Annotated in this window: 54 protein-coding genes, 1 tRNA gene and 1 riboswitch (2 of these 56 running past the window's edge); of the genes, 25 read left to right on the forward strand and 30 right to left on the reverse strand. The window is 60.2% G+C overall.

Annotation, left to right across the window (positions count from 1 at the left end):
* The 6 genes from ACRWA7_RS19030 to ACRWA7_RS19055 all read left to right on the forward strand — a co-directional run.
* Positions 1-156, forward strand: partial view of an LPS-assembly protein LptD gene (locus ACRWA7_RS19030; protein ID WP_438395477.1) — the 3' portion only. It extends 2,232 nt beyond the left edge of the window; 156 of the gene's 2,388 nt are visible here — the last part of the coding sequence; the start codon falls outside the window, past its left edge; it ends in the stop codon at positions 154-156.
* Positions 157-324: 168 nt separating this feature from the next.
* Positions 325-1,686, forward strand: coding sequence for a peptidylprolyl isomerase (locus tag ACRWA7_RS19035; RefSeq protein WP_438395478.1), 1,362 nt, complete (start codon positions 325-327; stop codon positions 1,684-1,686).
* Between the two features lie 11 nt (positions 1,687-1,697).
* A complete protein-coding gene (pdxA, locus tag ACRWA7_RS19040; protein WP_438395480.1) occupies positions 1,698-2,681 on the forward strand; it encodes a 4-hydroxythreonine-4-phosphate dehydrogenase PdxA in 984 nt (327 codons plus the stop codon).
* Positions 2,682-2,713: 32 nt separating this feature from the next.
* Positions 2,714-3,526 carry a 16S rRNA (adenine(1518)-N(6)/adenine(1519)-N(6))-dimethyltransferase RsmA gene (gene rsmA, locus ACRWA7_RS19045; RefSeq protein WP_438395482.1) on the forward strand — a complete coding sequence of 271 codons (813 nt, stop codon included), beginning with the start codon at positions 2,714-2,716 and terminating at the stop codon, positions 3,524-3,526.
* Between the two features lie 260 nt (positions 3,527-3,786).
* Entirely contained in the window at positions 3,787-4,950 is a 1,164-nt protein-coding gene (locus ACRWA7_RS19050; protein WP_438395483.1) for a porin, read from the forward strand.
* A 124-nt stretch (positions 4,951-5,074) separates the two neighbouring features.
* Positions 5,075-6,046, forward strand: coding sequence for a LysR family transcriptional regulator (locus ACRWA7_RS19055; protein WP_060856947.1), 972 nt, complete (start codon positions 5,075-5,077; stop codon positions 6,044-6,046).
* Between the two features lie 3 nt (positions 6,047-6,049).
* On the opposite strand, the gene ACRWA7_RS19060 is transcribed toward ACRWA7_RS19055, so the two are convergent.
* The 15 genes from ACRWA7_RS19060 to ACRWA7_RS19130 all read right to left on the reverse strand — a co-directional run bounded on the left by ACRWA7_RS19060 (position 6,050) and on the right by ACRWA7_RS19130 (position 21,425).
* On the reverse strand, positions 6,050-6,982 hold the full coding sequence (locus ACRWA7_RS19060; protein ID WP_060856948.1) for a DMT family transporter: 933 nt from the start codon (positions 6,980-6,982) through the stop codon (positions 6,050-6,052).
* A gap of 122 nt (positions 6,983-7,104) precedes the next feature.
* On the reverse strand, positions 7,105-7,491 hold the full coding sequence (gene gloA, locus ACRWA7_RS19065; RefSeq protein WP_438395485.1) for a lactoylglutathione lyase: 387 nt from the start codon (positions 7,489-7,491) through the stop codon (positions 7,105-7,107).
* A 147-nt stretch (positions 7,492-7,638) separates the two neighbouring features.
* Complete coding sequence (locus tag ACRWA7_RS19070; RefSeq protein ID WP_438396694.1) at positions 7,639-8,595, reverse strand: M48 family metallopeptidase; 957 nt, start codon at positions 8,593-8,595, stop codon at positions 7,639-7,641.
* An 86-nt stretch (positions 8,596-8,681) separates the two neighbouring features.
* Positions 8,682-9,455, reverse strand: coding sequence for a lysophospholipid acyltransferase family protein (locus ACRWA7_RS19075; protein WP_060856950.1), 774 nt, complete (start codon positions 9,453-9,455; stop codon positions 8,682-8,684).
* Positions 9,456-9,496: 41 nt separating this feature from the next.
* Complete coding sequence (gene gmhB, locus ACRWA7_RS19080; RefSeq protein WP_438395486.1) at positions 9,497-10,060, reverse strand: D-glycero-beta-D-manno-heptose 1,7-bisphosphate 7-phosphatase; 564 nt, start codon at positions 10,058-10,060, stop codon at positions 9,497-9,499.
* Positions 10,061-10,071: 11 nt separating this feature from the next.
* Positions 10,072-12,171 carry a glycine--tRNA ligase subunit beta gene (gene glyS / locus ACRWA7_RS19085; RefSeq protein WP_060856951.1) on the reverse strand — a complete coding sequence of 700 codons (2,100 nt, stop codon included), beginning with the start codon at positions 12,169-12,171 and terminating at the stop codon, positions 10,072-10,074.
* Between the two features lie 18 nt (positions 12,172-12,189).
* On the reverse strand, positions 12,190-13,197 hold the full coding sequence (gene glyQ, locus ACRWA7_RS19090) for a glycine--tRNA ligase subunit alpha (RefSeq protein WP_438395488.1): 1,008 nt from the start codon (positions 13,195-13,197) through the stop codon (positions 12,190-12,192).
* 150 nt (positions 13,198-13,347) lie between these two features.
* The gene (locus ACRWA7_RS19095; protein ID WP_060856952.1) at positions 13,348-13,830 is read right to left on the reverse strand and encodes a GNAT family N-acetyltransferase; all 483 of its coding nucleotides are present in this window, start codon (positions 13,828-13,830) and stop codon (positions 13,348-13,350) included.
* An 8-nt stretch (positions 13,831-13,838) separates the two neighbouring features.
* Positions 13,839-15,482, reverse strand: coding sequence for an apolipoprotein N-acyltransferase (gene lnt, locus ACRWA7_RS19100; protein WP_438395489.1), 1,644 nt, complete (start codon positions 15,480-15,482; stop codon positions 13,839-13,841).
* A gap of 127 nt (positions 15,483-15,609) precedes the next feature.
* Positions 15,610-16,521, reverse strand: a complete 912-nt coding sequence (locus tag ACRWA7_RS19105; protein WP_438395491.1) for an HlyC/CorC family transporter — start codon at positions 16,519-16,521, stop codon at positions 15,610-15,612.
* 188 nt (positions 16,522-16,709) lie between these two features.
* Positions 16,710-17,384, reverse strand: coding sequence for a gamma-glutamylcyclotransferase (locus ACRWA7_RS19110; RefSeq protein ID WP_438395493.1), 675 nt, complete (start codon positions 17,382-17,384; stop codon positions 16,710-16,712).
* Positions 17,385-17,387: 3 nt separating this feature from the next.
* Complete coding sequence (gene ybeY, locus ACRWA7_RS19115) at positions 17,388-17,852, reverse strand: rRNA maturation RNase YbeY (protein ID WP_060856956.1); 465 nt, start codon at positions 17,850-17,852, stop codon at positions 17,388-17,390.
* Between the two features lie 13 nt (positions 17,853-17,865).
* The gene (locus ACRWA7_RS19120) at positions 17,866-18,942 is read right to left on the reverse strand and encodes a PhoH family protein (RefSeq protein ID WP_060856957.1); all 1,077 of its coding nucleotides are present in this window, start codon (positions 18,940-18,942) and stop codon (positions 17,866-17,868) included.
* 31 nt (positions 18,943-18,973) lie between these two features.
* Positions 18,974-20,335, reverse strand: a complete 1,362-nt coding sequence (gene miaB / locus ACRWA7_RS19125) for a tRNA (N6-isopentenyl adenosine(37)-C2)-methylthiotransferase MiaB (RefSeq protein ID WP_060856958.1) — start codon at positions 20,333-20,335, stop codon at positions 18,974-18,976.
* 124 nt (positions 20,336-20,459) lie between these two features.
* Positions 20,460-21,425: a LysR family transcriptional regulator gene (locus ACRWA7_RS19130; protein ID WP_060856959.1), complete on the reverse strand. Its 966-nt coding sequence runs from the start codon at positions 21,423-21,425 to the stop codon at positions 20,460-20,462.
* A 102-nt stretch (positions 21,426-21,527) separates the two neighbouring features.
* Between ACRWA7_RS19130 and ACRWA7_RS19135 the strand changes: the two genes are divergently transcribed.
* From ACRWA7_RS19135 to ACRWA7_RS19145, 3 genes are all read left to right on the forward strand, one after another.
* Positions 21,528-21,911 carry a VOC family protein gene (locus tag ACRWA7_RS19135; protein ID WP_060856960.1) on the forward strand — a complete coding sequence of 128 codons (384 nt, stop codon included), beginning with the start codon at positions 21,528-21,530 and terminating at the stop codon, positions 21,909-21,911.
* A 40-nt stretch (positions 21,912-21,951) separates the two neighbouring features.
* Positions 21,952-23,130, forward strand: coding sequence for an MFS transporter (locus ACRWA7_RS19140; RefSeq protein ID WP_438395496.1), 1,179 nt, complete (start codon positions 21,952-21,954; stop codon positions 23,128-23,130).
* Positions 23,131-23,254: 124 nt separating this feature from the next.
* Positions 23,255-24,103 carry a hypothetical protein gene (locus ACRWA7_RS19145; protein WP_438395497.1) on the forward strand — a complete coding sequence of 283 codons (849 nt, stop codon included), beginning with the start codon at positions 23,255-23,257 and terminating at the stop codon, positions 24,101-24,103.
* Between the two features lie 58 nt (positions 24,104-24,161).
* Here ACRWA7_RS19145 and ribB read toward each other — a convergent pair whose 3' ends face one another.
* From ribB to glpD, 3 genes are all read right to left on the reverse strand, one after another.
* The gene (gene ribB, locus ACRWA7_RS19150; protein WP_438395498.1) at positions 24,162-24,908 is read right to left on the reverse strand and encodes a 3,4-dihydroxy-2-butanone-4-phosphate synthase; all 747 of its coding nucleotides are present in this window, start codon (positions 24,906-24,908) and stop codon (positions 24,162-24,164) included.
* Positions 24,909-25,040: 132 nt separating this feature from the next.
* A riboswitch (FMN riboswitch) is annotated at positions 25,041-25,230 on the reverse strand.
* Between the two features lie 103 nt (positions 25,231-25,333).
* Complete coding sequence (locus ACRWA7_RS19155; RefSeq protein WP_438395499.1) at positions 25,334-26,092, reverse strand: helix-turn-helix domain-containing protein; 759 nt, start codon at positions 26,090-26,092, stop codon at positions 25,334-25,336.
* Between the two features lie 127 nt (positions 26,093-26,219).
* Entirely contained in the window at positions 26,220-27,767 is a 1,548-nt protein-coding gene (gene glpD, locus ACRWA7_RS19160) for a glycerol-3-phosphate dehydrogenase (RefSeq protein ID WP_438395500.1), read from the reverse strand.
* 255 nt (positions 27,768-28,022) lie between these two features.
* Here glpD and ACRWA7_RS19165 point away from each other — a divergent pair, with 255 nt between their 5' ends.
* Positions 28,023-28,403 carry a hypothetical protein gene (locus ACRWA7_RS19165; protein WP_438395501.1) on the forward strand — a complete coding sequence of 127 codons (381 nt, stop codon included), beginning with the start codon at positions 28,023-28,025 and terminating at the stop codon, positions 28,401-28,403.
* 48 nt (positions 28,404-28,451) lie between these two features.
* Here ACRWA7_RS19165 and ACRWA7_RS19170 read toward each other — a convergent pair whose 3' ends face one another.
* Both ACRWA7_RS19170 and ACRWA7_RS19175 read right to left on the reverse strand, forming a co-directional pair.
* A complete protein-coding gene (locus ACRWA7_RS19170) occupies positions 28,452-28,649 on the reverse strand; it encodes a hypothetical protein (RefSeq protein WP_060857059.1) in 198 nt (65 codons plus the stop codon).
* A gap of 317 nt (positions 28,650-28,966) precedes the next feature.
* Entirely contained in the window at positions 28,967-29,746 is a 780-nt protein-coding gene (locus ACRWA7_RS19175) for a DeoR/GlpR family DNA-binding transcription regulator (protein WP_438395502.1), read from the reverse strand.
* 512 nt (positions 29,747-30,258) lie between these two features.
* Here ACRWA7_RS19175 and ACRWA7_RS19180 point away from each other — a divergent pair.
* Complete coding sequence (locus ACRWA7_RS19180; protein ID WP_060856967.1) at positions 30,259-31,086, forward strand: ferritin-like domain-containing protein; 828 nt, start codon at positions 30,259-30,261, stop codon at positions 31,084-31,086.
* 76 nt (positions 31,087-31,162) lie between these two features.
* Positions 31,163-31,678 carry a hypothetical protein gene (locus ACRWA7_RS19185; RefSeq protein WP_438395504.1) on the forward strand — a complete coding sequence of 172 codons (516 nt, stop codon included), beginning with the start codon at positions 31,163-31,165 and terminating at the stop codon, positions 31,676-31,678.
* Between the two features lie 54 nt (positions 31,679-31,732).
* On the opposite strand, the gene ACRWA7_RS19190 is transcribed toward ACRWA7_RS19185, so the two are convergent.
* The 4 genes from ACRWA7_RS19190 to ACRWA7_RS19205 form a co-directional block, all read right to left on the reverse strand.
* Positions 31,733-33,208, reverse strand: coding sequence for a DEAD/DEAH box helicase (locus ACRWA7_RS19190; RefSeq protein WP_438395505.1), 1,476 nt, complete (start codon positions 33,206-33,208; stop codon positions 31,733-31,735).
* Between the two features lie 273 nt (positions 33,209-33,481).
* On the reverse strand, positions 33,482-34,102 hold the full coding sequence (gene trhA, locus ACRWA7_RS19195) for a PAQR family membrane homeostasis protein TrhA (RefSeq protein WP_060856970.1): 621 nt from the start codon (positions 34,100-34,102) through the stop codon (positions 33,482-33,484).
* Positions 34,103-34,350: 248 nt separating this feature from the next.
* Positions 34,351-35,649 carry a c-type cytochrome gene (locus ACRWA7_RS19200; RefSeq protein WP_060856971.1) on the reverse strand — a complete coding sequence of 433 codons (1,299 nt, stop codon included), beginning with the start codon at positions 35,647-35,649 and terminating at the stop codon, positions 34,351-34,353.
* Positions 35,650-35,670: 21 nt separating this feature from the next.
* The gene (locus ACRWA7_RS19205; protein ID WP_060856972.1) at positions 35,671-36,429 is read right to left on the reverse strand and encodes a c-type cytochrome; all 759 of its coding nucleotides are present in this window, start codon (positions 36,427-36,429) and stop codon (positions 35,671-35,673) included.
* Between the two features lie 437 nt (positions 36,430-36,866).
* Between ACRWA7_RS19205 and ACRWA7_RS19210 the strand changes: the two genes are divergently transcribed.
* Positions 36,867-37,802: a copper resistance D family protein gene (locus ACRWA7_RS19210; RefSeq protein ID WP_438395508.1), complete on the forward strand. Its 936-nt coding sequence runs from the start codon at positions 36,867-36,869 to the stop codon at positions 37,800-37,802.
* A 4-nt stretch (positions 37,803-37,806) separates the two neighbouring features.
* Here ACRWA7_RS19210 and ACRWA7_RS19215 read toward each other — a convergent pair whose 3' ends face one another.
* Positions 37,807-38,106 carry a hypothetical protein gene (locus ACRWA7_RS19215; protein ID WP_060856974.1) on the reverse strand — a complete coding sequence of 100 codons (300 nt, stop codon included), beginning with the start codon at positions 38,104-38,106 and terminating at the stop codon, positions 37,807-37,809.
* Between the two features lie 296 nt (positions 38,107-38,402).
* Positions 38,403-39,551, reverse strand: coding sequence for a galactonate dehydratase (gene dgoD, locus ACRWA7_RS19220; protein WP_060856975.1), 1,149 nt, complete (start codon positions 39,549-39,551; stop codon positions 38,403-38,405).
* A gap of 147 nt (positions 39,552-39,698) precedes the next feature.
* Between dgoD and ACRWA7_RS19225 the strand changes: the two genes are divergently transcribed.
* The 6 genes from ACRWA7_RS19225 (at position 39,699) to ACRWA7_RS19250 (ending at position 44,984) form a co-directional block, all read left to right on the forward strand.
* A complete protein-coding gene (locus ACRWA7_RS19225; RefSeq protein WP_438395510.1) occupies positions 39,699-40,397 on the forward strand; it encodes a FadR/GntR family transcriptional regulator in 699 nt (232 codons plus the stop codon).
* Between the two features lie 146 nt (positions 40,398-40,543).
* A complete protein-coding gene (locus tag ACRWA7_RS19230; protein WP_438395512.1) occupies positions 40,544-41,572 on the forward strand; it encodes a DedA family protein/thiosulfate sulfurtransferase GlpE in 1,029 nt (342 codons plus the stop codon).
* 90 nt (positions 41,573-41,662) lie between these two features.
* Positions 41,663-42,511, forward strand: a complete 849-nt coding sequence (locus ACRWA7_RS19235; RefSeq protein ID WP_438396696.1) for an alpha/beta fold hydrolase — start codon at positions 41,663-41,665, stop codon at positions 42,509-42,511.
* Positions 42,512-42,896: 385 nt separating this feature from the next.
* Positions 42,897-43,277, forward strand: a complete 381-nt coding sequence (locus ACRWA7_RS19240; protein WP_438395514.1) for a PAAR domain-containing protein — start codon at positions 42,897-42,899, stop codon at positions 43,275-43,277.
* The gene (locus ACRWA7_RS19245; RefSeq protein ID WP_438395515.1) at positions 43,270-44,379 is read left to right on the forward strand and encodes a PAAR domain-containing protein; all 1,110 of its coding nucleotides are present in this window, start codon (positions 43,270-43,272) and stop codon (positions 44,377-44,379) included. The genes ACRWA7_RS19240 and ACRWA7_RS19245 overlap by 8 nt, the downstream gene beginning before the upstream one ends.
* An 86-nt stretch (positions 44,380-44,465) precedes the next feature.
* Positions 44,466-44,984: a hypothetical protein gene (locus ACRWA7_RS19250; RefSeq protein WP_438395516.1), complete on the forward strand. Its 519-nt coding sequence runs from the start codon at positions 44,466-44,468 to the stop codon at positions 44,982-44,984.
* Between the two features lie 214 nt (positions 44,985-45,198).
* Here ACRWA7_RS19250 and ACRWA7_RS19255 read toward each other — a convergent pair.
* The 4 genes from ACRWA7_RS19255 to ACRWA7_RS19270 form a co-directional block, all read right to left on the reverse strand.
* Positions 45,199-45,275, reverse strand: a tRNA-Met gene (locus ACRWA7_RS19255).
* 77 nt (positions 45,276-45,352) lie between these two features.
* Positions 45,353-47,011, reverse strand: a complete 1,659-nt coding sequence (locus ACRWA7_RS19260) for an MFS transporter (RefSeq protein WP_438395517.1) — start codon at positions 47,009-47,011, stop codon at positions 45,353-45,355.
* A gap of 223 nt (positions 47,012-47,234) precedes the next feature.
* Positions 47,235-48,812 carry a sensor histidine kinase N-terminal domain-containing protein gene (locus tag ACRWA7_RS19265; protein WP_438395518.1) on the reverse strand — a complete coding sequence of 526 codons (1,578 nt, stop codon included), beginning with the start codon at positions 48,810-48,812 and terminating at the stop codon, positions 47,235-47,237.
* A 7-nt stretch (positions 48,813-48,819) separates the two neighbouring features.
* Positions 48,820-49,560 (reverse strand): response regulator, encoded by a 741-nt coding sequence (locus tag ACRWA7_RS19270; protein WP_438395519.1) that lies wholly within the window; start codon positions 49,558-49,560, stop codon positions 48,820-48,822.
* 227 nt (positions 49,561-49,787) lie between these two features.
* Between ACRWA7_RS19270 and recA the strand changes: the two genes are divergently transcribed.
* The 6 genes from recA to ACRWA7_RS19300 form a co-directional block, all read left to right on the forward strand.
* Positions 49,788-50,861 carry a recombinase RecA gene (recA, locus tag ACRWA7_RS19275; protein WP_060856981.1) on the forward strand — a complete coding sequence of 358 codons (1,074 nt, stop codon included), beginning with the start codon at positions 49,788-49,790 and terminating at the stop codon, positions 50,859-50,861.
* 16 nt (positions 50,862-50,877) lie between these two features.
* Positions 50,878-52,434, forward strand: a complete 1,557-nt coding sequence (gene recX, locus ACRWA7_RS19280; RefSeq protein ID WP_438395521.1) for a recombination regulator RecX — start codon at positions 50,878-50,880, stop codon at positions 52,432-52,434.
* A gap of 122 nt (positions 52,435-52,556) precedes the next feature.
* Entirely contained in the window at positions 52,557-53,243 is a 687-nt protein-coding gene (locus ACRWA7_RS19285; RefSeq protein WP_438395523.1) for a DUF2889 domain-containing protein, read from the forward strand.
* A 163-nt stretch (positions 53,244-53,406) separates the two neighbouring features.
* The gene (sucC, locus tag ACRWA7_RS19290) at positions 53,407-54,588 is read left to right on the forward strand and encodes an ADP-forming succinate--CoA ligase subunit beta (RefSeq protein ID WP_341845230.1); all 1,182 of its coding nucleotides are present in this window, start codon (positions 53,407-53,409) and stop codon (positions 54,586-54,588) included.
* A gap of 127 nt (positions 54,589-54,715) precedes the next feature.
* Complete coding sequence (gene sucD, locus ACRWA7_RS19295; RefSeq protein WP_031359567.1) at positions 54,716-55,597, forward strand: succinate--CoA ligase subunit alpha; 882 nt, start codon at positions 54,716-54,718, stop codon at positions 55,595-55,597.
* Between the two features lie 146 nt (positions 55,598-55,743).
* Positions 55,744-56,446 carry the 5' portion of a TerC family protein gene (locus ACRWA7_RS19300; protein WP_438395525.1) on the forward strand. It continues 8 nt past the right edge of the window, so the window shows 703 of its 711 coding nt (coding positions 1-703); the start codon lies at positions 55,744-55,746; its stop codon lies beyond the right edge, outside the window.

Consider the following 56,446-nt stretch of genomic DNA (forward strand, 5'->3'; position numbering starts at 1 on the left):
AACAGCGCCGGCACGCGCGTGCTTGCGCAAATGACGTTCAAGGGCCTCTCGAACGTCGATAATGGCCTGACCGCGGCGTTCCGCGCCGGCGTCAACGGTTATACGCCGCCACCACCGCCGCCCGCGCCGCTTGCGCGTTATACCAATTACGAATGAGCACGCGGGTAGAGCCGGTTACGGCAGAAGTGCCAGCGGTACGCGACAGGGCGTATATTCGTGGGTTGGAGTGCGGCTGGAAAGGTACGAAGGGCACGAAGGGCACGCAGCAGCGCAAGGTAATAGGGCCGGTCACCGGCCGCAATCGATGGAGTATCTGTGTCAAACATGAACAAGTTTAAGTGGACAACGTTCGCGGCAAGCGCATGCGCCGCGGCTTTCCTGACCGGCCCCGTGGCGCACGCTCAGGCGTTGTCCACACCGGGCGGCGTGCAGATAGCGGACTCCGTGGTCGCGGTTGTGAACAATGACGTGATCACCGAGCGCGAGCTCAATGATCGCAGCAATCTCATCGTGCGCCGTTTGCAGCAGCAAAACGCGCCGGTGCCGCCGGCCGCGCAGTTGCAGCGTCAGGTGCTCGACCAGATGGTGCTGGAACGCATTCAGTTGCAAAAGGCGAACGAAGACAACATCACCATCGACGCCCCGACCGTGCAGCGCACGCTCGAGCGTCTCGCGCAGCAAAACCAGATGACGCTCGATGTGTATCGTGCGCGCATCGAGGCGCAAGGCGTGCCTTGGGACACTTTTCAGCGCGACGCCCGCACGGAGCTGACGCTCTCGAAGCTGCGTGAAAAAGAGGTGGACAGCAAGATCACGGTGTCCGACGCGGAAGTGGCGAACTACGTGGCAAGCCAGCGCGGACCGAACGCAGGCGGCGGCAACGACCTGCATTTGCAGCACATCATGTTCAAGGTGCCGGAAAACGCGTCGCAGGCTGACATTGCCGCTATTCAGGCAAAGGCCGAAGCCGTGTTGAACGAAGCACAAAGCGGGACCGACTTCACGAAGCTTGCGAAGAACAACACGCAGGACACCGATGCAGCCAAGGGCGGCGATCTCGGTTTCCGCACGCAGGCTTCGTTGCCGCCGTCGATTGTGACGGCGGTTTCGTCGCTGCGTCCGAACCAGGTGAATCCGCAACTGATTCGCACCGCAGGCGGCTTCGAAATCATCAAGCTGGTGGAGCGCCGCACGGGTCAGGGCCAGGCCGCCGATGCGCCGAAGCTCGTGCAAACGCACGTCCGCCACATCCTGCTGCGCGTGACCGACGGCACGTCGGAACCGGCGGCACGTCAAAAATTGCTCGAAATCAAGGCGGACGTAGCAAAGGGCGGCGATTTCGCCAACTACGCGCGCACGTACTCTTCGGACGGCTCGGCTTCGCAGGGTGGCGATCTCGGCTGGATCAGCCCGGGCGAAACCGTGCCGGAATTCGAGCGCGCCATGAACAACCTGAAAGACGGCGAAGTCAGCGATCCGGTGCGTTCGGAATACGGCTATCACCTGATCCAGGTGCTCGGACGCCGCGAAGCGGAAGGCTCGGTGCAGCAGCAACTCGATCTGGCGCGTCAGGCGATCGGCCAGCGCAAGGCCGAGCAGGCGTATTCCGACTGGCTGCGCGAACTGCGCGACACGGCTTACGTCCAGTACAAGGGCGCGGCCGCTCAGCAGGCCCTGAACCAGTAAAGGTTGTCCGCATGGAACCAGCCGGCCGCGCATTGTCGATAGCCATCACCACCGGGGAACCGGCCGGTGTGGGTCCTGAGTTGACAGTGGCGGCGCTGGCGCACGCGGCTGAACGCTGGCCCGGCGTGACGTTCTCGGTGCTGGCCGACCGTGACCTGATGACGGAGCGCGCGGGTGCGTCGGCGTGGCTTTCGGGCAGTGCGCTGATTGAGATAGAGCATCACGCGCTGTGCGTTCCAGCCAAGGCAGGCACGCTCGACGCCGCGAACGGGCGCTACGTGCTCGGCCTGCTCGATACAGCAATCGACGGCGCAATGAGCGGACGGTTCGACGCCATCGTTACGGCGCCGCTGCAGAAAAGCACCATCAACGACGCCGGCGTTCCCTTCACCGGTCATACCGAGTATCTCGCCGAACGCACGCACACGCCGCGCGTGGTCATGATGCTCGCCGGTTCGGGCGAACGGCCGCTGCGCGTCGCGCTCGCCACCACTCACCTGCCGCTGAAGGATGTATCGGCGGCGCTGACGGTGGATGGCATTGTCGACACGCTGGACATCATTCATCGTGACCTGAAAGCCATGTTCGGCTTGCCCCAGCCGCGCATTCTCGTCACCGGACTGAATCCGCATGCGGGCGAGAACGGTTATCTTGGCCGCGAGGAAATCGATGTCATCACGCCAGCACTTGTGCGTGCACGCGAAATGGGTATCGACGCGCCGGGCCCGTATCCCGCCGACACGCTGTTCCAGCCGCGTTATCTGAAAGACGCCGATTGCGTACTGGCCATGTTTCACGACCAGGGCCTGCCGGTCCTGAAGTACGTGACTTTCGGCGAAGGTATCAACGTGACGCTCGGCTTGCCGATCATCCGCACGTCTGTCGATCACGGCACCGCGCTCGATCTTGCCGGCACGGGCCGGGCGGACGCGGGCAGCCTGATTGCCGCCATCGATACCGCTGTTGCCATGGCGCGCCATCGTCGCGCGGCCTGATCCCTTATTGCAGTTCCTGACCGGTTTCTTCGATGTCCATCAAGCACCAGGGCCACTTCGCGCGCAAGCGCTTCGGGCAGAACTTTCTCGTTGACCAGGGCGTGATCGATTCCATAGTCGATACCATCGATCCGAAGCGCGGCGAACGCATGGTCGAGATTGGACCGGGATTGGCCGCGCTGACCGCGCCGCTGATCGAACGGCTTTCCACGCCTGAATCGCCGCTGCACGCCGTTGAACTGGATCGCGATCTGATCGGGCGGCTGGAGAAGCGCTTTGGCAATCTGCTCGCACTGCACGCGGGCGACGCGCTCGCGTTCGACTTCGGCTCGCTCGCGCTGGAATCTGAAAAACCGTCGTTGCGGATTGTCGGAAACCTGCCGTACAACATTTCCAGCCCGCTGCTTTTTCATTTGACGACGTTCGCGCCGAAGGTGATCGACCAGCATTTCATGTTGCAGGACGAAGTGGTGGACCGCATGATCGCCGAGCCGGGAACCAAGGACTTTGGCCGGCTGACGGTGATGCTGCAGTACCGGTATTCCATCGACAAGCTGATCGATGTCCCACCCGAATCGTTCAATCCGCCGCCGAAAGTGAATTCGGCGATTGTCCGCATGATTCCGTATGCGCCGCACGAACTGCCCGCCGTCGATGACAAGGTGCTCGGCGAGGTCGTGCTGGCTGCCTTCTCGCAGCGTCGCAAGATGATGCGCAATACGCTGGGTGTGTATCGTGACCGCGTTGACTTCGATGCACTTGGCTTCGATCTATCGCGGCGGGCTGAAGAAGTACCTGTGGCCGAATTCGTGAAGCTTGCGCAAACCGTGGCGCAGGCGCGCTGAGTTGTAGTTGTCGTGTGGTTGTAATTAAACGTCAGTTCGTTTTTCTTCCTCTCTCCACGTCGTTTTCCAGGCTTTTCCCCTCTTGATTCCATGCGCTCCCTGCATTCTTTCGATGCAAGGAATGCACTGGAGTTAATCGTCTCCTTAGCCTCAAATTAGCGACGCGCCTGGCTGCCTGGCTTTCATACCACAGCCGCAGCCAGCGCCAGACGCGTGCGAGTTTGATTCGCACTACGAGACGACAAGGAGACGGGAGACGCATGAAGAGTTCAAGTGTTTTTGAGAAAAAAAGCAGATTCGGCGCGTGGCGTGCGCAGTGGTGCAAACTGGGTTTTGCGGTTCTGCCCGCAGCGCTGAGTTGTGGATCGAGCCACGCGCAGTCCAGTGTCACGCTCTATGGCGTTGCGGACGTGAGCATGCGATATCTTTCCAATGCGGACACGCAAGGCAACGGCCGCTTCCTCATGGGACCGGGCGGCATGAGTGAAAGCCGCTGGGGCATCAAGGGCGTGGAAGATCTCGGCGGCGGCTGGTCGACTATATTCAAGCTGGAGAACCGCTTCTTCCTGAGCAACGGTCAAAGCGATCCGACCATGCCGTTCTTCAATGAAGCGCAGATCGGCATTCAATCCACGTCGTATGGACAGGTTGTGATTGGCCGCCAATACAACGTGATGATCGAAGGCATCACCATGGGCGGCTATTCGAGCAATCCATGGATTCCGTACGACTTCAATTTCCAGCCCGAAGTCACCATGACGGGCGGTATCTGGAGCAGCAACCAGATCCAGTATCACGGCAAGATCAAGGACTTTCGCTTCTCCACCGCGTATTCGTTCAGCGGCAACGCGGGCAAGCTGTCATACGGCAGCCAATATGGCGTGGCCGCGGCCTACGCGCCCGGTGGCGGACCCATCTCGCTCGGCGGCGCGTTCAAGGAAACCAAGGACTCGCTCAATGGCAGCGACGCAAAAGCGTGGACCGTTGGCGGGTCGTACACGTGGGACAAGACCCGCTTTGCGCTGGGTTATATCGTCAACCAGAACGACAAGGGCTTTACCACGTTCGCCAACGGACCGTTCTCGGCACCAGGGCTTGCCGCGTTGAAGTACTCGGACTTCAAGCGCCGCCGAATGATCCTTGGCGGCATCACGCAGCATGTGGGCAGCACGTGGCATTTCGCGGCAAACGTCTGGCGCACGCTGCAGGACGGCAAGGCGCAATCGCAGGACGGCTCCGCATGGCAATATCAACTGGTTGCGGACTACGACTTGTCCAAGCGCACCGACGTGTATGTAGAAACCGATTATTCGCGCTATAAGGGCGATCTGATCGGCACGCAGCTGCAAGGCGTGAATGCGGTGAGTCTCGCTCAGAAAAGCACGCAACTTGGTGTAATGGTCGGCATTCGGCACCGGTTCTGAACGTGTGCCGGCGAAACGTCGCCTGAGCATGAGGCGGCGTTTCGCTTTTGAGGAAACGGACGTGGATGTTATAACCAGCCGGCGTTGAATCGGGCAGAAAACATTTAGGGCTGCGTCATACATCATGCATGAGATCAATTCGCGCCGACTGGCGCACCTTGTTGCGCTCGCCGAAGAGGGCAGCTTCGCGCGTGCGGCGGAGCGCGTGCATTTGAGTCAGCCGGCGTTGAGCCGCAGCATCCAGGCGCTGGAAGACGAATTCGATATCAAGCTTTTCGATCGTGCCGCACGCGGTGTCGCTACAACTGCTGCGGGAAAGTTGCTGGTCGAGCGAGCGCGGCGCGTGTTGTTCGAAGCCCGCTGTCTTTTTCGCGATGTCGAACTCGTCCGCTCCGACGCGCTCGGCGAAGTGAGAATCGGTCTTGGGGCGCATGCCGCCGATATCCTGTTTCCGGAACTGCTTGTCGAGTTCGCGCGGAAATATCCGGCCATCAAGATATCGCTGGAGATAGCCGAAGCGGGTACGCTGATGGAACAGCTACGCGCCGAGCGCGCTGATTTTGTGGTGGTGGATCGCCGGGAAACGGCTATTGCGCCCGACGTAACCATGCATCGTCTGACAGGTCACGACGGCGGCTGGTTCGTGCGGCCCGGGCATCCGCTGCTTGCGCGTGAGCCCGTGCCGCTCGCGGCGCTCCGGGAGTATCCGCTGGTGTCGGTGACGCTTTCGGCTTTCATGGCGGACGCCGTGCGCCGGCTGCTGAAGTTTCGCGCGCACGAAGCCATTCCGCTGCATCTAGAATGCAATGACGTCGCCGTGTTGAAGCGCGTTGTCGCGCGCACGGATGCCATCATGTTTTGCACGGCTTCATCGGTGCAACGGGACGCGTTGCATGAGCGGCTCGTGCGCGTGTCGATCGTGCATCCACGCAAGCTGGGTTTGCAATTCGCGCTGGTTTGTCTTGCGGACCGGACACAATCGGCGGCGGCCGAAGGCGCGCTTGCGCTGGCGGCTCAGATCATGAACGACGCCAGCCGCGCGGCGCGAGCGGCTCGTGGGACGCATCCCGCGCGAGCCATGACCCGCAGCCGATGAACCTCAAGCGCGCGCCCGGCCAGCCGGCGCATTTACCAGCCCAATGCCAATCACCACCAGCGCGGCCGCCATCACGAAGCGCGTGGTCAGCGTGTCGCCAAGCAAGACCACGCCAAACGCGACGCCGAAGATAGGCGTGAGGAACGAGAACACCGAAAGCCGCGATGCCATATAGCGCGTGAGCAGCCAGAACCACGTGAGATAACTCAGGAACGCCACTACTATCGCCTGATACGCGAGGCTCGCAATCGCAGCCGGCGTGATCGTGCCGATGTGGGTCTGATCGAGCGCGCAGGCGAGCCCGAGCAAGACAATCGCCGATACACCCAACTGATAGAACAATGTCTTGCTCGCACTGACGCGAGCAAGCGGCGAGGCTCGGATCACGACGGTCGTCGCAGCCCAGAACACGCCGCCGAGAACGCCGAGTGCATCGCCCGCCGTGCCGCGCCAGGTTGATGCCGTATCGGGATTCGGATGCAGGAAGCCATCAGCGAAAGCAATTGCAATGCCGCCGAACGCCAGCGCAATGCCAATCCACTGCACGCGCCGGAGTTTTTCCCCCGCCACGAAGAAGTGCAGCCCGAGCGCCATGAAACAGGGCGCGGTGTAGAGGAACACGACCATGCGCGTGGCGCTCGTGAGCGCCAGTCCAAGGAAGATGCACACGAACTCGCCGCCGAACAGCACGCCAGCGAGCAGGCCGGACGCGAGGGTATCGTCGCGGCGAAAAAGCGCCACGCCGCGCGAGCGCGTCCACAACCACACCAGGACCGTCGCAATAGTCGAACGAATGCCCGCCTGGAGCAGCGGCGGGAACGAGACATTGGCGCCTTTGATTGCGACCTGCTGGAATCCCCACACCGCGCACAAGCCGATCATCAGCAGGATGGCGGTGGCGTCGGGCGCGCGGCGAACGGGAAGGGCGGTGCTCATGGAATATTTTGTCTCTTATGCGCCGCGCAGATGGCGCTTGTTTTTGTGTTGGCGTTGCGGTGCTACAGGTCGTCTAAACGGCGAAGGCTCCGCGGCTTCCGCACGGAGCCCGGTCATTCATCTCAAGCGTGCTTCTCGATCAGTTCGACTTTATAACCGTCCGGATCTTCCACGAACGCGATAACCGTCGTGCCGCCTTTCACCGGCCCCGCTTCGCGCGAGACCTTGCCGCCCGCTTCGCGAATGCGGTCGCATGCCGCGGCGGCGTTGTCCACTTCCAGCGCAATGTGGCCGTAGGCCGAACCCAGGTCGTACTTGTCGACACCCCAGTTGTAGGTCAGTTCCAGCACGCTGTTTTCGCTTTCATCGCCGTAACCGACGAACGCCAGCGTGTACTTGTATTCCTTATTTTCGCTTTGGCGCAGCACTTTCATGCCGAGAATACGCGTGTAGAAATCGATAGAACGCTGCAAGTCGCCAACGCGCAGCATGGTGTGAAGAAGTCGCATGATGGGGTTCCTGTGAGGATTGTCGTTTGGCAGGAGCGGTCGCGTACCGTGTCTCATCTATGCGCGCGCACGGCGAAACGGCCACGCGTTAAATTGTATCGCCCTCGGCGAACGCTCGCAGGCGCGTAGCCCCGGCTGACTTCGGCGTCAAAGCAGCGGCAGCACTTCAGGTTGATGATGCTTGAGCGTATGCCGCGCTTCCCTGAAATCCGGAAAAATCGATTCGACCGTGCTCCAGAAACGCGCGCTGTGATTCATCTCGCGAAGGTGCGCAAGCTCGTGCGCGACCACGTAGTCAATGACGTGCACGGGGAAATGAATCAGCCGCCAGTTGAGGCGGATCCTGCCTTCGCTGGAACAACTGCCCCAGCGCGTTGCTGCCGACGACAACGCATATGTCTTGAATTCAACGCCAAGCTTCGCGGCGTACACAGGAAGGCGCTGACCGAACACTTCCAGCGCCTGTTTGTGTAACCAGCGTTGCACGCGCTCGCGTATGAGCGTTGTATCGGCGAGCGGAGGGAGGCCAAGCCAGAGCACGTTGGCGGCGGTATCGAAGTGTGGTTGCGTTGCGCTCTTGCCGGTCGCGCCCGGCACGGCGGTCATCATCACGGTGATGTTTTGCCCGAGATACGGAAGCTGCGCGCCGTCCTTCCACACAATGCGCGGCACAACGCGTTGTTCAACACGCGTTTGCCATTCCTCGAGCTTCTTGAAGATCCACTTTTCTTTCTCGACAATCGCGCTTTCGATTGCGCCGATAGTCACCCAACGCGGCGCGGTAATCGCGAGACCTGTGCCGTCGATCATGAAACCGATGGTGCGTCGCGACGAACGCTTCAACCTATATTCGAGCGTCTTTGCGCCAAGCACCAGTTGCCGGGATCGCGTACCGTCGGGAGCACGTAAAGGCGGAGCGGGCGTAGCGGTTGTATCGGCGGGCGTAATGTCGCCGCGCAATGTTGCAGGCAAGACGGGAGCGGCGCAATCGGCGGGCGAGGACACATGTTCCATCGGCGCGCCGAGCGGCAGATGGAGCGGCAAATCGAGTTGCTGTTTGTCGAGCGCGGCAGCCTGTTGCTGTCGCGTGGAAGTCTTCTGCATCGGCTCAGCTTGGCGCACGCGGCGCAGGAATGACGAAAAAAACGAAGCGAATGAATTCATGTGCCGGGAACACCAGCGCCGTAAAGTTACAGCCCTGTGGCCGCGCCCTGGGATTGCACAACAAAACGGTCGTCGGGACCATACGAATCCGGATCGATACGGCGCATTTCCGTTTCGATCCATTGCTCGACGCGCAAGTTGACTTCTTCCGCGGTGAGCCCCGTTGTCTCGATCGGACGGCCTATGGACAGTGTGACTATACCCGCATATTTGAGAAACGATTTGCGCGGCCAGACGTGCCCGGCGTTATGGGCGATGGGTACCACTGGCGCGCCGGCCGCAACCGCGAAACGCGCGCCGCCCGACTTGTACTTGCCTTGCCGGCCAACGGGCGTGCGTGTGCCTTCCGGGAACATGATGACCCACGCACCTTCGGCCATGCGCTCGCGCCCTTGCCGCGCCACTGAAGCAAACGCGTCCTTGCCCTGACGCCTGTCTATATGAACCATCTTCAGCATGCCCATGGTCCAGCCGAAGAACGGCACGAACAACAACTCGCGCTTGAAGACGTAGCAAAGCGGACGCGGCATCAACGCGGGGAACGCCAGCGTTTCCCACGCGGACTGGTGCTTGGCCAGCAGCACGGCGGGACCGTCGGGCAGGTTCTCCATGCCTTCGATCTTGTAGCGAATGCCAATCAGATACTGCATCACCACAATGGACGACTTGCACCAGAACGCCGCCATCCAGTAACGCCGTTCAGCGCCCAGGAACGGAAACGCGATGAAGCACGCGCACGCGTACGGCACCGTGTACACGACAAAATAAATCATCAACAACAGCGAACGAATGAAGCGCATCAGCTTGAATGAGTTCTATGAATCGACGAAATGCCGGCGCGTCAGTCGTGATCTTTAGCGAGGAAATCGAGCGCGAACGTGCGCAGGTCGTCGTGTACTTTTGTATTGGGCGGAAGATTGCCTGCCGCCAGCGTTTTTTGTCCCTTGCCGGTCAGCACCAGATGCAGGTCGAAGCCGAGCAGGGCGCCTGACTGCAGATCGCGCAGCGAATCGCCAACCACCGGCGTGCCGTGCGGATCGATCTCGAAGCGCTCCACGATCTGCTGCAACATGCCCGGCTTCGGCTTGCGGCATTCGCACTGGTCTTCCTGCGTATGCGGGCAGAAAAACACGGCGTCGATACGCCCGCCCACCGCCGCCACCGCCCGGTTCATCTTTTCATGCATGGCGTTGAGCGCGGCCATGTCGAAAAGACCGCGGCCAATACCCGACTGGTTCGACGCAATCGCCACGCGATACCCGGCCTGATTCAACCGCGCGATGGCTTCGAGACTGCCGGGAATGGCAACCCATTCTTCCGGCGACTTGATGAAGGCGTCCGAGTCGACGTTGATCACGCCGTCGCGGTCGAGGACCACCAGTTTCTTGTTTGCGTTGGCCGGCATGGTGTGTCGCATCAGGCAGCCAGCTTCGAGATGTCCGCGACGCAGTTCATCTGCTGATGCAGCGCGCCGAGCAGAGCCAGGCGGTTGCTTCGCAGCGCGGGATCTTCGGCGTTCACCATGACGTCGTTGAAGAAAGTGTCCACGGCGTCACGCAACGCGGACAACGCCGAGAGCGCCTCCGTGTAGTTGCGCTCGGCCAGTTGCTTCTGCACGAGCGGCGCGACCTGTTCCAGTTGTGCGTACAGCGCCTTTTCCGCGGCTTCCTGCAGGAGCGCGGGTTGCACGCTCGCCGGCACGCCTTCGGCCGACTTCTTCAAAATGTTGGAGATGCGCTTGTTCGCAGCCGCGAGCGATGCCGCTTCAGGCAGCGCCGCGAATTCGCGCACAGCATTGAGGCGCGCCACGATGTCGTCCAGCCGCGTGGGATTCAGGCTCAGCACGGCGTCGATTTCCACCGCGTTGAAACCGCGCTCACGCAACACGCCGCGCAACCGGTCGATGAAAAACGCGTAGATTGCATCGGTGGAATCGGCGACTTGCGGCATATCGGCGAATTGCTTTTGCGCAGTGCGCAGCAAGTCGAACAAATCGATCGCCAGCTTCTTTTCCAGCAGGATTCGCAACACGCCAAGCGCATGGCGGCGCAACGCGAACGGATCTTTCTCGCCCGTTGGCTGCAAGCCGATACCCCAGATGCCCACGAGCGTTTCCAGCTTGTCAGCCAGCGCGACGGCGCTGCTTACGCCGGTGGACGGGGTTTCATCGCCGGAAAAACGCGGCTGATAATGTTCCGAACACGCGAGCGCGACTTCTTCCGGCTCGCCGTCGTGGCGCGCGTAGTACGTGCCCATGGTGCCCTGCAGTTCCGGGAACTCGCCAACCATGTCGGTGAGCAAGTCCGCTTTTGCGAGCAGAGCCGCGCGCTTGGTGACGGCCACGTCCACGCCGATCATCGGGGCGATTTCGCCTGCCAGTGCTTCGAGACGCTGGACGCGCTGCAGTTGCGAACCGAGCTTGTTGTGATACACCACGTTCGCGAGCTTCGGCACGCGGTCGGCGAGGCGCGTTTTCTTGTCCACTTCGAAGAAGAACTTGGCGTCGGCGAGACGCGGGCGGATGACCCGTTCATTGCCTTCCACAATATCGGCCGGCGTTTGGGTATCGATATTCGACACGATCAGGAAACGCGAGCGCAGCTTGCCGTGATCGTCGGTCAGCGCGAAATACTTCTGGTTCGTCTGCATGGTCAGGATCAGGCATTCCTGCGGCACTTGCAGGAACGATTCGTCGAAACGGCACTGATACACGACTGGCCATTCGACCAGCGCGTTTACTTCGTCCAGCAGCGACTCGGGCATGACCACGCGATCCTCTCCTGCGAGCGCGAGCAATTGCGTGCGAATGGATTCGCGGCGGTCATCGAAATTCGCGACAACCCGGCCCTTCGAGCGCAGCGTTTCCGAATAATCGTCGGCTTGACCAATAGCCACGATACCGCTCGACATGAAGCGATGACCCAGCGTGGTATCGCCTGAATCGATGCCCAGCGCGCTCACCGGCACAATGTCACGGCCATGCAGCGCAACCAGCCCATGTACCGGACGCACGAACTGAACGCTGCTGCCGTCGGGCCGTTGATACGTCATGACCTTTGGAATGGGCAGCTTGCCGAGCGTTTCCTGCAGCGCGGTTTGCAGGCCTTCGGCAAGCGTTGCGCCGGGTGCTGAATAGCGCAGGAAAAAAGCTTCGGCCTTGCCGTCTTGCGCGCGTTCCAGGTCTTCGAGCTTGAAGTCGGGGAAACCGAGCGCGGCGAGTTTCTTCGCGAGCGGCGGCGTGGGCTGGCCGTCTTGATCGAGCGCGACGGACACGGGCAGCACTTTCTCGCGCACTTGCCGCTCGGGCGCGACCGCACGAACGTTCTTGATGAGCACGGCAAGACGGCGCGGCGTAGCGTACTTTTCGAAATTCGCTTCGCCTTCTATCAGGTCGCGCGCGGCAAGCCGCTGCACGATACCTTCGGCAAACGAGGTGCCAAGGCGCGCGAGCGCCTTCGGCGGCAGTTCTTCTGTCAGCAGCTCGACGAGCAGCGATGCGTGGTTGGTTTCGGTCATTGTTATGTCGTGCTCGGGTCAGGCCTGATCGATATTGCGCTCGACCTTCAGCGCCGGCGCCCAGGCGGGCTTGGCGGCGTCTTCGGCGTCGGTCGTGAGTCCGGCTGCGGCGTGTACGGGATTGCCCAGCATCGGGAAACCGAGCGCCTCACGCGACTCGTAATAGGCCTTCGCGACAAGCCGCGAAAGATCGCGAATCCGGCCTATGTACGCCGCGCGCTCCGTCACGGAAATCGCGCCGCGCGCGTCGAGCAGGTTGAACGTGTGTCCTGCCTTCAGCACGAGTTCATAAGCGGGCAACGCCAGCTTCGCTTCGATCATCTTCTTGGCTTCGGCTTCGTAGCTCTTGAAGAACGTGAACAGCAAGTCGACGTTCGCATGCTCGAAGTTGTACGTGGACTGCTCGACTTCGTTCTGGTGATACACGTCCCCGTAAGTGAGACGCCGCGTTTCACGGCCGTTCGGGCCGTCTTCTTCCCATTCCGTCCACACGAGGTCGTAGACGTTCTCGACCTTTTGCAGATACATGGCAAGCCGTTCGAGCCCGTAGGTAATCTCGCCCAGCACCGGCTTGCAGTCGATACCGCCCACCTGCTGGAAGTACGTGAACTGCGTGACTTCCATGCCGTTCAGCCACACTTCCCAGCCGAGGCCCCACGCGCCGAGCGTGGGATTTTCCCAGTCGTCTTCCACGAACCGGACATCGTTCTGTTTCAGGTCGAAGCCAAGCGCTTCGAGCGAACCCAGATACAGGTCGAGAATGTTCTCGGGCGCGGGCTTCAGCACCACTTGATACTGATAGTAGTGCTGCAGACGGTTCGGATTGTCTCCGTAACGGCCGTCCTTCGGGCGGCGCGACGGCTGCACATACGCTGCTTGCCACGGTTCCGGGCCGATCGCGCGCAGGAAGGTGTGCACGTGCGACGTGCCCGCGCCGACTTCCATGTCGATTGGCTGGAGAAGTGCGCAACCCTTGTTGTCCCAATAGGATTGCAGCGTCAGGATGATTTGCTGAAAAGTGAGCATGAATGCCTTTGAAGCGTGCCTTCGAAGTCAGGCCGGAAATTCCGACGGCCGGAGGGCTAAAACGTTGAATTTTAGCGGGAATAAGGGGCTAGCGCGACTTTTTGGGGTGGAACACCGCAGCCATAGGCCGTTCGGACGGGAAAACGTCGGCTATGCGCCGAGTCGTTTCCTCATTGGCACACAATTCATCGTCAGGCCGCGGGGCGAGCGGTATTGCGCGATTTCGTCGCCTTCAAAACCGAGCGAGCGGTAAAACGGCGCGGCGTTCAGCGTGGAATCGAGCCGCAGCCGCGTGCAACCCTCTGCACGCGCAAGCGTTTCGAGATGCGCGACGATTCCCGCGCCGATGCCCCGTTTCATGTACGCGGGGTCCACGAAGATTGCATCGATCCTGCCGGTCGCGACATCGATCATGCCGGTTCCCACAACGCGGTCGTCCACGGTCGCGACCAGGAAGCGCTCTTCGACAGCATCGGCGAATGCTTTCGATGCCGCGCCGCCGGTCCATTCATCGAGTTGACTCAGCGGATACGCGCTGATGCATCCGCTCATCACGGCGGCGCGGCGGACGCGCCACGCGGCGTCCGCGTCGGCGCGCGTGGCTTTGCGGATCTTGAAGGACGGAAATGGCATGTTCCGGTTCAGTTCTTCCTGCGTCCCGGCGCGAACGCGAACCCAAACGCCAGCAGCAGCAACGACACCAGGATCACCGTCATGTTGCCGCTCGTCACATACGGCGTGCGGCCTGACGTGCCCTGCACGGTGGCGTCGAGGGAACCGGTGGTGTAGACCGGAAGCCTTGCCACCACCGCGCCGTTTGCGGCGATCACTGCCGTTGTGCCCGTGTTCGTTGCGCGAAGCATCGGGCGGCCGGTTTCGATCGAGCGCATGCGCGCCATCTGCAAATGCTGGTCGAGCGCGATGGTGTTGCCGAACCACGCAAGGTTCGTCGAGTTCACGAGAATGCCCGCGGGCGCTTCCTGCTCGCGGAGTGTTCGCGCGATTTCCTCGCCGAAAATATCCTCGTAGCAGATATCGACGGCAATTGGCTGGTTGTGCACGAAGAACGGTTTCTGCACTGGGGGACCGCGTCCCAAATCTCCGAGCGGAATGCCCATGAGCGCGACGAACCAGTGGAAACCTGTTGGCACGAATTCACCGAAGGGCACGAGGTGATGCTTGTCGTAGCGGTACACGTCCTTCTGGTTCGGCGTGATGCCGAACAGGCTATTGGCGTAGTCCGTCGCGCGGCCTTCGGGCGAAATGGTCACGCCGATAGCGCCAAACAGGATGGATGAATTAGTGGTGTCGGAGAAATTGCGCAGCGCTGAGGCCAGATCTTGCGGTACTTGCACGGCGAGAACGGGAAACGCGGTTTCAGGCGTCACGATCAGGTCAGCGGGTTTCTCTGTAATCAGCTTCCGGTAAAGCTGCAAGGACTGGTTCACACCTTCCTGCTCGAACTTCATCTCCTGCTTCACGTTGCCTTGCAAGAGCCGCACGGTGAGCGGGGCGTTTGCGGGCAGCGTCCATTCGACCAGCGACAGCAGCATGCCCGACACAACCAGAACAATCGCCACAATGAACGGCGCGAACCTTGGAAACGGCGCGGCGCTGTGTCGAAATGTATAAAAACCCTGCACGACCAACGCGGCCACTAGCGCAAGCACCCAGCCGACGCCGTACACGCCTCCAATGGCGCCGAAGGCGGCCAATGGGCCGTCGACTTGAGCATAACCGCTTGCCAGCCACGGGAAGCCCGTGAAAACGAGGCCACGCAGCCATTCTCCGAGCGCCCAGGCGCTTGCGAAGGCGAATGCGCCATGCCATGTCGGGACGAAACGCGGCTCGCCGGCAGCCGGCACGACCGAGCCGTTGTCTTCATACCGGGCCCGGCCCGCGCAAAACGACCAGACGATGCCCGCAAGCGCCGGATAGATCGCGATGTACATGGAGAACAGCACAACGGCCGCAGCGGCAAGAGGCGCCGCCATGCCGCCGTAGTCGTGCATGCTGACGTAAAGCCACCATACGCCCGTGACGAAGTTGCCGAAGCCAAATGCCCATCCTGTCAGCGCCGCGCCTTTCCATCCGCTGGTTTTGGTGAGCCACGCGAAGAACAGCGTGAAAATGACCAGTTCGACCCAACCGCCGTGTGGCGTCGGCGCGAACGAAAGCGTATTCGCGGCGCCCAGCACTGCCGCAACGAGGTAGTGCCAGAACGACAGGGACTGGGCGTTACTGATCCGGGCATTGCGCCGGAAGGCAAAGCGGGAATCGGCCATGGATTACGAAGTCGAACAGATGGAAAAGGATGGCGAGGCGTGACCGTCGCTCGTCATGATGTTGGCGCACAGCGCGAACACGATTAATGACAGCGTTGAGCTGGCGTTTCCGTGTTCACGCCCGTTCTTAATCGTGGTCTTCGTCGCTGTCGCGCGACTGGCCATCGTGCGTGGGAATATTGGGCGCGCGCCGCACGCGCAGCACGTGAATCTGGCGGGCGTCGCCGCGCAGGATTTCGAACACGAAGTCGTCGATCTTCACCTTTTCCCCGCGATGCGGCACGCGCCCGAAGCGATGCGTCACCAATCCGCCAATGGTGTCGACCTCGTCGTCGGAATAGTGCGTGCCGAATTCTTCGTTGAACTGTTCGATCCCCGTGAGCGCACGCACGCGATGCCGGCCGTCCGGCGTAGTAATGATGTTGCCGGCTTCTTCGTCGAAATCGTATTCGTCTTCTATGTCGCCAACAATCTGTTCCAGCACGTCTTCAATCGTGATCAGGCCGGCCACGCCGCCGTATTCGTCCACGACGATGGCAATGTGATTCCGGTTCACGCGAAAATCGTGCAACAGCACGTTCAGGCGTTTTGATTCGGGAATGAACACGGCGGGACGCAGCATGCCGCGCACATCGAATTCTTCCTCGTGGTAGTAGCGCAGCAAGTCTTTTGCAAGCAGCACGCCGATTACGTTGTCACGATTGCTTTCGAATACCGGATAGCGGGAGTGCGCTTTTTCCAGCATGAAAGGAATGAATTGCTCGGGCGTTTCAGCAATATTGATTGCGTCCATCTGGGCGCGCGGAATCATGATGTCGCGGGCGCAGAGTTCCGAAACCTGGAACACGCCTTCAATCATGGAGAGCGAATCCGCGTCGAGCAGATTGCGTTCGTGGGCGTCCTGGAGAACTTCCAGCAGTTCGTCGCGCGATTCCGGTTCGTGCGAGATGAAATCCGTCAGGCGCTCGAGCAGCGTGCGCTTTTCAGGTTTTTCAGCAGGTTTGTCGGTATATCGTCGACTGGGATAGGCGTCGTTCATAGTGGGGCGTGCGGAGTGTTCCGAACGCGAAATTACGGAAAGTTAAGAATACACCAAGGATATTTCGCGCCAATTGATACGGCGCGAACGCGTACAACGTCATGTGCAAACATCGTAACTGATAAATATGGGCGCAGTATGTCGAGCCGCCAACGTTGGCCGATCGGCCTGTTTTTCGCCAGGAAAATTTATTCCTGCGACGAATCCGCGTCCTTGCATCGCTGTAAAAGCGATTCCAGCGCGCGATCCGGCATGCCGCATTCGCGTAACGCCGCCACGGTTCGGCTGACATATTCGAGCGTGGTGCCGTATCGGCCGGTCGCGCAGCCGAACACGCGGCGCACGATCGGGTCGCCCAGCTTGCCGGTGTAAGTGGGCGCTTCCCGGCGCATCACGAATGCGAGCGCCTCGACGCGGCGGCCATCAATCAGTGTGCAAGGCAGCCAGGCCACGCGATACGAATTCATCGCCATTTCGCGCCGCCACAGTACTTCCAAGTGCTCGTCCGCGCCGCTGGCGGCGAGCCGGAACGCCATGCCGGAACACGAACCGCCGCGATCCAGCGCGAGGACCAATCCCGGCTGTTCAGGCGTGCCGCGATTCACGCGCGACCACAAGTACAATCCGCGATGATATCCGTGCACTTTGCTGCGCACCGTTTCCACGGCCGGCAAGCCTGGATTCCAGATCAGCGAGCCATAGCCGAAGAGCCAGAGATCAGTCTTGCGATCCCAGTGCGCCAGCGCTTTTTCACGCGATGCGAGAAGTTCCGCGTCGGTGAGCAGGCGCGATTCCGCGAAGACCGGCGGGTAGTCGCAGTCTACGGACGGTAATTCAGAAAGAGGGGAGGGATCGTCGGTCACGGCTCAATCAAGCAGCGGCAAATAAGGATCGGTGAAACCGAGCTTTTGCATGATGCCGGTTTCGATTGATTCCATTTCATCTGCTTCGGCGGAATCTTCGTGGTCGTAACCTTGTGCATGCAGCGTGCCGTGCACGATCAAGTGCGCGTAGTGCGCGGCGAGCGGCTTGTTCTGCTCGCGCGCCTCGCGTTCCACAACCGGGCAGCAAAGGATCAGGTCGCCGCTCACCGGATCGTCTTCCGACTCGGCGTACGCGAACGTCAGCACGTTCGTGGCGTAATCCTTTTGCCGATACGACCGGTTCAGCGTCCGGCCTTCATCGGCATCGACGAAACGCACGGTCAATTCCGCGTCCGCGAAAAGCGACGCCTTGATCCATGCCGCGACCGTTGCGCGCGGCAACAGCGCCTTGTGCTCCGGATACGCCTTCGCAGCGGGAAATTGCAGCGTCAATGCAAGTTTCGGCATGACTGTTCCGCTGCTATTTGGCGGCTGCCGCGTCGGCATCGCGCTGTTGCTGCGCGTCGTAGGCTTCCACAATGCGCGCGACCAGCGGATGGCGCACCACGTCCACGCTCGTGAAGCGCGTCATGGCAATGCCGCGCACGTCCGCAAGAACGTGCTGCGCCTCGATCAACCCGCTCTTGTGTCCGCGTGGCAAGTCGACCTGCGTGGTATCGCCGGTGACAACGGCCTTCGAGCCAAAGCCAATACGCGTGAGAAACATCTTCATCTGCTCGGGCGTGGTGTTCTGCGCCTCGTCCAGGATGATGAACGCGTGGTTCAGCGTGCGGCCGCGCATATAGGCGAGCGGCGCGATTTCGATCATCTGGCGCTCGAACATCTTCGCGGTTTTATCGAAGCCGAGGAGGTCGTAGAGCGCGTCGTACAACGGGCGCAAATACGGATCCACTTTCTGCGCGAGATCGCCTGGCAGGAAACCCAGGCGCTCGCCGGCTTCCACGGCCGGGCGCGTCAGGACAATCCGCTTGACCTGATCGCGTTCGAGCGCGTCGACCGCGCACGCCACCGCAAGGTACGTCTTTCCCGTACCCGCCGGGCCGATACCGAACGTCACGTCGTGCGCAATGATCTGCTTCAGGTACTCACGCTGCATGGGCGTGCGGCCACGCAGGTCGGCGCGCCGCGTGTACAGCTTCGGGCCGGGATCTTCCTCGTCGCCCAGGTCTATGGTCGCGCTGGGTTCGTCGAAAGGATGATCGGGGTCGCCTCGAAAACGTGGATCGACAGGTTCCGAATTCAGGTTATTCGATGGCCTGTCGCGCCGCGCCGCATTGCGCGCTTCGACGAGCGCCAGTTGAATGTCGTCCACCGACAGCGAATCCTTCGCGCGGTTGTAGAAATTCTCGAGCGCCGTGAGCGCCACTTTCGCGCCGCGCCCGCGGATGGTGATCTTGTGACCGCGGCGCGTGAGCGTCACGTCGAGCGCCTGCTCGATCTGCCTCAGGTTTTCGTCGAGCGGGCCACACAGGTTGGCGAGCCGCGCGTTGTCGTCGCGCGGTGCGGTGAATTCCATATGCTGCTGAGCGGTCTTCAAGGCGAGAGTCGGGGTCCTGTCGAAGCTTCAGTTAGTGAGTCGTGGCCGGCGTCAGAAGCAGTTCGCCGCGCAACGAGTGAGGATAGGCCACGTTGATTTCCACGTCGACCATCTGGCCGATCAGCCGCTTGTGCGACGAAATCGGCGCGGGGAAATTCACGACGCGATTGTTTTCCGTGCGTCCGGCCAGTTCGCTCGGGTCCTTGCGCGACGGCCCTTCCACCAGGATACGCTGCACCGATCCCAGCATGGAATGGCTGATTTTCGCGACATTCGCCTCGATGGTCGCCTGCAAATGCTGCAGGCGTTTGAGCTTCACTTCGCGCGGCGTGTCGTCGTGCAGGTTCGCGGCCGGCGTGCCGGGACGCGGGCTGTAGATAAACGAGAAGCTCGTGTCATAACTCATTTCGTCGATGAGCTTCATCATCTTCTGGAAATCGTCCTCGGTCTCGCCGGGGAACCCGACGATCATGTCGGTGGACAACGACAAATCCGGACGGATCGCGCGCAATTTGCGGATCACGGACTTGTATTCGAGCACCGTATAACCGCGCTTCATGGCCATCAAAATGCGGTCCGAGCCATGCTGCACGGGCAAGTGCAAATGGCTCACGAGCTTGGGCACTTTCGCGTAGGTATCGATAAGACGCTGGGTGAATTCCTTCGGATGCGACGTGGTGTAGCGAATCCGTTCAATACCCGGAATTTCCGCCACATATTCGATCAGCGTGGCGAAGTCGGCAATATCAGTGGAATGCTGCGTCACCGGCCCGCGATACGCATTCACGTTCTGTCCGAGCAGCGTGACTTCGCGCACGCCCTGATCGGCGAGGCCGGCGATTTCCGTGAGCACGTCGTCCAGCGGCCGCGATACTTCCTCGCCCCGTGTATAGGGCACGACGCAATAGCTGCAGTACTTGCTGCAGCCTTCCATGATGGACACGAAGGCGCTCGGCCCATCCACGCGCGCCGGCGGCAGGTGATCGAACTTTTCGATTTCCGGAAACGAGATATCGACTTGGGAGCGTCCGCTGGAACGGCGTTTCGCGATCATCTCCGGCAGGCGGTGCAAGGTCTGCGGGCCGAACACGAGATCCACGTAAGGCGCACGCGAAACGATCGCCGCGCCTTCCTGGCTCGCCACGCAACCGCCCACGCCAATGATCAGGTTCGGATTCGCTTCCTTCAATTCGCGCACGCGCCCGAGGTCGGAAAAGACCTTTTCCTGCGCCTTTTCGCGCACGGAGCACGTGTTGAAGAGGATCACGTCCGCGTCTTCGGGCGTATTGGTCTGGGTCAGGCCATTGGTTGCATTGAGCACGTCGACCATTTTGTCGGAGTCGTACTCGTTCATCTGGCAGCCAAAGGTCTTTACATACACTTTCTTTGTCATGAATTTCGCCGGTCGCAGTGATTAGTCTGGGGGCGCAGTTTTTAAAGCGTTAATGGGGTTCTTTCGCGGTTTAGCGCACATTTGACCGAAAATAGCTTGAAATTGCGCGCTGCGTAACTCGATATTATAGCGCCCGCTCGACTTCCTGCCCCGTCCGCCCAGGTGGGTAGGCAAGGTCGCCGAGCAGTTCTTCCGTCGCCCGGGCGAAGCGTTCCGTGAGGAAATCGAGCAGTACGCGCACGCGCGGCGCCATGTACCGGTTTGCGTGGAAAAGCGCGTGGACGGCGGCCTCGTGCGAACACCAATCGGCCAGAAGCATTTTCAGCGCGCCCGAGCGGACGTCGGCGGCGATATCCCATATCGATTTGTGCGCAATACCCTGGCCCGCCAGCGCCCACGCGCGGGACAGCGCGCCGTCGTTGGTCTCCCAGGCGTCGTCGAGCGGGATTACATGCGAATAACGCTCTTCGCCACGCACGAAGTGGATTTCGTTGAGCGTGGCAGTCGCTGTCACCAGTACCGAGAACGAATGCCCGGCGAGATCGGCAGGCGTTTTCGGCTCGCCATGCTTCGCGAGATATTCCGGCGATGCGCACAGCACACGCCGGTTTGGCGCGAGGCGGCGCGCGACGAGGCTGGCGTCGGGCGGCAGGCCAAAGCGAATCGCGAGATCGATGTCCTCGCGCAACAAATTGGATACCGAATCCGCCAGCGTCAGCGCAAAGCTCACTTCGGGGTGGATCCGGCTGAATTCGTCGAGCCAATGGCACAGCAGGTTGCGGCCGAAATCCGATGTCGCGGAAATCCGCACCTTGCCGCGCACGAGGTTCTGGCCGGCATGCAGCGCGGCTTCGCCATCTTCTATGGCTTGAAGCGCAATCCGGCAATGCCTGAGATAAAGCTGGCCTTCGTCGGTGAGCCTGAGTTGGCGCGTGGTGCGCTCGAACAAGCGCGCGCTCAGCGATTTTTCCAGCTTGAGCAGGCGCGCACTTGCCGCGGCCGGCGATAACCCCAGCTTTCTCCCCGCCGCCGACAAGCTGCCGAGCGCCGCGGCTTCAACGAACAAACGCATATCGCCGAGTCGATCCATCGCCATTCTCAAATGAATTTTGATAATGCTTCAAATGCTACGCCAATTATCAAAATCGATCTTGTGACGGAAAATTGACGCGTTGCAGCGTAGGAAATCAACATGAAGCTTGATCACGCCACGATTGTTGCGCCCGACTGCGCGCCGATGCGCCAATTTTTCACCGATATAGCCGGCATGACGGTCGGCCCGCGTCCGCCGTTCGGCATTGGCGGGTGCTGGCTTTATCTGGACGGCGCGCCCGTCTTGCATCTGATCGAAAGCGGTTCCGTGCTGGCAGCGCCAGCGGGCGGCCGAGCGGCGACACGCATCGATCACATTGCGTTGCGTGTAAGCGGCGAGGCCGAGTGGCAGGCGTTGCTCGCCCGGCTGCATGAACACGGCGTGCCGTTTTCCGAAGCTGAAGTGCCGGTGTCGGGCGAACGGCAAGTGTTCGTGCAGCTCGCGCCGGGCGTGGTCATCGAATTCGTGACCTCGCTTCACTGATTTCCTCTGGCCCAATTCAAAAACCCCCAAGGACATTTCGATGCCTATTCCACTTCTAGCGCTTGCCATCAGCGCCTTCGCCATCGGCACGACCGAGTTCGTGATCATGGGCCTTTTGCCGGATGTGGCCCGCGACCTGGCTGTGTCGATACCGTCTGCCGGCTTTCTCGTCACCGGCTACGCGCTTGGCGTGGCAGTGGGCGCGCCGCTGCTCGCCGTGCTCACCGCGAAATTGCCGCGCAAGCTTTCGCTGCAATTGCTGATGGGCGTATTCATTGTCGGCAACCTGATGTGCGCGGTCGCGCCCGGTTATTCCATGCTGATGGTGGCGCGCGTGGTCACCTCGTTCGCGCATGGTTCGTTTTTTGGCATCGGCGCGGTGGTGGCGGCGTCGCTCGTTCCGGCTGAAAAGCGGGCGAGCGCCATTGCGCTGATGTTCACCGGGCTCACCTTGGCGAACGTGCTGGGCGTGCCGTTCGGGACGTTCATCGGGCAGCAGTTCGGATGGCGCGCGACGTTCTGGGTGGTGTCGGCGCTCGGGTTGCTGTCGCTCGTCGGGGTTGCGGCGCTCGTGCCGAACAAGCACGATGCGGGACCGTCGAACTTCGGCCACGAGTTGCGCGTGCTGAAGGAGCCGCAAGTCTGGCTGGCGCTCGCCATGACCGTGCTCGGCTTTGGCGGCGTGTTCGTGGTGTTCACCTACATTGCGCCGATCCTTGAGCAAGTGAGCGGTTTCGGCCCGCATGGCGTGACGCTCGTGCTGGTGCTGTTCGGCATTGGCCTCACGATCGGCAACACGATTGGGGGCAAGCTCGCCGACCGCGCGCTGATGCCGTCGCTGATGGGCATTCTGGTCGCGCTCGCCGTCATCATGGCCGTGTTCGCGAAAACCAGCCACAACCAGCTCCTCGCCGCGATCACGATTTTCATCTGGGGCATCGCCGCTTTCGCGACCGTGCCGCCGCTGCAAACACGCGTGGTGGAAAAGGCGAAGCACGCGCCGAATCTGGCGTCGACGCTCAATATTGGCGCGTTCAACCTGGGCAATGCCGGCGGTGCGTGGCTTGGCGGCGTGGCGTTGCAGCAAGGGCATCCGCTGGATTCGTTGCCGTGGGTCGCGGCGGTGGTGGCAATCGTGGCGCTGGCGGTCACGTGGTACGCAGCCCGGCTCGACGGACGCGGCGAAAATGCCAGCGCTGGCGCCGTGGATGCGATTTGATTTCGGCACGCCGGGCCGATCTCATTGACCCGGCGGCCTCAACCGACTAGCGTGTCGTGCCAGCCGCAATCACCTGGATTTTTTCGCGGCTTATTGCTTCAACACGCTTTTCGACTGGGGTTTTATGGAAGACATCACGCTGAGCCAATGCCTGAAGGGCGCATGGCGCGACGCTGCCGAGTCCGTGCGGCGCATGCCCACGCTTTTCTTGCTGGCATTCGTCCTGGTGCTCGCCACGGGCATTGCCGGATATCAGGAGCAGCTTTCAGAATCACCGTCAGCCAGCTCGCTTTCGTCGATGACCAATAGCAGCGCCCTGCACGGCGCCGCGCTGGGCCATTCGCTGACATCGCTCGGACTCGCGTTTTTGCAGTCGCTCGTGATCGCCGTGCTGGCCGTGCAAGTGATCCGCTTTGCAATGACGTTGAACCCGGAACCGGACGCGGCGGCGCCCGCGCAAGCAACACGCCTCTGGGACGCCGGTTTCCGCCGATATTTCCTGCTGTGCATCGCGTTGGTCGCGGCCTATGTGGGCGCGACCGTGGTCGTTGTGATCGCGTGGATCCTGATGCGGCTGGCGGGGTTGTCGAGCGGGACGTCGATGGCGGCCACCGCGACGCTTGCCGTGCTCGCGCTGTGCGGCATGAGCTATGTGTCGGGCCGTCTCGCGCTGCTGTTTCCTCACACGGCGGCGGGCGGCCATCTTGCCTGGCGCGCTGCATGGGAAGACACGCGCGGGCATTTCTGGGCGATTGCGTCTACGGCGGTGGTCGCCATTCTGCCAATCGTTGCAATTGCGACGGTGTTCACGGTGCTTGCCGAGATGCTCGCCACGGCAGGTTCCATCGATAGCCTGAGCGTGGGTCTGCTGGTCGTGCAAAGCGTCGTCACGCTGCTTTATACGGCAACGACCGCTACTTGTTCGGTATGGCTTTACAAGAAGTTTGGCGCGGGTTTGAAGGCGCAACCTTAAGATGACGCTCAAGAAAAACGCGGCCTTCCGGGCCGCATTTTTTTGCTCGATACCCGCTTCAAACGGTTTCTTCCGTCGCTTGCGCTTCGTTCACCGTTTCCCGCGCGTTAGCCAGCGCCATCCGGAAATCGGCCAGTTCAGCAATCGTCAACACCGGAATATTCCGCGCTTTCACGAAAGCATCAATCTGAGAGCCGCGCGCCATCGTGCCATCCGGGTTCATCAGTTCACACAGCACGCCGGCGGGCTTGAGTCCGGCGAGGATCGCAAGATCGACCGTGCCTTCCGTGTGCCCGCGGCGCGTGAGGACGCCGCCTGGCTGCGCGCGCAGCGGAAACACATGACCGGGACTCACAATATCGCCTGGTTTCGCGTTATCCGCGATGGCCGCGCGGATCGTCGTCAGGCGATCCACCGCCGATACACCCGTGGTCACGCCTTCACGCGCTTCTATGGAGACAGTGAAGGCCGTGCCGTATTTGCTGCCGTTGTCGGCGACCATGGGCGGGAGGTGAAGCGCGCGAACGGCGTCGTCGGGAAGACACAGGCACACAATGCCGCTGCATTCGCGGATCATCAGCGCCATGCCTTCCACGCTGAGTTTTTCGGCCGCGTAGATCAGGTCGGCTTCGTTTTCGCGGTCATCGTCGTCCAGTAATGCGACGGCGCGGCCTTCGCGCAATGCTTGCAAGGCGGCGGCGATTCGGGAAGGGATAGGGACGGAGTTTTCGCCGGAACGCAGTTGCTCGAAGTCGGCAAATGCGTCGGGGATCAAGCGGTTGAGGCTGGAAGCAGCTACAGACATGGATGAAACGCTCTCGCAAAAAGGAATGGGCGAAAAACGTTTCAGGGCATTGCAAACAGGCAGAACGGCACGCGGAACGTGACACCGGCGCACAAGCCCCGCGACACCCACGCGATACGGACATGACTATCTGCACATCTTCTCTCATCCGGACTATGACCGTCGGCTCTGGCATCGCACCAGATCTGCTGACCCCGTGAAATGGTTCGCAAAAAGACGGCGATCCACGTTCACGGGCGCTCGCGGGCTCACGACTGGCTTATTGATTTCTCACCGATCGCATACCGCCGGTGGGGAATTTCACCCCGCCCTGAAGACGTACTGATTTGTCGCTGGACACTTAAAACCGCGACTGATTTCAGGATACAACATGTCAAGCAATGTTGCAGCGGCGCTGGGCGCTGCGCGTTGGCTGACGAACGAACTTAGTTCGTCTCTTCAATCCGGCGCGAGTCCGCCGGCACATGCCAGCGCGGCGGCGTCTCCGCATTCACCGTCACCTGATACGCGCGCGCTTCCGTGCTGCCCGGATTGCGCAGCGCGTGAGGCTGATCGGCGTCGAACACGATTGCGTCGCCAGTGCCGAGCAGCTGCGTGCGCTCGTGCACGCGAAGCTCAAGCGTGCCGTCGCTCACGACCAGATTGACCGTGGTTCCGGGCGCGCGCGGGCTGCCCGTCTCGGTGTGCAGCGGCGCGATTCTCAACTCATGGAATTCCGCCGATGCAGGCGCACTCAGCGGAAACAACGGACGCGCCGAAAAGCGCCCATTCGATGTCACGAGACGCGTAGCCTGATCGGCCGCGAGAAACTCGATGCCATTTGTCGCGTGGCGGCGCAAGAATGCGGCGACCGACACCTTCAGCGCGCCGGCAATCTTGTGCAGAACCTTGATGGATGGCACGCTGCGCGCCGATTCGATTTGCGCGAGCATTGCCCGCGAAACGCCGGACGCGCGGGCGAGGGCGTCGAGCGACAGTTGCCGCTCGGCGCGCAGCCGCGCGAGATTCACGCCAACCAGGTACTCGAGCGCGTCGTTTGTTTCCTGTGCGCTTGTCTGAGGAATATGTTCCTCGCGACGAATTTCCGCCGATGCCGCCCGCGTTGCCTCGGCGCGTTCGGCCGGCGCGCGTGCATCGAACGGCTCGCGCACGAGTTCCAGCGATGAATAAGCCGGTGCAACCATGATGAGCCTCCATTCGGACGTGCCGCGCGGACCGGCGCGGCATCGGTGGAGGAAAGACTAGCATCGGCCTGACGTGCCTCAAACGAAGATATCGTCACACCGTTATCAGGCGCGGCAGGATTGGTATTTACACGGCAGTCCACGACGAAGCTTGAAGCGGCTGGGCGAACCATCCGTCAATCCGGCGCGTCACCTCGTCAAGCGTTTCGGGCCCAACGTGCAGACCAAGTTTCGAGCGGCGCCAGAGAACGTCCTCGGCGCAGGTCGCCCATTCGTTGTCGCGCAAATAGCGCAGTTCTGCTTCGTAAAGCCCGGGCGCGATGGCATTGCCCAGATCGGCCAGCGACGTGGCATCTCCAAGCACGCGCTGCGCGCGTGTGCCGTAGGCTCGAGCGTACCGATGCGCGAGATCGGCCGGCAGCCAGGGGTTCTTCTGCTGCAAGGACGCTAAGAACCGGTCGAAATCGGCATCGGCGATATCGCCGCCCGGCAATGGCGCGCCTTCGGTCCACGTCTTGCCCTTGGCGGGCGATTGAAGTGCTTCGCCAAGTTTGTCGACGGCTTCTTCCGCGAGCTTGCGAAAGGTCGTGATCTTTCCGCCAAACACCGATAACAACGGCGCCTGGTTCGCGGGTGTATCGAGTTCCAGCAGATAGTCGCGCGTGACCGCCGACGCGTTCTCGGCGTTCTCGTCCTCGAGCAGGCCGCGCACGCCCGAATAGCTCCACCGAACATCTTCCGGACCGATGTGTTTCTTGAAGTACCGGTTGATGGACTCGCACAAATACGCGGTCTCTTCCGGGCTGATCGTCACCTTCGACGAATCCCCGTGGTACTCCAGGTCGGTCGTGCCGATCAGCGTGTAGTCATGCTCATAGGGAATCGCGAAAATGATGCGCTTGTCCGGGTTCTGGAAGATGTACGCGTGATCGTGCTCGAACAGACGCTGCGTAACAATATGGCTGCCTTTGACCAGACGTACGGTGTGACGCGTGTGCGTGCCGCTGCCGAGCGTACCTTTTAGCAGTTCGCTGACCCACGGACCCGCTGCGTTCGCAATCGAGCGCGCCTGGACGTCGAACGTCTCGCTGTGGCTGTCCATAAGCGTGGCGTGCCACAGACCGTCTTTCCGGTTTGCGTTCACGAGCCGCGTGCGCGTTTTTATAACGGCGCCGTGTTCCCGCGCATCGACCGCGTTCAGCACGACCAGGCGGGCGTCGTCCACCCAGCCATCGGAATAGACAAAGCCTCGCTTGATGGAATCGATAAGCGGCGCACCGGCCGGGTGCCTGCGCATGTCGATTCCTCTCGATCCCGGCAGCAACTGGCGGCGCGCGAGATGATCGTAAAGGAACAGGCCGGCGCGGATCATCCAGGCGGGCCGCAGGTTCGGCATGTGCGGCATCACGAAACGCAGCGGCCACATGATGTGGGGCGCGGCGCGCAGCAATACCTCTCGTTCCTGCAATGCCTTGCGTACGAGCGAATATTCGCCGTATTCCAGATAGCGCAGGCCACCATGAATAAGCTTGGTGCTCGATGACGACGTATGCGACGCGAGATCGTCTTTCTCGCATAACAGCACGCTCAAGCCCCGGCCGGATGCGTCGCGCGCGATGCCCGTCCCATTGACCCCGCCGCCTACGACGAGCACATCGTAGAGATCACCTTGCATTGCTTGTTCGCCTCATGGCCGCACCCGCTCCGTCACAACATAAATGTTCGAATTCGAAATTTAACGAACAAAAACGAAAATGTAAAGTCGGCTTAACGGCTAACGCTGTGTTTTGGCGAAAATCGGCGTTGTCTTTTTTGGCTATTCTGGCTGAAGCTTGCACAACTCATGGCCATTCGGCCGAGTGGCGTGAAGGCGGCGACAGACCGATACTGTCGGTGGCGAATGTGGCCAGTCAAACGAGGAGTGAACGGAATGCGAAAGTTGCTGATGGCAGGCGCGGTGGGAGCGCTGATGCTGAGTGGATGCGTCTCCACGCCCGACATGTCCGGGGCAATGGGCGCGCCTTCGTTAAGCGCGCTTCAGTCCATGTGCGGTACGGCGGCGGTGGATTACGGTGCGGATTCGCAGAGCGTGTATTCGGCGCTGTTCGACGCTTATGTGGCGCAAAAACGCGGCGGGTTATCGAAGGATCAATTCTGCGCGTTCCAGGCGGGGATCGCCGGTCAGCATTCGGCTTTCACGGCCAATCGCACGACCGCCGCACAAAGCGCGTGGGCTACGTTCTTCGCCGATCAGCGCGCGCAGGCGCTTAGCTGGCGCGCGGCCGTCGATCCAACGTTGCGCGCTGGCTAAGCTGCAAGACGAGCTTTAGAAGCGAGACCGGATCAGCGGGAATGACGCTTAAGAGTACCGCTTGATTGCCTTCATGGTGGAATCGCCCGAGGCCGTGAGGCTCCAGAGCTGGCGTCCTGACGCGAGATTTTCGAGTTGCACGAGTTGGCGCTCGAGGAGGGCGTCGAGTTCGTCGCGAACCATGTCGATCTGGTTGGGCGCTTCCTGTAGCAGAAGCAGCGTGGCAAATTCATGCGGACTGAGCATCGTGTTCTCCATGACGATCGAACGGCACTTTGACCGGTCGGCGACCGGTGCATGTACTTCGGAACGTTGCGCGAGGCAGGAACTTCGAGCCGGCAGACCTATGGCGAACCGCTGCTTCCGGAGTGCTCGAAGCTGGCGTTGCGTTGCCGGGATTTGATTGTATGCAAGCGCCGCACGCGTGCCAAACGCTTGCGGAAAATATTGGGTTTGACTTTTGAGGGACCCGAAAGCGGTTCGGCTGAAGCCGGAAAACGTAGAAATTACCTGAAGTTCGTGCCGCAGCGCACACAGGAATTTGGGTTGCGCTCAGAGAAACGTTATTCGGCGATGTACACCTGCGTGTTGGCCGCAGTGAGCGTTTCGGCCATGTCGGGCGGCGTGGGAGCATCGGTGAAAAGCGCGTCGATCTGGTTCAGGTGGCCGAGCCGGACGAGCGCCGGGCGGCCGAATTTGGAATGATCGGCGGCGAGAAAAACGGTGCGAGCGTGGTTGATAATTGCTTCGGCCACGCGGACCTCGCGGGTATCGAAGTCGCGCAGCGTGCCGTCGGGTTCAATGCTCGACGCGCCAATGATCGCGAAATCGACCTTGAACTGGCGGATGAAATCGATCGCAAGCTCGCCCACGATTCCTTTGTCCCAGGGCCGGACAATGCCGCCGGTGATCAGCACCTCGCAATCCGGATAGCCGCTCATCATGCCGGCCACGTTGAGGTTATTCGTGATCACGTGCAAGCCGCGATGCCGGTTGAGCGCCCGGGCGACTTCTTCGGTCGTGGTGCCGAGGTTGATGAAGAGCGACGCCTGGTCGGGAATGTGCGAGGCGACCAGCGCCGCGATGCGGCGCTTCTCGTCGTGAAACATGCGCTGGCGTGCAGTATAGGAGACGTTCTCCGAACTCGTTGGAAGGCTCGCGCCGCCATGATAGCGACGCAGCAGGTTCATGTCCGAGAGCCAGTTGACGTCGCGGCGAATGGTCTGCGGGGTGACGTCGAAATGCGTGGCGAGGTCCTCGACCGTCACGAAGCCATCGCGTTGCACCCAGTCGAGCAGCTCTTGCTGCCGTGCGTTCAAGGTGATGCGGGGATCTCGAGTCATGGCGTCTGTGCGTGCGCTTCAGTTCGTGAGGTGGCGGTATTGTAAGGGAAACGCCCGGCATACCGGACAACGTGGCGCTCACAGACTCGTTATCATCGTCATCAAACTCGTGAGGAGGTCAAAGTTGATTATCGATGAGTGGTGTCCGGGCTCTGCTGGCGTCCTTCGCCGTTTTTACAATAGGCCTGTCTGCCAACTCGCGAACAAGCTCGCCGCAGCAGTTCGGTGAAATGGGCTTGTAAGCGCCATTGAAGTGTTGCGCTTGCGCCCGGTCAACATACCGCCAATCACTCGGTATGATTCGTGCTGAATTAAACAGTGTCCGGAACTGACCTATGGCTTGAACGGTCTCTCTTGGTGTCTGCAGCTTCGCTACAACCCGGCTAAGATGCAGGCTATAAGAAGTCTTCAACCACATGAGAACGCCACGACTCGATTGTTCATGGCGTTGCCTGATTTTCGGCCGGTTTGGCTGACGGCGCGTTCAGTACAGATTTGGGAGCGCGATATTTATGCACACTGATAGTACCCATGTGATGCCCTGGCGGATCGAAGACATCGACCTGTCCCGGATCGACCGGCGTAAAGCGGCATCCAACGAACATCTGCTCTTGTTGCTTTGCGCGGCTTCGTTTATTGAAAGCGGCACTGATCTTTATACGAGCAACCTGAGCACCTATTTCAACGACGACCCCGAAGTCTCCTCCTGGCTCAACACCGAGTGGGAACCGGAGGAGATGCAGCATGGCCGCGCGTTGAAGACGTACATCAACCATGTGTGGCCCGAGTTCGACTGGGACACGGCGTTCAAGAACTTCTTCGCCGAATACTCGCTGACGTGTTCCGTCGAGGATTTCGAGAAGACGCGGGCCCTGGAAATGGTCGCGCGATGCGTGGTGGAAACCGGCACCGCGACCTTGTACCGGGCCATCAATGAATGCTCGGACGAACCGGTCCTGAAGCAGCTCACCGACAACATCCGTACTGACGAAGTCCGGCACTACAAGCATTTCTTCCGCTTCTTCAAGAAGTACAACAAGATCGAGGGCAACGGCCGCTTCGCCGTGCTGGGCGCGCTTTTACGACGCGTGATGGAAATCAAGAACGAAGATTCCGAGATCGCGCTGCGCCATGTTTTCGCCATACGTTATCCGGATCGCGCCAACGACACAGCGCACAATCGCGAACTGGCGGCGCGGGTGAACGCGTTGGTGCGCCGCAATTTGTCGGCGGATATGTGCGTCAAGATGCTGCTCAAACCGCTTGATCTGCCCGCGCGCATCCAGCCGAGCGTTCATTATCCGATCGCGAAGATCACGCAGCATGTCTTCTTCCGCTGAACGCTTGCGCGGTTCCGGCATGACACTTTGATCGATGGCCCGCTTTCGCGGGCCATCGTCCTTCACGGAGTTCCCAATGAACGATTCCCCTGCATCGGGTCCACGCAACATCGAGCACAGTACGTTCGACGAATGGCCGTTGCCGCTGCGCGCGCTGTTCGACGGCACGTCGATCGAGACAAAAACCGGTTTCACCGCATCGCTGCTCGCCGCCGACGAAGGCCGGATCCGGACGTCACTGCTGAGCGTGGGCGAACTGTTCGCGCCCGATCCGGGGAGCTTGTGTTTTTCGCTGTGGCCGCAGTCCAGGGCGGCGCGGGTGATATCGAAGACGGGCTTGGCGACGCTGACTTTCGTCTTCGATGAAGCGTTTTTCCAGGTGCAGCTTCAGGCGAAGGCCGTGCCGCTTGCGGACTCGCCGGTGACGTGTTTTATCGCGACGATCGAAAGCGGCGAGTGGCAGAAAGTGGCTTATGCCCGGCTCGTGCAAGGAATTGGATTTGCTTTTGCCGAAGGTCAGGAGAACGCCGTGCTGGAACGCTGGCGTCTACAATTGGAAGGACTGAAGCGCGCCGCGAGCGTGGCGCCCTGAAACAAAAACAGCGGAGCTGCAAGCTCCGCTGCCTGAAACCTTACCGCAGTTTAATCAACGTCCGCGCTGCCCGGTGCGCGGCGTATCACGCCGGCCAGCACCGCTGCCGCCTTCACTACGAGGCTTGCCACCGAGCAATGCGCCGGCTGGCCGCGCGCCTTCAGGCTTGCGCGGTGCGGCGCCATTGCCGCCCGTCTTGGCCGCAACGGGTTTTGACGAACGTGAACCATTGCTTGCGCCGCCACCATTGCCGCCATGCGCCGGCTTCGCCGGTCCACGGCCACCGCCATTCGCCTGCTTAGGCGCGCCCTGACGCGGCGCACCTTGACCTTGACGCGCACCGCCGCCGCCCTGGCTGCGCCGGAGAATCGGCTCGGGCTTCTGGGTCGGGTCCGGCTCGAATCCAGCGATCACTTCCTGTGGAATCGGGCGCTTGATCAGCCGTTCGATGTCCTTGAGCAACTGATGTTCATCGACGCAAACCAGCGATACCGCCTCGCCCGTCGCCCCAGCACGCCCCGTGCGTCCAATCCGGTGAACATAGTCCTCCGGAACGTTCGGCAGATCGAAGTTGACCACGTGCGGCAACTGATCAATATCGATACCGCGCGCCGCAATATCCGTCGCCACGAGCACCTGCAGTGTGTTGTCCTTGAACTCGGCCAAGGCGCGCGTGCGCGCCGACTGGCTCTTGTTGCCATGAATGGCGAGCGCGCTGATGCCGTCCTTCGTCAACTGCTCGGCTAACCGGTTCGCGCCATGCTTCGTGCGCGAGAAAACCAGCACCTGGAACCAGTTGTTCTGCCGGATCAGGTGCGTAAGCAATTCGCGCTTCTTATCCCGATCGACCGGATGGATCTTTTGCGCGATCGCTTCGACGGTCGAATTGCGGCGCGCCACTTCAATCAGCGCCGGCTTGTCGAGCAGACTGTCGGCGAGGGTCTTGATTTCATCGGAGAAAGTCGCCGAGAACAGAAGGTTCTGACGCTTCGGCGGCAGCTTGGCGAGCACGCGCTTGATGTCGTGAATGAAGCCCATGTCGAGCATGCGGTCGGCTTCATCGAGCACGAGGATTTCGAGCTTCGACACGTCGATGGTCTTCTGCTGCATGTGATCGAGCAAGCGTCCCGGCGTGGCCACGACAATATCCACGCCGCGCCGCAACGCGTCGATTTGCGGATTGATGCCAACGCCGCCGAACATTACCGTTGATTTCAGCTTCAGGTATTTGCCATAGGTGCGCACGCTCTCTTCGACCTGCGCCGCGAGTTCGCGCGTGGGCGTGAGGATCAGCGCGCGAACCGGGCGCTTCGCGCCTGCTGCGGGCGCCGGCGTTTCGGACAGGCGTTGCAGGATCGGCAGCGTAAAACCCGCGGTCTTGCCAGTGCCGGTTTGCGCGCCTGCAAGCAGGTCGCCGCCGTTCAGCACGGCAGGGATGGCCTGCGACTGGATGGGCGTGGGAGTTGTGTAGCCTTGTTCGATGACTGCGCGAAGCAAGGGTTCGGACAAGCCGAGGGAATCAAAAGACATAAGTGTTCACGGATTCTGTATGCCGACCGGCGTTGTCGCATGAGCCTCGAACAAAGCCCAGGGAAGCGGCTCGCAGGAAGATGTGCGCACGCACGACGATCGAGGAAATCGGGCGGCATGACAATCGGGGCGCTCGCTCGAAGAAAAGAGCAGGGCGCCGGGAAAGTTGCCGCGAAGATCAACGCGCTATCAAGACACGCTGACTGGCGTTAAGTTGCATTTGAAGCGCGCACGCCTCAAATCATCAGGCATTGAGTGTCGATCAGGACAGGCTCACGCAACGTAGCGTGCAATGCTGATGAATTGACACAAGCTGCCGCCCAACACGAACAGGTGCCAGATGCCATGGCCGTGCCGGATGCGCTCGTCGTTGATGAAAAAGTAAATGCCGGCGCTGTAGATCAAGCCGCCTGCCAGCAGCCACGCCGTGCCGGCGGGCGGTAATGCTGTAACGAGAGGACGGATGGCTACGAGCGCGAGCCAGCCCATCATCACGTAAATCACCATCGATACACTGCGGGTTCGGCGCCCGAGCGTGAGTTCCTGAACAATGCCGAGCGCAGCCAGCCCCCAGCTTACCCCGAATAGCGACCAGCCCCACGGACCGCGAAGCGTGACGAGCGTGAACGGCGTGTAGCTTCCCGCGATCAGCAAATAAATGGCCGAATGATCGCATTTCTGCAATATCGCCTTGGCGCGCGGGTTTCGGATCGAGTGGTAAAGCGTCGAAATTGTGTACAGGGCGAGCAGCATTGCACCATATACAGCAAAGCTCACGATCTTGTATGGATCGCGTTCCAGCGACGCCATGGTCACGAGCGTTGCCAGTCCCGCCACCGACAGTACAGTGCCGACAAGATGGGTAACGCTATTGAACCGCTCACCAACGTGCATCGAAAAACATCCTCACCCACGTTGCGTTTCCCGCATGCAACGCCGCGCTTACCCGCTTTGTGAATTCACGAATCACCGGTATTTTACCGCGAGACCGGTTGCACCCTCTCGCCAATCCCGATTCGCTTGATTGCGCACAATGGCCAGCACAAAAAAGGCCAGTACAAAAAAGAAGAAGGGCGCTGCCCCGAATGCGAGGCCCGCGCCCTTCACTGCATTTTACGCTACTGCCGGCCCTGCTTCGTCAATCAGTCGAGCGGCGCCGAACGCAGGTTGCTGACTTGTTGCGGCGACACCGGCGTGCCGTGGTTGCCCCACGACATGCGGATGTACGTCACAACCGCAGCGACTTCCGTATCCGACAAGGCTTGCGCAAACGGCGGCATGCCATACGGATGCGGGTTGCCTTCGGTGCTCGGCGGATAACCACCGTTGAGCGTCATGCGGATCGGGTTCACGGCCGACTGCATCTGAATGGACTGGTTGTTGGCAAGCGGCGGATAAGCAGGCGGCTTTCCGAGACCGTTCTCGGCGTGGCACTTCGCGCAATTTTCCGTATAGATCTTCTTTCCCTGGACCAGCAGTTCGCCACCGAATTTCTCCGATGTCTCGAATTGCATGGTTTCCGGCGCTTCCTTCTTTTGCGGAATCGACTTGAGGTACGTGGTCATTGCACTGATGTCCGCGTCCGTCATGTATTGCAGGCTGTTGTGAACCACTTCGGCCATTGGACCGAACACCGCGCCACGCTGCGATACACCCGTCTTCAACAAGTCGTTGATGTCCTTCGCGTCCCAGTCGCCAAGACCTGCTTCCTTGTTCGACGTCAGCGAAGGCGCATACCAGTTCTGCAGCGGAATCAGGCCGCCGCCGAAGGCTGCCGAGCTGACCGGGCCGCCGAGCGGGTTGATCGATGTATGGCACATGCTGCAATGGCCAAGCCCTTCGATCAGGTAAGCACCGCGGTTCCACTCGACCGACTTGGTGGGATCCGGCTTGAACTCGCCTTCGCGGAAGAACAGCACGCGCCAGCCAATCAGCATGTTGCGCTGGTTAAACGGGAAGCGCAGTTCGTGCGGGCGGCTGGGTTCATTCACCGGCGGGACCGAGCGCATGTAGGCATACATGGCGTCGGAGTCGGCGCGCGTCACCTTGGTATAGGCGGTGAACGGCATGGCCGGATAAAGCAGGCTGCCGTCTTTTGAGCGGCCGTTATGAATCGACCGATAAAAATCGTCCGACGTCCATTTGCCAATGCCGTATTGATCGTCCGGCGTGATGTTCGGCGTGTACATGGTGCCGAACGGCGTCAGCATGGGCAGGCCGCCCGCGAACGTCTTGCCGCCGCGAACCGTGTGGCAGGCAATACAGTCGCCGGCGCGCGCCAGATATTCGCCGCGCTTGATCAATTCGGTCTGGTCGGCGGGCACGGCGGCGACAGCGCCGCTCGAATGGAATGCGTCGCCACCCGACCAGAGCGCGGCAGCGGCGGCGGCGGCCGTCAGGACAACAACCGCCGAGAGTGCGAACAGGGACTTGCGTTTCATATACTTATCGCTCCTCGCGCCTTATTGCGGTTCGCTGCCGCAGACAAGCGGCATCTTGCGTGAGCCAGCGGGCGCGGGTACCGGATTGGCCGGTGCGGTTTGCGTGGAAAGCCAGGCGGCGACAGCGGTTACGTCGTCGTCGGTCAGGCGGGATGCAATCTGTTGCATGCAGTCAGGCGCTTTCGCGTGACGCGAGCCCGCACGCCATGCGCCAAGCTGGGCGCTGATGTAGTCGGAGTGCAATCCCACGAGACCCGGAATAGCCGGTTCCATACCTGTGAGCGACGCGCCGTGGCATGCCGCGCAAGCCGGGATGTTCCTGGACGGATCGCCGTTCAGCACGATTTGCTGGCCCTTCGTCACGGTCGACGCCGACACGGTCGGCTTGGCCGGCTGCGGATAAGGCGGGCGCTGTTGCGAGAAATACGTGGCGATCTGATGAAGGTAGTCGTCCGAGAGATACGTGACGAGGTAGTTCATGGGCGGATACTTCCGGCGGCCTTCACGGAAGTTCTGCAACTGGTTGTACAGGTAGTCGGCGGGTTTGCCGGCAAGACGCGGGAAATAGTCGTTGTCCGTGCCTTCGCCGTGGACGCCGTGACATGCCGTGCAACCTTGCACGCGTGCAGCCATGGTATCCGGCGCGACGGGCTGGGCGGCCTGAGCTTCGGCTGCGCCGGCTGTGCTTGCGCCGCCCAGTGCACTGCCCAAAAGCGCCAGCGCCATTAGCGGGGCGAGCAACGGACGAAAGATGCGTCTTGAAGACACGCGACACTCCATGAATTTCGAGGACCTGCCGAGCTTCGTTCGGCCCGGTGCGAATATGTGGTGAACCATTGCCACATTGGCTCAGCGAGCCTCTGATGCGACGCGGCATTCTATCATCGTTGCCTGATGATGACTATTTGTGCCTCGGCTTGCTGCGTCTGGCTTTCAACCTTTACGCGACAATATGCCGCGCGACTGATCGACATGGGGTTTTGAACATCTTTAACCATTGAGGGCTGGTCGTATTCGACAAAGCATCGACTTGGTTTTAACTGTTTGTAGCATTTCGCGACGTTGTGCATCCCGTGGGTCCGTTCCGCTAGACTCGCGTTCCTGTGCCGCCGATTTGCTCGTGCAATGCATGGCGTACCTCATCTACGATCCTTCACCGAATTTCGAATGCAATCCTTGCTTGCTTCCTGCCCGACTCAAAACCCACGGGTGTGCGCATGAATGGCGATCCGCTCTGGTTGGCGCAGGTCCTCATCGCGGCGCTCGCCGATATTGCTTTTGCCTGTACGCTCGGCGCGGGCTCGCTGAGCATATGGTTATCGAAGGAGAAGGCGGCCGAAGGCAAGTCGCCTGCGCACGATGCGTGGCGAAAGGCGCGGCGATTGAGCATCGGTGGCGCGGTCACGCTGGCGGTTGCGGATCTTGTACTGGTGTGGCTGCAGGCGGCATCAATGAGCGGCGCGCCTTTGTTCGACTCGTTTTCAGCTGTTATTGCCGTGGTCACCGGCACGCACGCAGGCATTGGCTGGGCAATCGCGTTTGCCGGCAGCGTGTTGCTCGTGCTTGCCACGGTGTACCCGAACGCAAAAGGCAGCCCGCGGCGCGGATTGTTCGCGATAGGCGCGATCGTGGCCGCGGCCGGGAAGGCATCGATTGGTCATGCCGCGGACGCCGGCGCGTTTTCCCTGGCCGAAGGCGTGCAGACCGTCCATCTTCTCGCAACCGCGTTGTGGGGCGGCGTGGTGTTCGCCGGCGCGTGGCGCGTCTTGGCGTCGCTTGGGACATCGTTGGCGCGGGCGTTCTTGATCCGTATTGCCGGGAAGATTTCGACGCTGTCGGTTATCGCCGTATCGCTCGTGGTGTTGACCGGGATTTACAACGCGTGGCGCGGGCTCGGCGGCTCGGCGCAAGCGCTCGAAGCAAGCGCGTGGGGCCAGGCGCTGGTCGTAAAGGGCGTGCTGGTCGCAACCGCGTTGCTGCTCGGCGCAATGAACCGCTGGTCCGTGTTGCCGCGATTGCGGCGCACGGCATCAACCGTCGATGCACGCACGTTCAATGGCGTAATGCGTGTGGAAGCGGTGCTGATCGTGGCGGCATTTTTTGCGGCTGCCGTGTTGTCGCACAGCGTGCCGGGATTTGCATCGGCGGGATAACGGGTTATTCGTATCCGAGCTTGTGGCTCACGATAGGCGCGCAGAACAGCGCCAGCGCGCAACCGACCGCCTTGCCCTGCAATTCGACAAACGCCTTGTGCGACATGGGCGACGAAAACAGGACATCGGCGAGTTGCGGCAGGCAAAAGAGCACCGCCGCGCCAATGAAGCATCGCGTGACCACGGACAGGCGCCAGTTGTATTGAGCGCCCATGGCGGCGCAAACCACGCGCAGCACGCCGAACAGAACGAGCGCGCCAACGGCCATCTGGGTGCGGGTGTATTCGTCTGGAAGTGTGTACATGCTGAACTCGTTCGCTTTATCGTCGCGCTCTTCCCGGGCGCATGGGTCGGAATTTTTGTACACGAGATATTGCAAGACGCGGGCCAGACGTCAGTAATGCATGTAAGGCCTTGATGCGAAATAGTTTTTAGATTTTCAAAAAGTCTTTCTAAAGCGACGTAACGCGCTGAAAACGCCTGCTTTCTCCGCGCGTTACGTAACGCAACCAAAACACATTCCTGTCTCGATAAAGCGCATTCTACGTTGAGTCGGGCGTCCTGTATCGTACGGTGCGCCGCAATTCCACGTTTCGAAAGTCACCACTCGGCGACGCTGCCATCCGCGTGACGCCAGACCGGATTGCGCCAGCGATGACCAACCTTCGCCATCTCCCGCACTTTCTCCTCGTTCACCTCGATGCCCAAGCCCGGCCCTTGTGGAATCATTACCATGCCGTCTTCGTACTTGAAGACTTCCGGGTTCTTGATGTAGTCGAGCAGGTCGTTGCCCTTGTTGTAGTGAATCCCGAGGCTTTGCTCCTGGATGAACGCGTTGTAGCTGACCGCGTCGATCTGCAAGCATGTAGCCAGCGCAATCGGGCCCAACGGACAATGCAGCGCCAGCGCGACGTCGTAGGCTTCGGCCATCGATGCAATCTTGCGGCACTCCGTAATGCCGCCCGCATGCGATGCGTCCGGCTGGATGATGTCCACATAACCGCCCGCCAGAATGTGCTTGAAGTCCCAGCGCGAATAGAGACGCTCGCCCAGCGCGATCGGTGTGCTCGTCTGGTTGACAATGTCTCGTAACGCCTCGACGTTCTCCGACAGCACCGGCTCCTCGATAAACAGCAGCTTGTACGGATCGAGTTCCTTCGCGAGGACTTTCGCCATCGGCTTGTGTACCCGCCCGTGGAAGTCCACGCCAATCCCGATATTCGGTCCCACCGCTTCACGCACGGCCGCTACATTGTTGATGACGGACTGAACCTTGTCGAAGGTATCGATGATCTGAAGTTCTTCCGAGCCGTTCATCTTCACCGCTTTGAAACCGCGATCCACGACCGCGCGCGCGTTGTTCGCCACGTCGCTTGGACGATCGCCGCCAATCCACGAATACACCTTGATGCGGTCGCGCACCTGGCCGCCGAGCAGCGCGTGAATGGGCACGCCGTGATGCTTGCCCTTGATGTCCCACAGCGCCTGATCGACGCCCGCGATCGCGCTCATGCCGATCGGCCCGCCACGATAAAACCCCGCGCGATACATCACCTGCCAGTGATCCTCGATCAACAGCGGATCACGGCCGATCAGGTAATCCGAAAGTTCATCGACTGCTGCCGCGACCGTGTGCGCGCGTCCTTCGACCACCGGCTCACCCCAGCCGACGATGCCTTCGTCCGTCGTGATCTTCAGAAAACACCAGCGCGGCGGAACGATAAAAGTTTCGAGCTTCGTGATTTTCATGCTGGCGTCTCCAGGTTTTCCGGTTAATGAGGAACAAGGATTTCAATGCTATCAAAGTTTTGTTAGTCGTGTATATTAATAGTACTATTGGATGGAAAAGCCTGATGGGAAAGGCTCCGTATAATCCGATGATTTTTACCGCGGCATGTGCGCAAAAAGGGGAAAGTCATTCAGCACGATTTGCACGGACGCGTGGCGTACGACCTTGGCACCGAGATTTTGCGTGGCGATTTCGCGCCCGCGTCCACGTTGCCGCGCGAAGCGGAACTGATGGAGCGCTTTGGCGTAAGCCGGACCGTGTTGCGCGAGGCGCTGCGTACGCTCACATCGAAGGGATTGATTGAATCGCGGCCGAAAATCGGCACGCGCGTGCGTCCGCGAGACGCGTGGAATTTGCTCGATGCCGACGTGCTCGAGTGGTATTCGCGCGTTGCCATTCCCATGCAGTTCGCGCTCAAGCTGCAGGAAATGCGCGAGATGATCGAGCCTTATGCCGCGGCTTTAGCGGCGGTCAATCACGATCAGAATACGTTGGCTCGTCTGGACGAGGCCCATCAGGCGATGCTCGACGCTCGCACCGTGGATGAATGGGTGCGTGCCGATCTGCGCTTTCACTTGAGCGTGCTGAACGCATGCAGCAATGAGTTGCTCGTGCCGCTCGGGACGCTGATCGAGCGCACGCTTGAAGCCCAGTTGCAGTTGAACGCGCGGCGGGCGGAGGTTTTCAATGCATCGATGGCCGAACATACCGCCGTTTTCAATGCCATCGCCAAGAGGCAGCCAAGCGCCGCGCGTAAAGCAATGGCCGGATTGCTCGGCGTAACGCGGGCGCGGATCGAGAATTGACCGGTGCCGATTCATGTCCCCACAAACCGGCGATAGTTTCCATTTCGCGATAAAGTTGCAGGTCCGGGCGCAGTTTTGTTGACAGTGGTCAAGCAATAATTGATCAAAACGCGGCGCCCTGCACCCATTGCGAGGAGGCGCACGACTTGCCGCACGTTCCGATCTCCCTTGTGTCGTCCTGGGGCGCGTGGGCCGTGTTCGTCAGCGTGCTTGCCACGCAACTCGGCGTGCCTGTTCCCGCCGCTCCCATGCTCGTGCTTGCCGGCACGCTGGTCGCCGCCGGGTTGGCTTCGTTCTGGCATATGTTGGCCGCTGCGGTGCTCGCTGTGGTTATCGCCGATTCTCTTTGGTTCGCCGCCGGAAGGTTGTATGGCCGGCGGTTCCTGAACTCGCTCGTGCGCTTCTCGCTTTCCCTCGATACCACTTTGCGTACCGCCCGCAACTGGTTCGAGCGCTTCGGCGTGCCTCTGCTCGCGTTATCCAAATTCGTGCCGGGGCTTGGGCTGGTTTCATCGCCGCTGCTTGGGACCACGCAGATCGATGTGCGCGTGTTCGTGTTCTGGGATCTCGTGGGCGCGAGTTTGTGGGCGTCGGCGTGGATGCTGGGCGGCGCGATTTTGAAGGCAGAGGTCGCAAATCTGCTCATCTTCGTGCGCACGTATGGGCTGACCGCGCTCGATGTGCTCGGGATGGCGGCCGGCGTATTCCTGGCATACCGATGGGTTCGGCGCGTGCAGTTTCGCCGATGGCTCGCGAAGTATCGGATATCGCCTGAACAACTCGACGAAATGATGCGCTCGGACTCACCACCCGTTATTTTCGATGCCCGGCCGGCCGAGATCCGGCGCAAGGAGGCGCACAGGATCAAGGGCGCGTTGCCGCTGGATCTGGAGGCGTCGGGGAAGATCGATGAGATGTTTCGCGAGCGCGAGGTGGTGATTTATTGCGTGTGTCCGAATGAGGCGACGGCCAAGCAGATCGCGCGGCAATTGAAGGCTAAAGGTTTTACGAATGTGCGCCCGCTGAAGGGCGGGCTGGATGCGTGGGAGAAGAAGGGGTTTCCGGTGGAGGCGATTCCTTTGGACGTTTCGCGCCATGATGCTGATGCCGGCGCTTCAGTCGACGATCATGATATGGACGATATGGTTACTGTCAGGGCTGCGGCGCCGGAGTGAGTTTCTTGGCTGTTGATTGCTGGTTAATCGGAGTTGCATCGGATGACGCTGTTGGATGGGGTGGATCCCTCGCAACTTTTTGGCTTGCCCATGCCCGATGTGGCTACGTTGGATCACGGTGTACAGGTGCCCTTTGTACAGACCGGGCATGAGCATCGGGAGGTCATGCTGTTCATTCACGGCTCACTGTGTGACTTTCGATACTGGAAGCCTCAGTTGGGGCCGCTTGCCAGGCGGTATCGATGTGTTGCGCCTAGTCTCTCGCATTATTGGCCTTCGGGGAGGGCGGGGGCGCTTGGCGTTGCCGGGGATGCGCGGCCGTTTAGCTGGGATGCGCATGTGGATGAGACGGGGCAGTTTATTGAGCGGCTGGGTGTGGGCGCGGTGAATGTTGTCGGGCACTCGAGAGGCGGGTGTATCGCGTTTCATCTGGCTGGCCGGTATCCGGAGTTGGTGAAGTCGCTGGTGCTGGCCGATCCGGGTGGGCCGGTGGCCAAGGCCGGTTCGGATGCGATGTCGCGGACGGTGTTGCCCGCGCCGGTTAATGCGCTGCGGGCGAAGGCTGCGGAGTTGATTGCCGTGGGCGAGGTTGACGCGGGGCTGGAATTGTTTGTCGATTCGGTAAGCCGGCCGGGATTTTGGGCGCGGAGTCCGAGAGAGTTTCGGGCAATGGCGATTGATAACGCGAATACGTTAGCGCGCCAATTCCGCGATCCGTTGCCGGCTTATGATGCGCGGGCCGCGGGTAAGGTGCGATGTCCTACGCTGCTTATCGATGGCGAGAAAAGTCCGAGGATGTTTCGGGATGCGGTGGAGGCGTTGGAGGGGTGGATTGAAGGTTCGCGAAGAGAGACTATTGAAGGCGCGTCGCATGGGATGAATGTGACGCATGCGGGGGTGTTTAATCGCGTGATAAGCGGGCGAAGACACGCTTTGTGACGAGTGACAAACATATCTTGGCCTACCGGTCGTCATAAAGGCCGAAAAAGTGACCCTCCCAATGGTGTGTAACACACTAGTTACCTTCAGGCCTGCATCATGTCCGCGCGTGGTTGGAAATGCTAAGTGCTCATATGCGGCGGGTGAACTAATCTTGGTGCGTATCGGTTTCCAGAGCGGCAGTGTATGGCAGAGCCAGTCAGAAAATTCTGGCATCCGCTCTGCCATCTAGACTAGAAGTTCGCACGCGCTTAAGCAGCGCACCAGCGCGTCTGACTTAAGTAAATCGACCTCGATAATTTTTGACAATTGAATTTGTCAACGATGGTTATGCTAAGAGATGTAGCGCGCAGTTGCGGCATCCAGTCACATAGGAGTCTTAAGTATGTTCGAACACAAAAGCAAGAAACCGACTTGTCTTTTTGTAACCATCGGGTCCGGTACCAGGGACGGAGGATGTGTCACACGAGTGACAATGAAAGCTGAATACAAAGGATTGGCGCTAGCGCGTGTCGGCGATGTTGTCACGTATGACGATGGTAGCGAGGCGATCATAATTGACGGAGCTGGGTTTGCTGCTGCTTGGGAAGACAAGCCGATCGCGTTGGTCGGTTCCCGGCTGAGCAACGGTGACACGATTACGGAAACTTTGCAGGATGGTTTTGGCATCACGGTTCGCGACGGTGAACCGATTCCCGGTTTGTTCGATCCAGCCTATACACTGCCGCCGATGGTTGGCGCGGACGGAGCGATCACCCATGCGTAGGGCGGCGGTTCGACATGGTGATCCGACTACCACACGCGGCTTTGTCATCGCCTACTCGTCAACCTTTCACGATAACGGCAAGAAGATTGCTCTAAGCGGCGACGAGGCAACCTGCGGTAATTGCAAGGGCGCATTCAAGATATTTGGTACTGGCAAAGGGATATCGGAGAAAGGACGGGACGCAGTTCTCGACGGCGATCCCGTGCTGTGCCCATGTGGAAAGAACAAGGTTATCGTGGGCGATAGCCCTGGAATCTTTCTTACCACGGACGAAGGATCGGCGGTCGCAAAGAGTGCGACGGAAGGCTTCAGCGTTGCTCCCACTCTGGCCTCGTCAGCACGAGCTGTCAGATATGACGATTTAGAAGAGCCATATCCAACCCTTGTACCCAATGCAAGCGCGAAACCCGACTGCTCCTATCTGGATGGTTCGAGACCGCGTATCGACGCACCAGCTGATTTTTACAAGCACGTCAACGCCGTCACGGTTAGTCCCGGGAACCAGACTACCTTCGATTTTCCGGGTGGTGGGACAGGCGCCGCGACTCAGTACGACGCGACTGTAAACGGTCGTCTCGTCAGTATTTACGTGCCAGCGCAGAGTCCGGCGCAAGGTTACGGCATACCCGGTCAAAAAGAAATCGCGAAAGCGCTTGAGGCGGTTCCGCGACCACAGTACAGAGACTTGGATAAGGTTTCGCTTAATGCTTTACCTAATCCTCGGGATAGGATTTGGCAGGAAGAGTACGGCGATTCATCATTCTCGTCAGCCGCGACCGCCAGCATCAAACAGGGCGTTGCGTTTTTTCCGTGGAAAGGCTGGTCAACTTTTCCTCAGCAATACGTCGATAGCACGATGCTTCATGAGACGGGGCACCTGTGGAGCGAAGCTTTATGGAGCGATCCTGTAAAGAAACAGGAGTGGCAAGATGCCATGGCGAGCGATGGTCAGGCACCGTCGCAATACGCGCGGAACAATATGACTGAGGACTTTGCAGAGTCCTCCAATATGTATTGGTCGAGCAAAGGAACGCCGTGTGAGATGGAAGGGCGCAAGCGCTATCGTGCTCGATACGGATACTTCGACAAGATTGCACAGTGACAGTTAAGGGCGGCATTTCACTTTGCCTCTGTATCGCCACTATTACATGCGGCTACGGCTGCATTTCTACGCCTGGAGCGACAAATATGGCAAATCCATTTCCAAAAGGTGCGCAGGAGCCTTCCGCCCCGCACCCCGGATCGATTGCATTCAAGTACGCGTGGAATCAAAGCACGAAAATCAAGGATGCTTCGCAGTATCCCGAGGACTTCATTTTCCGTTGTGCTGATGTAAATGGGAAGCCGACAGATCGTGCGCATGCGGCGTGGTGTGTTCCGCTGGTTGAAGTCAAGACGGTTTCTGTAGACGAGAATGGAAATCCAGTGGCGCCGAACGATGCAGATTCCGTTTCGATATCGGAATACGGCCCTGGACATACCTTTATTGAGCACACGCAATCAGTCCCACACCTGAAGCGTCAGCGTGAATTAGATAGGCAGCAGCGAACTACCCTGCAGCCGGACACTGAGCCGCCATCATCCCCACAGGTATTTACTCCTCATTGGTCGGACGACTCCCTCGCGGATTATCAGCAACCGTCGACGGGCCTGCAGGCGAGCTGGTGGTCGAGAGTTAAGGCGTGGCTTAGGCTTGCAGTCCGTTAAGGAACTGGTCTAACGAGTTGATTTGTCGCTGAATGAAATGCCAATGGGCTCAGAGGCCGACGCCTTTCATCATCCCGCCCGCGTGGCGATAAACGAATAGAGGTATCCCAGAGGTAGATCAGGCGGTAATAAGCGAAGGAAGAGGGTGTCGCCCCAACAAGGGAACAAACAAAAAGCCGCCACTTCTTTCGAAGCAGCGGCTTTCTTTACAACTTGGTGGCGAATCAGGGATTCGAACCCCGGACCTGCGGATTATGATTCCGTCGCTCTAACCGGCTGAGCTAATTCGCCAAGAGATCGAGATTATGAAGAGGGTTGCAAAACCTGTCAACCCCTTCCAAGCCGATTCCTATCGACAGCTTTGACGATCAATCCGAGTCATAAACCGCCGTTCCGCGGGTCTCCTTCACAAACAGCATCCCGATCACGAATGCGGCAACGGCAATGACAATCGGATACCACAACCCCGAAAAAATATTCCCCTTCGCGGCCACGATAGCAAACGCCGTAGCCGGCAAGAACCCGCCGAACCAGCCATTGCCGATGTGATACGGCAGCGACATCGACGTATACCGGATCCGCGCTGGGAACATCTCGACCAGCATCGCGGCAATCGGCCCATAAACCATCGTCACGTAGATCATCATGATGGTCAGGATCACAATAGCCATCGGCCAGTTGATCAGCGCCGGATCAGCCTTCGCCGGATAACCCGCCGACTTCAGCGTGCCGGCCAGCGTCTTGTCGAACGCGGTGCCCTGGACTTTTGCATCGGCAGCCTTGCCGTCGTACGTGTTCACCACCGTATCGCCCACCTTGATCTGCGCGAGCGTTCCAGCCGGCGCGGCCACGTTTTCGTAGTTCAAGCCGGACTTCGACAACGCGCTCTTGGCAATATCGCAGGAGGTGGTGAACTTCGATGTACCCACCGGGTTGAACTGGAACGAGCACTCGTCGGGATTGGCAATGACGGTGATCGGCGACTTCACGGTTGCGGCTTCGAGCGTCGGGTTCGTGTAGTGAGCGAGCGCATGGAAGAGCGGAAAATACGTCAGCGCGGCAATCAGGCAGCCCGCCATGATGATCGGCTTGCGCCCGATCTTGTCGGACAGCGACCCAAAGAACAGGAAGAACGGCGTGCCAATCAGCAGCGCGACGGCGACCATGATGTTGGCGCTCGTGCCATCGACCTTCAGCGTCTGCGTCAGGAAAAACAGCGTGTAGAACTGGCCCGTGTACCAGACAACCGCCTGTCCCATCGTCAGCCCAAGGAGCGCGAGCAGCACGATCTTCAGGTTCTTCCATTGACCGAATGCTTCGGTCAGCGGCGCCTTCGACGTCTTGCCCTCGGCCTTGATGCGCTCGAAAACCGGCGATTCATGCAGTTTCAGCCGGATCCAGACGGACACGCCAAGCAGCACGATCGACACCAGGAACGGCACGCGCCAGGCCCATGCCCCGAAGGTGTCTTCGCCCACGGCGGTACGCACCACGAGAATGACGATCAGCGAGATGAACAGGCCGAGCGTGGCCGTGGTCTGGATCCACGCCGTCCACGCGCCGCGCTTGTTGGAAGGCGCATGTTCTGCAACATATGTCGCCGCGCCGCCGTATTCGCCGCCGAGCGCGAGCCCCTGCAGCAACCGCATGGCAATGAACAACACGGGCGCCGCTATGCCAATGGTCGCGTATCCGGGAAGCAAGCCGACCACGAAGGTCGACAAACCCATGATCACGATGGTCACAAGGAACGTGTATTTGCGGCCGACCATGTCGCCTAAACGCCCGAACACAATCGCCCCGAACGGACGCACGGCGAAACCCGCCGCGAAGCCAAGCAAGGTGAAGATGAAGGCGGCAGTCGGATTGACGCCGGAGAAGAAGGTCTTGCTGATATAGATGGCGAGCGAGCCCGCCAGATAGAAGTCATACCACTCGAATACCGTGCCCAGCGATGACGCGAAAATCACGCGCCGTTCTTCGCTTGTCATCGGCGCGTGGGAAATGCGCCCCTCGACCGTCGCCATGAATCATCTCCTGATCTTGATTTTGAATGGCGCCCCGCGAATAGCGGCACCGTGCACCGATTATTGGAGTGAAAACTTACGGCGTTCTGACGTGATGATGGTATGTGGTTTTTTGTGCATTGAGATGTTTGGAATAACGTCGCTCAAAAACTTATATGAAGCCATCTTCTTCTGCTAACTATAGGTAAATTCACGACCTAAGAAAATTCTCCTCGATGCTTGGTCAGGGTTTGTCCCGGGCAGGATAAACCCGCCTTAAGCCAACTCTGACGAGCGTTCCAGCTTGCCGAGGCGTCTCGTTGTACACATGGTCTTCGATATCGAGCGTGCCGCCGTGCATGGTCACAATCTCCCGTACGATTGCCAAGCCCAGTCCACTGCCGTCACCTTCACGCCCCAGGATCCGATAAAACCGCTCCACCACGCGCGTTCGTTCCGCGGCCGGAATGCCCAATCCCGTGTCCTCGACCTCGAGAAAAACGCGGCGCGTATCCGAATCCTCGGTACGCACGCGGACGGTTATTCGACCGCCGGGCGGGGTGTAGCGAATGGCGTTATCGATAAGATTTGACAACATCTCGCGCAACATCACCATGTTGCCTTCCACTTCGACGGGATGCGGCGGCTCTTCATATCCAATGTCCATTCGCTTTGCCAACGCCGCCTGCACCCAGTCGCGCACGGCGAGCCGCGCGAGATCGGTGAGTTCGACGCGCGAGAAAATCTGCCCGGTCATTCGGTTCTCGGCGCGCGCAAGCGCGAGCAGTTGAGTGACGAGCCGCGCCGCGTGCTCGGAACTCGTCGCGATCTGTTCCAGCGAACGCTGCACTTCAGCGGGCACGTCCTGTCGCAACGCCAGTTCGGCCTGCGTCCGCAAGCCGGCGAGTGGCGTTTTCATCTGATGGGCGGCGTCGGCTATGAAGCGCTTTTGCAACTCCATGTTCTGCTCGAGCCGGTTGAGCAAATCATTGAACGATGCTACCAGCGGCGCGATTTCCGGCGGCGCGCGACTCGCTTCGAGCGGGGAAAGATCGTCCGGCCGGCGCGCCCGGATGTTTGACTGCAAGGCGTGCAGCGGCGCAAGCCCGCGCGAAAGCCCGAACCACACCAGTACGATGGCCAGCGGCAAGATCACGAATTGCGGCAGGATCACGCCCTTGATGATGTCGTTGGCCAACTGGCTGCGTTTATCGAGCGTTTCCGCCACCTGGATAAGCACCGGCTGCGACAGCGACGGGGATTCAACCGTCGTGTACGCCACGCGGATGTCGTTGCCGCGCAATACGTCGTCGCGAAATTCCACAATGCCGGGTTGCGGGCGGTCGTCGTTGTGGGGCAGGGGCATGTCGGCGTCGCCGCCTACCAGTTCGCCTCTCGTGCCAAGCACCTGGAAAAAAACGCTATCGACGTTATCCGCCCTCAGGAAATCACGCGTGGCATTCGGCAGCCGCAGTTCGGCCACGCCGTTGACCGGCTGGATCTGCCGGGCAAGCACGTAGGCGTCGGTTTCGAGCGCGCGGTCGAACGGCCCGTTGGCAATCGACTTCGCGACCAGATACGTCACAGCGATGCTCATGGGCCACAACAAAAGCAGTGGCGCGAGCATCCAGTCGAGGATTTCGCCGAACAATGAACGCGGCGCCGGCTCGCCGTCGGGCTCCAGTTGATCCGGGGGCGCGAACGGGTTGGCGTAACGCGCGTCACGAGACACGTCGGGGTCTGCATTGAGCAGATCCGGCGACGGGTGTGGCAACTCGCGTAACGCCTGGGCGGCACGCTTGGAAGTAGCGGGCGAGCCCATAACGTGATTACTTATAGTGAGGGCTGGACGGTGCTGGGCCAGCGTCCGCAGGTCCTGGCGGGACCGGAGCGACGGCTGGTACAACGGCTTTTTCAAGGCTATAGCCTAGCCCGCGAACGGTCATGATGCGCGCTCCGCCGGGCTCGATTTTTTTTCTTAGCCGATGGACATAGACTTCGATCGCGTTATTGCTGACTTCCTCGCCCCACTCGCAAAGATGGTTGACAAGCTGTTCCTTCGATACCAGCCGGCCAACCCTTTGCAGAAGGACTTCGAGCACGCCGAGTTCGCGCGCGGACAACTCGATGACCTGGTCGTTGATGGACGCAATGCGCCCGACCTGATCGAATGAAAGCGCGCCGTGCCTGACAACAGTAGGACCGCCGCCCGCGCCGCGCCGCGTGAGGGCGCGCACGCGGGCTTCGAGTTCGTTCAGCGCGAACGGTTTGGCCATGTAATCGTCGGCGCCGAGGTCGAGGCCCTTGACGCGCTCGTCGACGCTGTCGGCGGCTGTGAGAATGAGCACGGGCATCTGCGAATTGCGGGCGCGCAAGCGCCGCAGGACTTCGAGGCCGGACATCATGGGTAGCCCCAGATCAAGGATCAGAAGGTCGAAAGTTTGTAGCGAAAGGGCGGTATCGGCTTCCACGCCATGCTTGACGTGATCCACCGCATACCCCGATTGGCGGAGTGATCGAACCAGACCATCCGCGAGTATGCTGTCGTCTTCGGCAATGAGTATTCGCATCGTAGTGTGCGCAGAAAGCATTGCCGGCACCGCAATTCGCCCGGCGCGGCGGTCTCCAGGTGTTGTGGTGCGCTTGCAAGGTCACAGCGTGGTGTTGAAACTACGCGCACTGATCCCACTTGCAAAAACACCTGTTTTTTTATACAGTGTCTGAAGCAGTGCACCCAGTGGGACAAAAGCCCCGCGGGCATGCGCCAGATGCCGTTCATCATAGCAAAGGACGATTCATGGAAGATAGCAAGAAAGGCCCGGGCGGGATGTCTGCGGAGAAGAGCAAGGCGCTGGCCGCTGCGCTGTCGCAGATCGAAAAGCAATTCGGCAAGGGGTCGATCATGCGACTCGGCGCTGGCGAAGTCATTGAAGACATCCAGGTGGTGTCGACTGGTTCGCTCGGACTGGATATTGCATTGGGCGTCGGCGGCTTGCCGCGCGGACGTGTGGTCGAGGTCTACGGTCCGGAATCGTCGGGCAAGACCACGCTGACGCTGCAAGTGATCGCGGAAATGCAGAAACTCGGCGGCACGGCGGCGTTTATTGACGCGGAACACGCACTCGACATTGCCTATGCGCAAAAGCTCGGCGTAAATCCGTCGGACCTGCTGATCTCGCAGCCGGATACGGGCGAGCAGGCGCTGGAAATCGCGGACGCTTTAGTGCGCTCGGGTTCCATCGATATGATCGTGATCGACTCGGTTGCGGCGCTGGTTCCGAAGGCTGAAATCGAAGGCGAAATGGGCGATTCGCTGCCTGGCTTGCAAGCACGTTTGATGTCGCAGGCGCTGCGCAAGCTGACCGGCACAATCAAACGTACGAACTGTCTGGTGATTTTCATCAACCAGATTCGCATGAAGATTGGCGTCATGTTCGGCAATCCGGAAACCACAACGGGTGGTAATGCGCTGAAGTTCTACGCGTCCGTTCGTCTGGATATTCGCCGTATTGGCTCGATCAAGAAGAACGACGAAGTGATCGGCAATGAAACGCGCGTGAAGGTGGTGAAGAACAAGGTCGCGCCGCCATTCCGCGAAGCCATCTTCGACATTCTTTATGGCGAAGGTATCTCGCGTCAGGGCGAAATCATCGACTTGGGCGTGCAAGCCAAGTTGGTGGACAAAGCCGGTGCCTGGTACAGCTACAACGGCGAGCGGATTGGTCAGGGCAAGGACAACGCGCGTGAATTCCTGCGTGAGAATCCGGAAATGGCGCGCGAAATCGAGAACAAGATCCGCGAGTCGCTGGGCGTCAATGCAATGGCCGATGCACTGCCGGGCGTTGCCGAAGTGGCTGATGAAGAAGAATGAGTTTTAGGCGGTAAAGATGATGCGCAAGAGCCGGTTCGGATCGAAAACCGGTCGCGATTCAAGTCGTGACTCGGAGCAAGACGACGCAAAGGACGATTCGGACGGCTCGAATTCCTCAGGTGATGACGGCGAAAATATCGGCGCTGAGGAAGAGGTTGATCACTATGAAAGAAGCAGCGACCGATATCGCGCGACATCGAATGAACGCGCTGGTGTGGAGGGATCTGCGCCGGCGCGTCGTTCATTTGGCAACAGCTTTAGTAAAGGTGGTGGCGAAAACGGCGGCGGCTTTAAGGGCAGCAGCTTTTCGAGCAACAAAAACAAAGGCAGCGGCAGCAGTTTCGGCAGAAAAAGCAGCTTTGGAAAAGGTGGTAACGGCTCGAGCCTTTCGATTGGAACATCGAAAGCCGAGGCTATCGCAGCGAGCGCCATTCCTAATGAAATTGCTGCGCCTGAAGAAGCCGACCCCGTATATGAGCGGTCAAGCGATCGTGCGTTTCCAAAGAAACGTAGTTCGTTTGGGGGCGGAGGGTTGGGGCGTTCGACTTCCGCAAGGTCATCGGCCAATGAATCAGATGACGTCTACGAGCGCTCCAGCGATAAAAAATTTGGACGAAGCAGTTCTGGCGGCGGCAACAAATCTTCATTCGGCACGAAGGCAGCCAGGAAGCCAGTTGACGGCGAAGACGTTTTCGAGCGATCGACCGACCGCGCCGCAAGCCGCCGAAGTGCTTTCTCAAAAAAGCTGACTGAAGATAAATCATCTACCGGGGTTGTAGATCCAGTTCAGCAACGGGCTGTGGCGAACGTCACAAACTCAGGCGATCGACTGAAGCAAGCGCAGGCCCTGGTTGAACAAACGCTTGTTCAAAAACCGCGTAGTGCATCCTCGAAAGCGGCGGTCACATCCACGCCTGAACGCTTGACGGCGACAGATCGGGCCATTGCAGGCGGCTTCGAGGACGCAGCCGATCCCTTCGAACCGTTCGAACAATGCGTGCCTGCAGAAAGCAGCGCTCCGGATGCACGGCTCTCAAACGCAGACTCCGAATCGGTCTATTCCCGCGGAACGACCGGCCGAAGCAAACCGCCGGCAACTAACGAAATCAAAAGAAAGCGCCCGCAGCTATCTCTGCGTGGTCGAGCGCTCGGCTATCTATCCCGCCGCGAACACAGCCGCGCGGAACTTACCCGCAAACTCACGCCGCACCTCACAGAAACCGATTCGCTGGAAACCTTGCTCGACGCACTTGAGCGGGAAGGCTGGTTATCGAATGAGCGGTTTGTCGAGAGCGTGGTTCACCGGCGCGGCGCGCGCCTGGGCACAAGCCGCATTGTGAATGAGCTCAAACGCAATGGCATCGATGAAACGCTTATTCAGGACGCTAACGCAGCGCTGAAAGACACCGAACTCGCGCGCGCGCGGGAAGTCTGGAGCAAAAAATACGGCGAACTGCCCGTCACGCCGGCCGATCGCGCCAAACAGGCCCGCTTTCTGGCAACCCGGGGGTTCACCAGCGGCGTGATCATGAAAGTCTTGAAGGCCAGTGACGACGATTTCAGCATGGAATAAGCCTGAAAGCGGCAAAAATCGCCCTGATTCAGCCTTAATCGGCCTACTGGCAACTCCGTCCGGCTCAAAATGCCCAGTATGGTAAAATCTCGGCGTTTTCCCATTCCGGCCTTTCTCTGCACATGCCGCTTTCCCCGCCCGTTTCCCGTCAGTTGCGCCATCGCCGCGCGATTCGAATGGAAGCGTTTGAGCGTGATGACGGCTTGTGGGACATCGAGGCCTGCCTAACTGATGAAAAGCCGCGCGACGTCAAACTCGCGTCGGGCGTCCGGCCCCAAGGCCTGCCGATCCATGAACTCTGGCTGCGCATCACTATCGACCGCACGTTCGCTATCGTCGACGCCGAAGCGGCTTCCGATTGGGCGCCGTATGGCCAGTTGTGTTCAGCATCAAACCCGGCTTACGGGGCGCTCATCGGCCTCAATCTCATACAAAATTTCCGTCGTGAATCGAGCCGTTTGCTGGCCGGCACGACCGGTTGCACCCATCTCACCGAACTTTGCGCCGTATTGCCCACCGCTGCCATCCAGGCTTTCGCTGGCGAAGTCTGGAATACCGAAAAGGGCGGCGCGCCCGGGCAATCAGGGGACGCGTCGAAGAAGCACGGCGCAGATTACGGCGCGCCCGGGAAATCAACCGATACAGACAAACCGCCTTTCCAGCTCGGCCGTTGCAACGCATTGCGTTTCGATGGCGAGGCTGTCCGGCAACACTATCCACGCTGGTTCGGTCACGCGCCCAGGAGCGCGTCCGACGGAACTGCACGCATCGTGGAAAAGGACAGCGGACAAGGCCGGGAGCGCACTTGAGCCAGCTCAGCGAAACCCGCTTGAGCAGGTTCACCAGAACTGGCCGACCACGAAATACCAGCAGAATCAGCATGCGTCCGGCGACGCTTGTCATCGCCACCGGATACATTGCTCGGCGTAAATCTTCGTAATCAACCATTCGAAGTTCAATCCAACTCTCAGACTGAAGGAATCACGCATGAAGATTCACGAGTACCAGGGAAAGGAAATCCTGCGGAAGTTCGGCGTCGCGGTCCCGCGCGGCAAGCCCGTGTTCTCGGTGGACGATGCGGTCAAGGCCGCTGAAGAGCTGGGCGGCCCGGTATGGGTCGTCAAGGCTCAGATTCACGCTGGTGGCCGTGGTAAAGGCGGCGGCGTGAAGGTTGCGAAGACGCTGGACCAGGTTCGCGAATATTCGAACCAGATCCTCGGCATGCAGCTCGTCACGCACCAGACCGGCCCTGAAGGCCAAAAGGTGAACCGCCTCCTGATCGAAGAAGGCGCGGACATCAAGAAGGAACTGTACGTGGGCCTCGTGCTCGACCGCATCACGCAAAAAGTCGTGGTGATGGCATCGAGCGAAGGCGGCATGGACATTGAAGAAGTCGCGGAAAAGACGCCGGAACTGCTGCACAAGTTCGCCGTCGAGCCATCGACGGGCCTTGAAGACAAGGACGCCGACGATCTCTCGCGCAAGATCGGCATTCCCGAAGGTTCGATCCCGCAAGCTCGCGCGATCCTGCAAGGCCTGTACAAGGCATTCTGGGAAACGGATGCATCGCTGGCCGAAATCAACCCGCTGATCGTCACGGGCGACGGCAAGGTGATCGCACTCGACGCCAAGTTCAATTTCGATGCCAACGCGCTGTTCCGTCATCCGGACATCGTGGCGTATCGCGATCTGGACGAAGAAGATCCGGCTGAAGTGGAAGCATCGAAGTTTGATCTGGCCTACATCTCGCTCGATGGCAACATCGGCTGCCTGGTGAACGGTGCGGGTCTGGCAATGGCGACCATGGACACCATCAAGCTGTTCGGCGGCGAGCCGGCCAACTTCCTCGACGTGGGCGGCGGCGCCACGACCGAAAAGGTCACGGAAGCCTTCAAGATCATGTTGAAGAACCCGGGCCTGAAGGCGATCCTCGTGAACATTTTCGGCGGCATCATGCGCTGCGACGTGATCGCGGAAGGCGTGATCGAAGCCTCGAAGGCTGTGTCGCTGAAGGTTCCTCTGGTCGTGCGCATGAAGGGCACGAACGAAGATCTCGGCAAGAAGATGCTGGCGGATTCGGGCTTGCCCATCATCGCGGCCGACAGCATGGAAGAAGCTGCGCAGAAGGTCGTCGCGGCAGCCGAGGGCAAGTAAGCGCCAGGATCATTTCCGGCAATTACGAGCGTTCCACCAGACACGAAAGGCGGCGCTTTTCCGCCCGGCCGCGCCTTGAACCCAAGGTGCGCAGGTGAAAAGCGGCGTCGACGAACAGAGGCACACCATGTCGATTCTGATCAACAAAGACACGAAGGTTATTACCCAGGGCATTACCGGTAAGACCGGCCAGTTCCACACCCGCGCTTGCCGCGAGTACGCGAACGGCCGTGAGGCATACGTTGCGGGCGTGAACCCGAAGCGCGCCGGCGAAGATTTCGAAGGCATCCCCATCTACGCAAGCGTCGCGGAAGCGAAGGCTGAAACGGGTGCAACCGTTTCAGTGATCTACGTGCCGCCGGCTGGCGCCGCTGCTGCAATCTGGGAAGCGGTCGAAGCCGACCTGGATCTCGCGATCTGCATCACGGAAGGCATTCCCGTGCGCGACATGCTCGAGATCAAGGACCGTATGCGTCGCGAAAATCGCAAGACGCTGCTGCTCGGACCGAACTGCCCGGGCACGATCACGCCGGACGAACTGAAGATCGGCATCATGCCGGGTCACATTCACCGCAAGGGCCGCATTGGCGTGGTGTCGCGTTCGGGCACGCTCACGTACGAAGCGGTTGGCCAGTTGACGGCGATTGGTCTTGGCCAGTCGTCGGCAGTCGGCATTGGCGGCGATCCGATCAACGGCCTGAAGCACATCGACGTCATGAAGATGTTCAACGACGATCCCGACACGGACGCCGTGATCATGATCGGAGAGATCGGTGGCCCGGACGAAGCGAACGCGGCTTACTGGATCAAGGACAACATGAAGAAGCCGGTGGTTGGCTTCATTGCGGGTGTCACGGCTCCGGCTGGAAAGCGCATGGGCCACGCGGGCGCGCTGATTTCGGGCGGTGCGGATACGGCCGATGCCAAGCTGGAAATCATGGAAGCATGCGGTATCACCGTCACGAAGAACCCGTCGGAAATGGCGCGTTTGTTGAAGGCGATGCTTTAAGGAACGGCTGATCGACAGAAAACGCAGGCTTTTGATATGCTTATGTAAGCCTTGCGTAACACGTCGGTACTAAGAGCGGGGGAGCTGATGCTTCCCCGCTTTTTTGTTGGGCGTGCTTTTTGTTGCTGTCGCTCACCGGTTTTTTCATGCTCGAATTCTTCGCCACGCTCCATTGGGGCGCTGTTTTACAAATCATCATCATCGATATCCTGCTCGGCGGCGATAACGCGGTCGTCATCGCGCTCGCCGTGCGCAATCTGCCCGATCAACAACGCACTCGCGGCGTGCTGCTCGGCACGCTCGGCGCAATCATCCTTCGTGTGGTGCTGATCGCGTTCGCCGTCGTGCTGCTCGATATTCCGTTCCTCAAGTTTGTCGGCGGCCTTTTGCTGTTGTGGATCGGCGTGAAACTCATGATGCCGGATCACGGCGATCCGAACGTGAAACCGGCCGATCAGCTTTGGACCGCGATCAAGACCATCATCGTTGCCGACGCTGTCATGAGCCTCGACAACGTGATCGCGGTCGCGGGCGCCGCCGAGGCCGCCGATCCGCAGCATCGGCTCGCACTCGTGATCTTCGGTTTGCTCGTAAGCATTCCGCTGATCGTGTGGGGCAGCACGCTTGTGTTGAAGCTGATCGATAAATTCCCGATCGTGATCGCGCTTGGCGCCGGGTTGCTCGGGTGGATCGCGGGCGGGTTGATCATTGGCGATCCGTTTATTGACCGCTGGCCCGCGCTGAACGTGCCGAGCGCAGAGTACGCCGCGCACATTGCGGGAGCTGTGCTGGTGCTGGCGGTTGGCTGGCTCTTCCGCAAGCGCGGGCAGGCCGCGCAATCCAACGCCG

The organism is Caballeronia sp. DA-9 (assembly GCF_051615025.1).
Classification (GTDB): domain Bacteria; phylum Pseudomonadota; class Gammaproteobacteria; order Burkholderiales; family Burkholderiaceae; genus Caballeronia; species Caballeronia sordidicola.

What these genes read in the sequence shown, in the direction of transcription:
- ACRWA7_RS19035 (WP_438395478.1), top strand. Translation starts at nt 325, where the DNA reads ATGAACAAGTTTAAGTGGACAACGTTCGCGGCAAGCGCATGCGCCGCG.
- ACRWA7_RS19145 (WP_438395497.1), top strand. Translation starts at nt 23,255, where the DNA reads ATGGAAGACATCACGCTGAGCCAATGCCTGAAGGGCGCATGGCGCGAC.
- ACRWA7_RS19130 (WP_060856959.1), bottom strand. Translation starts at nt 21,425, where the DNA reads ATGGATCGACTCGGCGATATGCGTTTGTTCGTTGAAGCCGCGGCGCTC.
- ACRWA7_RS19055 (WP_060856947.1), top strand. Translation starts at nt 5,075, where the DNA reads ATGCATGAGATCAATTCGCGCCGACTGGCGCACCTTGTTGCGCTCGCC.
- ACRWA7_RS19285 (WP_438395523.1), top strand. Translation starts at nt 52,557, where the DNA reads ATGCCGCTTTCCCCGCCCGTTTCCCGTCAGTTGCGCCATCGCCGCGCG.
- lnt (WP_438395489.1), bottom strand. Translation starts at nt 15,482, where the DNA reads ATGGCCGATTCCCGCTTTGCCTTCCGGCGCAATGCCCGGATCAGTAAC.
- dgoD (WP_060856975.1), bottom strand. Translation starts at nt 39,551, where the DNA reads ATGAAAATCACGAAGCTCGAAACTTTTATCGTTCCGCCGCGCTGGTGT.
- glyS (WP_060856951.1), bottom strand. Translation starts at nt 12,171, where the DNA reads ATGACCGAAACCAACCACGCATCGCTGCTCGTCGAGCTGCTGACAGAA.
- trhA (WP_060856970.1), bottom strand. Translation starts at nt 34,102, where the DNA reads ATGCACGTTGGTGAGCGGTTCAATAGCGTTACCCATCTTGTCGGCACT.
- ACRWA7_RS19165 (WP_438395501.1), top strand. Translation starts at nt 28,023, where the DNA reads ATGCGAAAGTTGCTGATGGCAGGCGCGGTGGGAGCGCTGATGCTGAGT.
- ACRWA7_RS19135 (WP_060856960.1), top strand. Translation starts at nt 21,528, where the DNA reads ATGAAGCTTGATCACGCCACGATTGTTGCGCCCGACTGCGCGCCGATG.
- ACRWA7_RS19250 (WP_438395516.1), top strand. Translation starts at nt 44,466, where the DNA reads ATGGCAAATCCATTTCCAAAAGGTGCGCAGGAGCCTTCCGCCCCGCAC.
- ACRWA7_RS19180 (WP_060856967.1), top strand. Translation starts at nt 30,259, where the DNA reads ATGCACACTGATAGTACCCATGTGATGCCCTGGCGGATCGAAGACATC.
- ACRWA7_RS19060 (WP_060856948.1), bottom strand. Translation starts at nt 6,982, where the DNA reads ATGAGCACCGCCCTTCCCGTTCGCCGCGCGCCCGACGCCACCGCCATC.
- gmhB (WP_438395486.1), bottom strand. Translation starts at nt 10,060, where the DNA reads ATGCCGGCCAACGCAAACAAGAAACTGGTGGTCCTCGACCGCGACGGC.
- ACRWA7_RS19235 (WP_438396696.1), top strand. Translation starts at nt 41,663, where the DNA reads ATGCCCGATGTGGCTACGTTGGATCACGGTGTACAGGTGCCCTTTGTA.
- ACRWA7_RS19215 (WP_060856974.1), bottom strand. Translation starts at nt 38,106, where the DNA reads ATGTACACACTTCCAGACGAATACACCCGCACCCAGATGGCCGTTGGC.
- glpD (WP_438395500.1), bottom strand. Translation starts at nt 27,767, where the DNA reads ATGCAAGGTGATCTCTACGATGTGCTCGTCGTAGGCGGCGGGGTCAAT.
- rsmA (WP_438395482.1), top strand. Translation starts at nt 2,714, where the DNA reads ATGTCCATCAAGCACCAGGGCCACTTCGCGCGCAAGCGCTTCGGGCAG.
- recX (WP_438395521.1), top strand. Translation starts at nt 50,878, where the DNA reads ATGATGCGCAAGAGCCGGTTCGGATCGAAAACCGGTCGCGATTCAAGT.
- ACRWA7_RS19185 (WP_438395504.1), top strand. Translation starts at nt 31,163, where the DNA reads ATGAACGATTCCCCTGCATCGGGTCCACGCAACATCGAGCACAGTACG.
- ACRWA7_RS19095 (WP_060856952.1), bottom strand. Translation starts at nt 13,830, where the DNA reads ATGCCATTTCCGTCCTTCAAGATCCGCAAAGCCACGCGCGCCGACGCG.
- ACRWA7_RS19075 (WP_060856950.1), bottom strand. Translation starts at nt 9,455, where the DNA reads ATGCGCTTCATTCGTTCGCTGTTGTTGATGATTTATTTTGTCGTGTAC.
- ACRWA7_RS19200 (WP_060856971.1), bottom strand. Translation starts at nt 35,649, where the DNA reads ATGAAACGCAAGTCCCTGTTCGCACTCTCGGCGGTTGTTGTCCTGACG.
- pdxA (WP_438395480.1), top strand. Translation starts at nt 1,698, where the DNA reads ATGGAACCAGCCGGCCGCGCATTGTCGATAGCCATCACCACCGGGGAA.
- ACRWA7_RS19260 (WP_438395517.1), bottom strand. Translation starts at nt 47,011, where the DNA reads ATGGCGACGGTCGAGGGGCGCATTTCCCACGCGCCGATGACAAGCGAA.
- recA (WP_060856981.1), top strand. Translation starts at nt 49,788, where the DNA reads ATGGAAGATAGCAAGAAAGGCCCGGGCGGGATGTCTGCGGAGAAGAGC.
- ACRWA7_RS19070 (WP_438396694.1), bottom strand. Translation starts at nt 8,595, where the DNA reads ATGCAGAAGACTTCCACGCGACAGCAACAGGCTGCCGCGCTCGACAAA.
- ACRWA7_RS19210 (WP_438395508.1), top strand. Translation starts at nt 36,867, where the DNA reads ATGAATGGCGATCCGCTCTGGTTGGCGCAGGTCCTCATCGCGGCGCTC.
- ACRWA7_RS19140 (WP_438395496.1), top strand. Translation starts at nt 21,952, where the DNA reads ATGCCTATTCCACTTCTAGCGCTTGCCATCAGCGCCTTCGCCATCGGC.
- ACRWA7_RS19155 (WP_438395499.1), bottom strand. Translation starts at nt 26,092, where the DNA reads ATGGTTGCACCGGCTTATTCATCGCTGGAACTCGTGCGCGAGCCGTTC.
- ACRWA7_RS19265 (WP_438395518.1), bottom strand. Translation starts at nt 48,812, where the DNA reads ATGGGCTCGCCCGCTACTTCCAAGCGTGCCGCCCAGGCGTTACGCGAG.
- glyQ (WP_438395488.1), bottom strand. Translation starts at nt 13,197, where the DNA reads ATGCTCACTTTTCAGCAAATCATCCTGACGCTGCAATCCTATTGGGAC.
- ACRWA7_RS19170 (WP_060857059.1), bottom strand. Translation starts at nt 28,649, where the DNA reads ATGCTCAGTCCGCATGAATTTGCCACGCTGCTTCTGCTACAGGAAGCG.
- ACRWA7_RS19240 (WP_438395514.1), top strand. Translation starts at nt 42,897, where the DNA reads ATGTTCGAACACAAAAGCAAGAAACCGACTTGTCTTTTTGTAACCATC.
- ACRWA7_RS19190 (WP_438395505.1), bottom strand. Translation starts at nt 33,208, where the DNA reads ATGTCTTTTGATTCCCTCGGCTTGTCCGAACCCTTGCTTCGCGCAGTC.
- ACRWA7_RS19050 (WP_438395483.1), top strand. Translation starts at nt 3,787, where the DNA reads ATGAAGAGTTCAAGTGTTTTTGAGAAAAAAAGCAGATTCGGCGCGTGG.
- ACRWA7_RS19245 (WP_438395515.1), top strand. Translation starts at nt 43,270, where the DNA reads ATGCGTAGGGCGGCGGTTCGACATGGTGATCCGACTACCACACGCGGC.
- ACRWA7_RS19105 (WP_438395491.1), bottom strand. Translation starts at nt 16,521, where the DNA reads ATGAACGACGCCTATCCCAGTCGACGATATACCGACAAACCTGCTGAA.
- ybeY (WP_060856956.1), bottom strand. Translation starts at nt 17,852, where the DNA reads ATGCCGAAACTTGCATTGACGCTGCAATTTCCCGCTGCGAAGGCGTAT.
- ribB (WP_438395498.1), bottom strand. Translation starts at nt 24,908, where the DNA reads ATGTCTGTAGCTGCTTCCAGCCTCAACCGCTTGATCCCCGACGCATTT.
- ACRWA7_RS19205 (WP_060856972.1), bottom strand. Translation starts at nt 36,429, where the DNA reads ATGGAGTGTCGCGTGTCTTCAAGACGCATCTTTCGTCCGTTGCTCGCC.
- miaB (WP_060856958.1), bottom strand. Translation starts at nt 20,335, where the DNA reads ATGACAAAGAAAGTGTATGTAAAGACCTTTGGCTGCCAGATGAACGAG.
- gloA (WP_438395485.1), bottom strand. Translation starts at nt 7,491, where the DNA reads ATGCGACTTCTTCACACCATGCTGCGCGTTGGCGACTTGCAGCGTTCT.
- sucD (WP_031359567.1), top strand. Translation starts at nt 54,716, where the DNA reads ATGTCGATTCTGATCAACAAAGACACGAAGGTTATTACCCAGGGCATT.
- ACRWA7_RS19175 (WP_438395502.1), bottom strand. Translation starts at nt 29,746, where the DNA reads ATGACTCGAGATCCCCGCATCACCTTGAACGCACGGCAGCAAGAGCTG.
- ACRWA7_RS19270 (WP_438395519.1), bottom strand. Translation starts at nt 49,560, where the DNA reads ATGCGAATACTCATTGCCGAAGACGACAGCATACTCGCGGATGGTCTG.